Source organism: Legionella maioricensis (assembly GCF_023618015.1).
GTDB lineage: Bacteria > Pseudomonadota > Gammaproteobacteria > Legionellales > Legionellaceae > Legionella > Legionella maioricensis.
On record NZ_JAJKBJ010000017.1, the window covers coordinates 1 to 57671 of the forward strand.

Consider the following 57671-nt stretch of genomic DNA (forward strand, 5'->3'; position numbering starts at 1 on the left):
GCCGCGGGACGTAGGTTTTGGATTCAACTACTAACAAACCTTAGTGAGGATTCAATACATCAAATTAAAACTGAAAAAGATCCTGTAACGCCATTTTTAGCCAATTTCATTTTTAAATTATCAGCCATGTGTTTGTCACCAAATGGTCCCACTCTAACAACATAGTGTTGCTTGTAATGTTCGATAAATACTGGTGATGGACTGATATGGACTAACTTTTCTTTTAAGCGCCTTGCTAAAACCTCTGAGGAAAAAGCTCCTGCTTGCAGATAATAATGGGCTTGACCTGCTGGCCCCATTAACGTTTCTATTTCCACCGGAGCAGTTCCCTTTGGAAATACGCCCAGTTTTAAAGCAGCAGCATACGATAAATCAATTACTCTATCCGCGTGAAATGGCCCCCTATCATTCACCTTAACCACCGCAACGCGCCCATTATTTAAGTTTTTGACTTTTACATAGGTTGGTAAGGGTAAAGTCTTATGCGCCGCGGTCATGACATACATATCATAGGGTTCGCCACTAGATGTTCGCTGCTTGTGAAATTTTGTTCCATACCAGGATGCGATACCTCTTGTCTTATAACCAGTAGAACTTTTCAGCACTTCGTAAGTGCGTCCATCTACATAATATTCAGTTGGATTCCCATATCTGCTTAATGGCTCCTTTGTCGGGACAGGCTCCTTGAAAGTTATCGCTTTCTTTTTTGTGGGTGCGCCATCTTGTTGAATGGTGTAGCGATGGGTTTTATTTCTGTAGCGATCGTATATTGAATTTTTGGAGTGGGCTGGAGATTTTGCACCAGTTGTTGAAATGGGAGGATTATTATTGGTTGTTTGACAGCCCGAGATAAGTACTGTGATTATTATTAATATTTTTCTCATATTTTCTAATTTATAATTATTATTTTATCTAACTATACCGAAAAAGAGATACTTTTCGAAGTTTTGAGTCCAAATAATTTAAAACCGACAAAAAAAATCAATATTTTCATTCTGCTATTTGGCCGGTTGCGGCAGGCTGTGATAATATAACAACATTTTGTAACTACATCAGGAATTACATGACTAAAGCCACGTCTTTTTTATTGACGACATTATTTTTTATTACCCTATTTGTGCAGTCAACCAATTCAACTGCGGAAGGATCTTTACCTACGGATTTACAGAAGCCGTCGCCTTCAATTACAAACAAACCTTTAGTTACTCCTGCTGCCCCAGCATTGAATGCCAAGGCCTACATACTTATTGATGTAAACAGTGGAAAAATTATTGCAGAAAAAAATAGTGAAGAGCGTTTGCCACCGGCGAGCTTGACTAAAATGATGACTTTATATGTTGTCTCAAATGCATTACATCATGAGCAAATTCATTTAACCGATAGCGTAAGAGTGAGCCGCGATGCCTGGAAAATTGGTGGTTCACGCATGTTTATCAAGGAAGGACAGCAAGTTTCAGTGGAAGACTTGTTAAAAGGTATTATCGTTGACTCCGGCAATGATGCCTGTGTGGCTATGGCTGAGCATGTTGGTGGAACTGAAAATGCCTTTACTGATATCATGAACCAACAAGCCCAAAATCTTGGAATGACCAATAGTCATTTTACCGACAGTACTGGTTTACCGGATCCCAACTTATATACTACAGCTAAAGATTTGGCTATTTTAGGCAGAGCGTTAGTTACTGATTTCCCTCAATATTATAGTTGGTATAAACAAAAATGGTTTACCTATAACGGCATACGTCAACCTAATAGAAATCGATTATTATGGCGCGATAACCAAGTTGACGGCCTTAAAACAGGGCATACTGCCGAAGCAGGTTTTTGTCTGGTTTCTTCTGCAAAACGTGACAACATGCGTTTATTAGCAGTTGTACTTGGTGAGCCCAATGACTCCTCACGAGCAGATGATAGTGAAAAACTACTCAATTATGGTTTTAGGTTCTTTGAAACGCATCAATTATATAAGTCAGGTCAGTCTATTACCGAGATGCCTCTCTATAAAGGTGCGGTAGATAAAGTAACTGTCGGATTAACTGATGACCAATTTATTACTATACCAGCGGGTCAATATCAAAGACTTAATATTTCAACTAAAATTCCTTCCTATTTGCAGGCTCCAATCAAAAAAGGAGATAAAGTAGGCGATTTAGTAGTCCAATTTGATAATAATATTGTGTCAACTCGTCCCTTATATGCCCTTCAAACAGTTGATTCAGGTGGCTTTTACACCAGGACAAAAGACTCCATTCGCTTGGCATTCAAACGTTGGTTTGGATCTTAAGGTTAATTCACGGATGAAGACAACATTTGTTAATGGCGAGTATCTCGACCCTAGCGACGCTAAAATTTCAATATTTGACCGTGGTTTTTTATTTGGGGATGCTGTTTATGAAGTTCTGCCCGTATACAACGGGCAGCCTTTTTTTGTTGAAAGGCATATAGAGCGCCTTAACTCTAATTTGAAAAAAATTAAAATCGAAGCGCCTCCATATGATTGGTATGAAATAATTCACCGCCTGGTTACTGAAAATAATGGTGGTAGTTTACAAATTTATATTCAGGTCACACGGGGCAATCAAGGGGTAAGAAAACACGATATTCCCTCATCTATTAGCCCTTCTGTTATTGCATTTACAATGCATAATCCTTTCCCATCTGACCTTGATAAGGAAAAGGGACTTGTTGCAAAATTGATTGAAGACATTCGCTGGTCAAGATGTGATATTAAAACAACTTCCTTAATTGCTAATATATTACTAAACGATGAGGCAGTATCATCCGGATACCAAACCTCAATCTTGGTTCGGGATGGGATAATCAATGAGGGTAGCACCTCTAACGTATTTTTAGTTTCTCAAGAGGATGTGATTAAAACCTCGCCCTTAACCAATTTGTGTTTACCTGGTATTACACGCCAGGTAGCTATTGAATTAATATCGCAGCTAAATTGGGATTTCAGAGAGGAAGATATAAATGTCAGTGATCTTTTTAGTGCAAAAGAGGTTTGGATAACCAGTACCACCAAAGAAATTATGCCAGTTACCCAGATTAATGATTTTCTTATTAACAAAGGTAATGTTGGAAAATACTGGCGGATTATTAACAAATCGTATCAACAATTATTAAGTTAAATTATGACTAAACCTACATTAATGGAGTTTCCCTGCCATTTCCCTATAAAAGTTATTGGTATTAACTCTCAAGTTTTATTAGATGAAATTAAGGAAATTACCATAAAACATTTTGTTGATTTCGAGGAGGAGCATCTGACCCACAAAGTGAGTCAGAAAAGTAATTATCTGGCAATTACAATAACGGTATTTGCAAAAAATCAAGAGATGCTGGATGCATTATATCAAGAACTAACCAAGCATCCCGATGTAAAAATGGTTTTATAATGAAAATTCATCATTTAGGTATTCAAGATTACGATAACGTATGGGTACAAATGAAAGCGTTTACCATCAATCGTGACAGCCACACTCCAGACGAGCTTTGGCTTTTAGAACATTACCCAGTGTATACACAGGGCCAGGCAGGTAAACCAGAACACATTCTGAATAATAACTCCATCAAAATTGTTCAATCCGATCGAGGTGGTCAAGTTACCTATCATGGCCCAGGCCAGTTAGTCGCTTATGTGTTAATGGATATACGCAGACGTAACCTTGGAATACGCACATTAGTTTCTCAATTAGAACAGGTATTACTTTCTGTACTTGCACAATATAAAATAGTAGCGAATACTCGTTGTGGTGCTCCTGGAGTATACGTAGGTGAAAAAAAAATAGCTTCGATTGGTCTTCGCGTTAAAAATGGTTGTACTTATCACGGAATAGCTCTGAATGTTGACATGGATTTAAACCCATTTTTGGGAATTAACCCTTGTGGCTTCGCTAAAATGGAAATGACTCAAATAAGTCATTTTCAATCTATTATTAATGTAGAAGAAGTAAGTCAGCATTTTGTGCGAGATTTTTTAAATCAATTTAAATAACGAGAAACTATGAATTTGTTCGCAGATTATGTTCAACCGCTTACTGATTGGCTGCAAACAAACCCTCGATGGTCTTTATTTATTACTTTTTTTATCGCTTTAACTGAATCATTAGCTATTATTGGCAGTATTATCCCTGGCTCGGTAACTATGACAGCAATAGGAATACTTGCTGGGTCAGGGATTATGCGTCTGGATTTGACTTTATTAGCCGCTACATTAGGAGCAATCTGCGGTGATAGCCTTAGTTATGCCTTAGGTTATTTTTATAGCGAACGATTAATTGAGGTCTGGCCATTTAAAAAATACCCTCACTGGTTAAAGTATGGTGAAGAATTTTTTGCACGACATGGTGGAAAAAGCGTTTTGCTTGGTCGTTTTATAGGTCCATTAAGATCATTAATTCCAGTTATTGCCGGAATATTACGCATGAAACAATGGCGATTTTTATTGGCGAACGTTTTATCTGCAATAGGTTGGTCTTTATTATATGTCATGCCTGGCGCTCTAATAGGCGCGGCCAGCCATGGGCTTTCAGCCGAAAGTGCCACACGCCTGTTTCTGCTAATACTCATTATACTTGCAGTGATTTGGTTAATTTCTTTGTTTTTGAAATGGCTATTTCTTAAATTAAGCTCCTTCTTTAAAAATAATTTACATCACTTTTGGTTGAGTTTGAAACATCATCCCTTGTTAGGTAAGCTCTATAATGCAATTACACCAGAAGAGGAACCAAATCATTTCCCAACCGCCGCATTGTTATTGTTATGCCTGCTTAGCTCGCTTTTTTTTATAATATTAGCTGTATTAAGTAGTAAAACCCAATGGCTTAACTGTTTTAACATACCGGTTCACCTGATAGTACAGAGCTTCCATACCCCATTATTAGAAGCATTTTTTATTATTTGTACTCAATTAACAAGTACCTTCACTATCACCAGTCTTTATATCATCTGTTGTCTTTGGTTCCTCTATCATAAACATCTAAAAGTTATCCCTTATTTGACCAGTTTAATTATTTCCAGTTATTTTATTGCCTTTTTATTAGCTTTCTTTATCAATAGCCCAAGACCCCAAGGCCTACAAGTCACTATGTCTGGCTCCTCCTTCGCAAGCAATCTCGAAATTGGCACCGCTTTTTATATATTTATCTTATTTTATATTAATAATAAATATACATTACTAACTAACTCGCTTAGAACCTTTATTCTGGTTGTGCTGGGTCTAAGCGGGGTTGGAACAGTATATCTTGGAGATGTTTGGCCCACAGATATTTTAATCGCTTATTTTGCGGGAGTAACTGTATGCCTGATTCATTATTTGATATACAGAAAATCTAATCTTAACTACTTAAAAACGACTCAATCAGCAACGATACTTCTTTCGCTACTTGCCGGCATATTATTTTCTACGGCTCTATCGACTTATCTGAATTTTAAAGCGTTGTCTTATAATCATACCCCCTACCGCAAAGAATATACCCTTAGTGAGTCAGTATGGTGGAACCAACAAAAACCGCTTTTGCCTATATATCGGTTGAACCGTATTGGTAACAGAATGAGTCTGTTAAATATACAGTACGTTGGAGAACTTGATGTATTGCAAAGCAGCCTGGAACAGAATGGCTGGGAAACACACGCAGAGTCATTTGTTACAAAATTACTGATGAAGATGAATACTAGCTCTAATAAAATTACGTTTCCCTTATTGGCTCAGTTGTATGAAAACAAACCTCCTGAATTAATTATGACTTATAAAGACAGTCATTCCCCATTAATTTTAGAACTGTATATTTGGGAATCGAATTATAATATTGTCGAATTAAATAAACCCCTCTTAATTGGCGCTCTTCATTCAAACAGGCACGAGAATGGCAAAAAAGACCATCAGCCTTCTTCTCAGTTAATTAATCCTTTGACTTATATTATGCCGGCTTTAAGTCAGTTTACTTTAAGACGAGTAGAACTGCCTAAAAGCATGATAAATTCAACCTTATTCCCCACTACCCCAATGATCTTGTTAATAAAAGATCCGGAAACGAAAAATTAGGCAGGCCAGCAGGGACAAGTGCCGGGCGAACTTTAATAATTCATTTCGTCTTAGCGTGCGTTAACGAAGCAATCCGGACCAATGTTCAATAGTAATCCTGATCTGGATTGCTCATTGTGTTCGCAAAGACTAGATACGATTGTTTTTGCATGCACACGTTCTTGTCCGGACAGGCTAGCCATGTCGTTGAATTGCTGATATATATATAGCACTATTGAAGAATGGAACTTCTCATTTCAAGGGTTGGACCAATGCATACCTTAGCTAAAGTTATCCACTGCCTCTTTCCATTAATTGCTTTAATACTTTTAATTATTGGAGTAAAAAGAAATACTATTTATTATGTAATTTCTTCCTTATGGTTAAGTCTCATCGCTCTGCTAATCCATTATCAATCATCAGGTGGCCAAATTTTTGGCAGTTATTTTAATTTTCTTAATGCAGCTATCTATACGGTTAATTTAGTCATATTGTTCATTTCGTTAATCCGAATCATTTCTCATTTAAGTGGCAACAGTACTGTTTTCAAATATACAAGCAGTTTAATTAAATCTTTTATCGTCATAGGTAGTTTATTAGTTATTACCAATCTTTGGATTAATGCATATTTCATTGAGAATCGAATGGTTGGAACGCCAATCATGCAGGTAGCTTTAGCCAAGAAGGCAACTTATTGTAATTATAGATATGTATTTTATAAGGTGGCCGCTGATGGTTCCGTTTTATACTTATGCCCCAATCATTTCGGCCTAATACCAGCCATTGGCCGTTTGTCCATTAACCCTGACTTCATTGCGACACAGCTGCCTATGCCAAGTAAAAAGCAGATGTTGTTGCAACAACATAAGGGCTAAGAGAGGCTAGTGACAAAATTGTTCTTAAGATTATAATTTGATATTATGCTTATAAATCACCAAATTAATGTTTATATGAAACGTTTCATTCCTTTATTTTTAGTGTTTTTCTGTCTTAATGGTTATGCCATGGCACCGAAACTCAACTGGGATAATGCGATTGATCGTGCAGTTAAACGGTATGGATTACGTGTAGAACCCCAACTGATTTCTTTTTTTTCCAAAGCTGGAGTAAGTTATCCTCCTCGTGAAATAGCACTGCTTGCTTTCAAGTCTGAACGAAAAGTTGAGCTATGGGCAAAAAACCCAAATCAACCATGGAGACATATTCATAATTATCCTTTAACCGGATTTAGTGGACGATTAGGACCTAAGCTAAGAGTCAACGATAAGCAAATACCTGAAGGTGTATACAAGCTCGTTAATTTTAATCCATTCAGTAGTATGCACTTATCAATGATGATTAATTACCCTAATAGTTTTGACAGAGAAAAAGGTTATTTGGATGGGCGAAGAGACTTGGGAAATAATATTTTTATTCATGGTAAGAGCTTATCTGTAGGATGTCTTGCTGTTGGAGATCTTGCTATAGATCAGCTGTTTATTTTAGCCAGACGTGTTGGTCTTCAGAATATTCAGGTCATTATTGCTCCCAATGACATGCGCCATAAAAAGCCATCCACCTCTACATTTGCGCAACCCCGGTGGCTTCCAGAACTTTATAAACAGATCGCGGAGTCACTTAAACCGTTTAGTAAATCTAAATATACTGTTTAACCTTAAAAAATAGTAATTTAAATTAATTTTAAGTATATACTTAGATAAAACTATAAATTATGGATGATATGGTTACCTTAAGAAAGCAATCGTGGTCTCACGTAGATTTAGGTGAAACTGCCGAAAATGATTCTCTTTTGGCCTGTCTTGTTTTATTGACAAGATATTATCAGAATCCTTTTTCTCCCCTTTCTCTTATCGCTCGCCTGCCCTTAGTCAATAATAAACTAACCGTGGAACTGTTCGTCAGATCTGCTGCGAGGGCTTCTCTGGATGCAGAAGTACAAACATTAAAATTAGATCAAATTGAAGATGCGAATATTCCCGCAGTTTTAATGAAGAAAGATGGAAATGCTGTTTTGTTGATTTTAGATGACGACGGGAAAAGAGTTGTCCTTGACCCTAAACAGCCCGATATGACATTAGATATCAAGGAAATTGCCCCCGAGTTAACTCAACAAGTTATTTTTGTTGATTTACAATTTAAACATACGGAAAGATCGCAGGAAACATTAGCCCAGCAACCTAAAAATTGGTTTTGGAAAGTGATGCTTAAATCCTGGCCTCTTTACTCTGAGGTTCTCATCGCCTCACTTCTGGTCAATATTTTTGCGTTAGTCATACCTCTATTTACCATGAATGTTTATGATAGAGTCGTTCCCAATCATGCAACGGACACCATGTGGGTATTAGCCAGTGGCGTAGCTCTTGTCTTTATTTTTGATACCCTACTCAAAACCTTAAGATCTTATTTTATTGATGTTGCTAACAAGCATACAGACCTTGAGTTATCGGCAACTATATTTCAACAAGTCCTGGGCTTAAAGATGGAAACCCGACCTAAATCCGTAGGTTCGCTGGCGAATACCGTCCAATCATTTGAATTATTTCGTGATTTTATTACCTCCAGTACAATGACTGTTCTTGTCGATCTGCCTTTTGCATTTATATTTCTATTTGTTATTTATTTAATTGGCGGTAATTTATTTTGGATCCCATTCATTGTTGTTCCTATAATATTTCTAATCGGCCTTATACTTCAGTGGCCTTTGATAAGGCTTACCAGGAAGGCATATCAATACTCAGCAGAAAAACAGGCCACTTTATTTGAGTCTTTAGCTGCTATCGAAACAGTGAAGACAACTGGAGCTGAATCTATACTGCAGTCTCGTTGGGAAAAAATAATTGATGAATCCTCAAAAAACTCAATGCACTTACGATTTGTTTCAAATAGCAGTATGAATCTCACTAATCTTGCTCAACAAATTGCAACCATAGCAATTGTTATTGCAGGAGTATACATGATTTCTAATAATGAATTGACAACAGGTGCATTGATCGCCTGCACTATTTTGACTGGCAGAGCTATGGCTCCTATGGCAGTAGTTTCCTCCCTATTCACTCGTTACTTTCAATCAGTCAATGCCCTGCAATCATTAAATAAAATTATGCAACTTGATACCGATATTAATGAAAATACCAAATTTCTCCATCGACCTGCACTTAAAGGGGATATTGAGTTTAGACAGGTTTTTTTTCATTATCCTGGCGACGAAATTAATGCATTAAGTAATCTTAATTTTAAAATTAAAGTTGGAGACCGCATAGCTATTATTGGCCGTGTTGGCTCTGGAAAATCTACACTAGGGAAGTTGCTATTAAAATTATTTCTCCCTAGTGAGGGAACAATATTGATGGATGGAACTGATTACAAGCAAATTAATCCCGATGATTTACGTCAACAAATTGGTTATGTGCCACAGGATGTGGTTCTATTGTATGGTAGCGTAAGGGATAATATCTGTGTTGGTGCCCCCTTTATTCGTGATAGTGAGCTTATCAAAGCTGCAGAAATTGCTGGGGTTACCTCTTTCACAAACAATCATCCCAAGGGATTTGATAGACAAGTTGGTGAAAAAGGTGCCGAATTATCAGGCGGTCAAAGACAAGCAGTTGCAATGGCACGCGCCTTAATTATGAATCCTAATGTATTACTTTTGGATGAACCTACGTCATCAATGGATGATAATAGTGAGAGACAAATAAAAGCTCGTCTCAATCAGTATTTGACGAATGAGCATACTTTAATTTTAATCACCCACAAAATATCAATGCTTGAATTAGTTAATAGAATCATCGTCTTAGAAGATGGTAAAATTATTGCAGACGGCTCCAAAGAGGCCGTTATTAATGCACTTAAATCAGGTAGCGTGAGGAAATAACAAAATGAGCAAAACGCACAAGTCCAGAGCCTTTACCCATATTATTTTATGGACTTCTGCTCTTTTTATAATCGCCGCAATAACGTGGGCTCACTATGCAATACTTGACGAAGTAACTACGGGTCAAGGAAAAGTAATTCCTTCAAGTGAAGTACAAATCATTCAAAATCTTGAAGGAGGGATTATTAAGAATATCTTTGTGAAAGAAGGGGAAATAGTAAAAAAAGATCAGATATTGATGCAGATTGACAATACCCGATTTATGTCAAGTTATGACGAATCTGAAAGAAAAAAAGATGCATTACAATTAGAAATTATACGTATTAATGCTGAAATAAATAAAACCCCACCTGTATTTCCTGACGAGCTTAAAAAATCTCAGCCTGACTTAGTAAAAGATCAACAATCTTTATATGAGTCGCGATTAAGAGAATTAAACCAATTACAAGTATCTTTGGAGCTAGCTCAAAAAGAATTAGATATGACGCGACCTCTATTAAAAACGGGATCAGTTTCTCCAGTGGAAGTGATCCGCTTAGAAAGATCAGTAAACGAAATAAAAGGAAGTATCGATAAGTTCAAGTCAGATGAATTGGATAAATTAAATAAAGCAAGAGGTGATTTATCCGCACTTATTGAAGCGAACAAAGCAGACAAAGATCGCTTGACTCGTACCACGGTAAGATCGCCTGTATATGGGATTATTAAACAGATCAAAACAACGACTATCGGTGGAGTAGTTCAGCCCGGAAGTGATATTATTGAAATTGTTCCACTTGATGATACCTTATTAATTGAAGCAAAAATTCGCCCTGCCGATATTGGTTTTATTCATCCAGGACAAAAGGCAATGGTTAAAATCACAGCCTATGACTTTTCAATTTATGGTGGCCTTGAAGGATCAGTAGAGCAAATTAGTGCGGATACTATAATTGACGAAACTGATAAAAAAAATGAAAGTTATTATATGATTAGAGTTCGCACCGCACAAAATCATCTGGGAACAGATAAAAAACCATTACCTATTATTCCTGGAATGTTGGCAACAGTTGATATTTTAACAGGTGAAAAATCAGTTCTCTCTTACATCCTGAAACCCATATTAAAAGCGAAACAATCTGCGCTGAGAGAACGTTAATGAATTTAGGAGTAAGTAGCAATTATTTCCCCAATAATTGCTACTTACTCCTATTTCGTGCTGATACATCAGTTCCAGACGACGTTATGTGCTAAGTAATATTCATTCGTGATCGGGATGAACGACAAAAATTCCTGGGGCATTACGAAGATATTCGTGATAATCCATTCCGTAGCCAAAAATATAATGATCTTCGACCTCTAAGCCCACAAAGTCGGCCTTTTGGAGGCCATTAGGTACTCTTTTACGATATTTATCTACCAGAACAGCACTATAAACTTCTGCGGCTCCTAGGGCTTGTATTTCAGCAATAATTGCTGCCAACGTGACACCTCCATCAAGAATATCATCAACTACTAAAACAGTTCTTCCCTCTAAATTGGCTGAAGGTCTTACCTTCCAATGTATCTCGCCTCCCGTAATATCCCCTCTATATCGGGTCGCATGAACGTAATCGACCTCCAAGGGAAAATCCAGACGATGTAATAGATTACCTAAAGGGACTAACCCACCAATCATGACACAAATAATTACAGGGTTTTTGTCTTGCAATTTCTCATGGATTTTAATTGCCATTCTATCCAGAGCTGCTTCTACTTCGTTAGTAGTAAAAAGACAGCTTGATTTTTCATAGACTGACTTGATTTTATGAGGGATAGTCATTTATTTTTCCTTGAATAGTGATGATAATCTTTTACCCTACCAACCCCAAAAGAGCTAATTTAAAAATGGCAGGTAACAAGATTAGGAGTATTGTCATTTATAAGAAACTAATCTTTTATCTTTCCTGTTCCTGGAAAAGGGCTGACTTTATTACCGTAGCCAATGTTATCCTTTACTTTTGCTGTACCTTGCTTTGCTACTTCATCTATACGAAAAACAGAATGCATAGGAATAAAAGTACGCTTAACGTCGCTGAATTCCATTTTAAGTTTTTCTTCAGAAGGATCCACTACTAGAGCGGTTTGTTCACCAAATACCAGTTCTTCAATTTCCAAAAAACCAAACATCTCACTTTCTTTGATAGAACGTGCGTATATCTCATAAATTGCCTCTTGATTGGCAAAAGTGATTCGGAATAATGTTTTTTTAGTCATTAAATAAACCTGTTTATAAATCAAAGTGAAGTATACAAAAATAAAGGGGTAGTGTTCAAATATTTATAGTTAATTTGTTGCAGGTTGCAAAGGAGACTTATATTTTTTACTTGCAGGCTGCTCTATAGGTGCGGTAATTAACGAAGGAGATATTGCTTCGAATTTTTGAGCAATATAACAATAAAAGCCCGAAGGAAATGGCCACAACATTTTACCTACCTCATCAAAAAAAGTTAATTTTTTAATTAATGACTTGCTGTTAACCGGTGGGATATAGCAAAAATTACTTAAAGCACATTGTCTATACCCTCTTTGTAAAAATACCCTGTTCACGTGGAATGGTGTGCGCATTTTAATCGCCCGGTCATTGTAACAATGCAATAATCCACATTTCATTGCCCCTCCCCATAAACTCCATGGATTAATACTTAATAAAATAATAAAACCCATCGGTTTTAGAATTCGGTCGATCTCATCTATTAAACTTAAACTGTTTCCGTAAGGTTCTAAGGTTAATGGCGCCAATACGCAATCTAAACTGTTTCTATTTAAAGGGATTTGATTAAAAGAACATTCCAGATGAATTTTATTATTTAAAGCAAAAGGGGAGGCTATCCATTTTCGATTAAAATTGAGCATATTCAGCCAGGGATTATCGCCACAATTGCCTAATTGCAGCAGTGTTTCCCCTCTTAAATAATCATTTACAGATTTTAACTGTTCACTAAATTCATTAGCTACAGATAAACCCAAAGACAAATTAAACCATTCATTGAGAGCGCGATATTGTTTTATTTGCTGTTCAATCAACAAAATAATGCCTTTTAAAATAGTTAATCCTGAATTAAACTACAATACAACGAGTTTCACATCCAAACAAATTTATTTTTCTTTCCTAAGGATAAGCTTAATCATCCCCTGTCACTATATCTTAATTAAAAATTACTAAACTCGTATAATTAAAACAACTTTAATAAAACCAAGTATATACTTAACCAAAAGAATAAATATTAAAATTTAGTTAAAGAGAGTTAATATTATTGAATATATTAACTATAGTTATAAATAATAAACAAATTGACCGATAAAGACATGGCCTTAGCAACGGATGAACATAGATTACAGGGAATTGGGCAGTTACTAGTCCTCGAAAACCTTTTGGATAAAGCAAAGGCTGCTGCGTTTTATAAACTCGCAGCAGAAGAAAAAATTTCTTTGCTTCAATATCTGGTTCAAAATAATATTTTATCTGCTGAACAAATAGCTCTTACTGCAGCTCAAAGTTTTGGCGTACCTTTGATGGATATCAATTGCATCGATATTGAAAGTATTCCTGTTAATCTGGTTAATGAAAAACTTATTCGTCGCCATACTATGCTCCCATTATTTAGCCGTGGCAATAATCTATATCTGGCTACCGATGATCCCAGTAAACAAGCTTCTTTAAAGGAAATTCAATTTCATACCGGCCTCAATACTAATGCAATAGTAGTTGAAACGGATAAACTAAATGCACTAATTGATCATTTATTATCAGCTAAAGAAAATCAGGGACTCGCAGATTACGGTGATGATAATGATTTAGAAGGCTTGGAAATTAGTTCAGATGATGAAGAGCCTGACATGGAGAGCGTTGCATCGGTTACCGAAGACGCGCCTATTGTTAAATTTGTTAATAAGATTTTACTCGAAGCAATTAAAGAAGGGGCTTCGGATATTCATTTTGAGCCCTATGAAAGAGAGTATCGTATTCGCTACCGACTAGATGGTATTTTGCATGAAGTGGCAACTCCCCCTTCAAGCTTATCATCAAGAATTACTGCTCGTATTAAAGTAATGTCCAATTTAGACATTTCTGAAAGACGAACCCCTCAAGATGGGGGGTTTAAGATGAAAATATCCAAAAATCGTTCAATAGATTTCAGAGTGAGCACCTGCCCCACTACCGGTGGTGAGAAAGTGGTCATGCGGATTCTTGATCCCAGTTCAGCCAAGCTGGGAATAGAAGCTTTAGGTTTTAGCCCAGCCCAAAAAGCGCTCTTTGTTAAAGCAATTGAACGCCCTCAAGGCATGATTCTGGTCACTGGCCCCACCGGTAGCGGGAAAACAGTGACTTTATATACTGCATTAAACATCCTTAATACCAAGGAAGTTAATATTTCTACAGCTGAAGATCCTGTTGAAATTAAAGTACCCGGAATTAATCAGGTTAATATTAACATTAAGGCTGGGTTAACTTTCTCAGGGGCATTACGCTCATTTTTACGCCAAGATCCTGATATTATTATGGTTGGGGAGATTCGAGATTTAGAAACAGCTGAAATTGCTGTTAAAGCAGCTCAAACAGGACACTTAGTTCTTTCTACACTGCATACTAACAGTGCGGCAGAAACATTAAACAGACTGGTCAATATGGGAATACCGACATTTAATATAGTCAGTTCAGTTACACTCATAATAGCGCAACGATTAGCAAGAAAATTGTGTGACTCTTGTAAAGCGATAAGAGATGACTTCACTAACTCAGGTTTGATAGAGATTGGTTTCAATGAAACAGATCTGGTAGATATTAAATTATATAAAGCTGTAGGTTGTAATCAATGTACTAATGGTTACAGAGGACGAGTAGGATTATTTGAAGTGTTACCTATGACAAAAGCTCTTGGTCTGTTGATCATGTCTGGTGGAAACTCCCTTGATATTTTAAAACTTGCGCAATCAGAGGGAATGTTAACAATATTCCAATCTGGGCTAGAAAAAGTAAAAGAGGGCGTTACTACCATAGAGGAGGTCAATCGGGTAACCGTTGAATAAGCTCATGGCAAAAAATAAGGACATGGTTTTAACTTTTCATTATGAAGGAATTAATAAATCCGGCCAAAAAATGATTGGTGATATTCAAGCTAAAAGTCTGGCTATAGCTAAAGCAGATCTACGTAAACAAGGAATCATTCCTAATAAGGTAGTTAAAAAACGAAAACCCTTTTTTGATAGAAAAAATAAAAAAATCACTGCTGGCGATATTACGGTGTTCAGTCGTCAACTCGCTACTATGATTGAATCAGGAATCCCTCTTGTACAGGCTTTTGACATTGTAGCCAAAGGGCAGACTAACAAAAGATTAAAAGACTTAATAGAAACGATTAAAAATGATGTTGAAACCGGATTAACCCTTGCTGAATCGTTAATTAAACATCCAGCTTATTTTAATGAGTTATTTTGTAATTTGGTTGATGCCGGTGAAAAATCAGGTTCTCTCGATATAATGTTAGCTAAAGTAGCAACTTATAAAGAGAAAATTGAAACGATAAAAAAGAAAATTAAAAAAGCATTAACCTACCCAATCGCTGTAATGGTAGTCGCTCTTATTGTCACTGCCGGGCTGTTAATTTTTGTTGTCCCCCAGTTTGAGTCTTTATTTAAAGGATTTGGAGCCGACTTACCTGCTTTGACTCAGGGAGTCGTTACTATGTCTAAATTTTTTCAATCCTACTGGTATTTTATTTTTGGTTCTCTTGGCGGTGCGGTTTATGCCTTTGTCTATGCCAAAAATCATTCGTTAAATTTTGCAGAAAATCTGGATAGAGTCTTGTTAAAATTTCCCGTTATTGGACCTATTTTACAAAAAGCATCGATTGCTCGCTTTACGAGAACTTTATCGATTACATTTGCCGCAGGATTACCGCTGGTTGAGGCGTTAAAATCTGTAGCTGGGGCTACAGGTAATATTATTTATTCCAATGCAACAGATATTATTAGAGAAGAAGTGGCTACCGGGCAACAAATGAATATAGCTATGGAACATACCCATTTATTTCCTAATATGGTGATCCAGATGGTAGCAATAGGAGAAGAATCAGGCGCCTTAGAGAAGATGTTGAGTAAAGTCGCTGATTTTTACGAAGAGGACGTTGATAATGCCGTGGATGCTCTTAGCAGTTTATTAGAACCAATAATTATGTCAATATTAGGTATCTTGGTAGGTGGATTAGTTATTGCGATGTATTTACCTATCTTTAAACTTGGATCCGCAGTTTAAACGGATTTAGCGTAACCTAATAAAGGCATGTCCATTAAATGATACAAGAGCTTATCGCAAATACTCCCTGGTTTATTTATCTGACTATCGCTTTTCTGTCACTATGTGTTGGTAGTTTATTAAACGTAGTTATTTATCGCTTGCCCATCATGTTACATGATGAATGGAAACAGCAATGTTGTGAGTTATTATCAATAAAAGATGAAGAGAAAAAAAAAACTATCAACCTTTTTTTCCCAAGATCGTTTTGCCCTCACTGCAAAAGCTTAGTTAAAGCATGGCAAAACATTCCTTTGATAAGTTATATCTTTTTAAGAGGACGTTGTTATCAGTGCAAAGCGCCTATTTCAATAAGATATCCTCTTATCGAACTTTTAACCTTGCTGTTGTCATTATATGCCACGTGGCACTTTGGATTTACGTTACAATTACCTTTTATTTTAATAGCGATCTGGCTTTTAATTTGTTTAATTTTTATCGATTTAGATCATCAACTACTACCAGACACGATTACTTTAAGTTTGCTCTGGATAGGTCTTATTGCCAATACTCAAAATTTATTCACCAATCTTCCTGTTGCGGTATTAAGTGCAGCCGGTGCCTATATCTGTCTGTGGATTGTTATTAAATTATTTTACTTAATGACGGGTAAAATTGGTATGGGTCATGGTGATTTTAAATTATTCGCGGCATTTGGTGCCTGGTTTGGTTGGGTATTTTTACCGTTAATTCTTTTACTTTCATCAATTGTTGGCGCGGTGATTGGATTGATTTACTTGCGAATGAGTAAAAAATCGCGCGATACAGCAATTCCTTTTGGTCCCTTTCTGTGTATGGCTGGCTTAATTTCTATGTTTTGGGGACATGCGATAATTCACTGGTATATGAACTTCTGGTTCTAAATATAAAATATATGTTAAAAATTAGTATGAAATTATTTTATTTAAATATCATTAAGTTGTATGAGAAAAAATGGAATACTCCCCTTTTGATTTGATTTTTTAAATCCAGAGACTATATTTAAAATGTTGTTTTAATTAACTATAAATAAGGGAATATATAATGAATAAGGATAATTTAAAAGCTCAAGAGCGTAATAATAAAAATAGCCAAGGCCATGTTCAACAAGAACGTCCTCATCATTCAGATCCTAAACGCGATCAGCAACGCCCTCACGATGCGAATCAAAGAAATGCACCACAAGGACGTAATTCCAGAGCGCGATAAGAAAATAGAGTAAACCAGTCAAACCGATAACTCGTTCGATTGACTGGTTTCAAATGGTTAAATAGCTTATATTTGATTTTGTTATAAGTTAATTTTTAAAAGGAGCTTTAAAATGGATAACTTAAATAAAAGACCTAACGCCAGTCAAAAATCCCATGTTGCTGATGCAGCTTCCGAACTTTTAAATGAAGGAAAGAAATTTGCTAATGAGTTATATGAAGAAGGCTTACATAAAGTTAATGAAGCAGAAGATAGCGTTAAAAAATATTCAGATGAATTATTGAAAAAAGTACAGGAGAATCCATTGACTTCAATACTGATAGCAGGAGGAGTAGGATTCTTACTATCTAAGTTATTGAGAAAATGATAAAAATCCTGGAGCAAATAGAAGGCCTTGTTTCTAGTAAATTCGAAACGTTTAGAACAATACTTTCTATTTTTAAGCTGGAAGCAAAATTGGCTGGGCTTAGTGTTTATCCCCTATTACTGAATACGTGCATGATATTTGTTGTATTAATTACAGTGTGGTTATCAGCTATGTTTTTGATCGGCTATTTTGCCGTACTCTATTGGGGAACTCTTCTTTTAGCCATTTCTGCGATCTTATTTTTTAATCTAATTTTGCTTTTGGGCCTACTCAAATATCTTATATATAATTTAAGAAGTATGAGTTTTGAAAAAACCAGGGCATATCTATCCCCCCAAGAGAGCAGTGAAGATGGCAAACTCCAGAAAACAATTAATCGTAGAAATTACAAGGCTGGAAAAAACATTACAGTACCAGCAAAGCCAAACGGCGAAGCATAAAAAATACCTTATGGGTGTGATCGATGACTATAAGGTTATATTTTTTGCCATACTTTTGCCTTCATTTTTCATAGGATGGAAAGTTGGCAGAGGAAAGTGGTTGGGTCAAATAGTCAAGCAACTCATTGAAGTGGGAATGCTTGCGGTGGTGTCCCATTCTAAAAAACAATTACTCAGTGCTTTTAGATAGTAAGTCTAGCACGAATTATTTTACAAGCCCCAGGTTCCTAATTCTTTCAAGAAGCTCATCATCAACTTCTTCTGTTTCTTCTTCAACAACCACTATTTGTTCAGTAAAATCAAGAACTCCGCCCATGTCTTCTCTAATATGTGTAATATATTCAAAGTATAATCAGCCGAGCATTTGGTGTGAATTTGCAACACAATGAGCAACTACGCACCTTCGTTTGTTATGATTTGGAGTTTCACATTTTCAAATAAGCTATATAATAGCCGAACTTTGTTATTAAAACTCAAATAGCACCACAAACAATTAGCTCTATAACTTATGCATTTTACTCAAAGTAAATTACGGATGAAATATCGTCCAGATATTGATGGCTTACGGGCCATTGCCATTCTATTTGTGTTATTTTTTCACGGCGGACTAAAATTATTCCCTTCTGGTTTTATCGGCGTGGATATTTTTTTCGTTATTTCCGGGTTTTTGATTACTGGTATTATTCATGAATCCTTGGAAAATAATCATTTCTCTTTTAGTGAATTTTATAGCCGAAGATTATGGCGGCTCCAACCAGTATTTATTTGCCTGATGCTGATTACCTCCCTTTTGACTTTGTCGTTCTATTTGCCTGATGATTTGATCCAATATTTCAAGAGTGCACGTAAGACCTCTCTTTTTATTTCAAATACCTTCTTTGAACGAGTAACTACGGGTTATTTTTCGCCCAACAATAATCAATTGCCTTTATTGCATACTTGGTCACTATCCATTGAGTGGCAATGCTATTTGATCTTGCCTATAGTGATTTACGGTCTCTATCGTGCTTTAGGTAAACACCATATTACAAAGATAATTTATTTACTCACTTTACTTTTTTTTGCTTTGTCTTTGTATTTTTCGTTAAATTATCCCACAAAAACCTATTATCAATTGTTGAGTCGCATTTTTGAATTTTTAATCGGCTCTTGTGTGGCATTAAGCCATAATCGTTTTTCATTTAATAAATATGTATTGGATCTGATAAGTGCAGTAGCCCTTCTCGCTTTATTTTATATAGCCACTCGTCACAACATCAATACAGGATTTCCTAATTGGTACGCCTTTGTTTTATGTGTTGCAACTGGAGTACTTCTTGCTATAGGTAAAGATCACCCTAAACTCATTCTGACTCAATTTCTTTCTGTGAGACCTATAGTATTCATAGGCTTAATCTCATATTCATTATATATCTGGCACTGGCCTGTATTTGCGCTCATTCGATATTTAGGCCTTGAAGAAACCCCGGCCATTTTATTATTAGCTTTTGGTTTCGTCTTTATGACGGCTTACATTTCCTGGCGATTCATTGAAAAACCGGCACGTAAATTTAAGAACATTAAATTGAGTTATAGCCTCATCTATTTGTTGATCCTACCTATCCTAATAATGCATCTTGGTGACTATGTAATTAAAAATCATGAAGGATACCCTCAACGCTTTGAAGAAGCTGCAAGAGTTTATGCTCAGTTACAACAATACGCCAATCCGCAAAGACCATTATGTCTTCAGGAAAAAAATGTTGAAATAGATAGTAATTGTCTGCTTGGCGCAAAAAATTCAAATAGCAAAACAGGCTTTATGATAGGCGACTCCTATTCAAATCATTATTGGGGATTTATGGATATTCTTGGTCAGAAAGCCAATATATCTATACTGGCCCATGCGACTGCTGCTTGCCTTTCTTTACCTGGAATATCCCAGTATGATTGGAATACTAAAGTCTATAAAGCCTGTCAGGAACAGACAACACGTTACTATAATATGATTAAGACAAATCATTATGATTACGTCATCATAGGTCAAAACTGGAACGGCTATTTAAATAATAAACTAATTCCCCAAAGTGACAGTTCAGAGCAGGTCAAAGAGCATATTGAAAAAGCCTTGGATGAAGCCCTACAAATTATTATTGCATCCGGTTCTAAGCCCGTATTAATAAAATCAATTGAACTGGGGGATAATACTCGTGATTGTTTTTTTGATCACATAAAGAGACGAAGTGAATATAATCCTGAACGCTGCAATTTTAATATCGCGCTTAACGAGCAACAGTGGCAAAATGCTCTTTTTTCACGCATGAAAAATAAATATGCTCAATTAATAATTATTGATCCTAAAACCGTGCAATGCCCTGAAGGTCGATGCAAAGCGGATATTAATGGAGTTCCGGTATTTCGTGATGCGGGGCATATCACTGATTATGCATCTTACCACTTGGGAAACATTTATTTACAACACTATAAAAATCCTTTGGTAGTTTAAAAACAGGGACTAAAGGAACTAAACTGCTGCTGGCGCATTCAGTAAATATTTAAACTCGGTTAGATACTCATCTATCTGATGAGTATCATTGCTATATATGCTATCTAGCAGAGAAGGCTTCTAATATTATCTTAATAAATTTCTGATAAATTGTGGCAACTTAATTATTGCCTTGGTATAGAGATGACATTGTTATGAGAAAATCAAAAATTAATCTCATAAAACAGGGTTTTTTTAATAGATCAATCAAGGAAAAGAATGACTTTTCCTTTGTTGAAGAGGATTTTGATTTAAATCTCATTCAATTTGAGTTTTCTTCTCTCTGGCAATTATTTATTGCTAATAAGCAACTTTGGCTAAAGAACAGAGCTGTAGTTTCTTATATGTACTACCTGTGTAATTTAATGATTCTCTATTATCAATATGATTATGTCAGAGCCGATTTAGAGAAATTAAAGCAAAAAAGACAGGCAATAGAACTATTTATTAGTGAAAACTTCCCCATGGAGGAGCAGGAATTAATTAATAAATTCTCTAATGAGTTAAAAACCAGTATTCGTAATGACACGCCTGCTGTTCTTAGCATTTCTAAAATACGTGGGCATATTTCTATTTTAAATGCCAATCGCTCGCATTGGGGATATAGTCGCGCCCTGGCAAATCATGCAATTATTTATCTTCAAAAAAACTGTAGGTCCAGCTTGACTAACGAGGCTTATGAAGTCATAGGTTCTCAATGTGTTTCTACTGAAATTATAGAGTTGTTAAATAAATCTCGAGAACCATTGGTGGTAATGGGCATTATCCTTTACGAACTTCGTTTTTTCATTAATTTAGTGCTCATAATGAAGCATCTTGTTCAAGCGGCAATAAATAAAGAATTATCAGCAAAGAAAGTATTAAAGCAAGAAATAGAAAAGCGTGGTTTTACTATGATTAGCGATATGACCTGGGGGATAGTTAATTTATTGACTACGTATAATAATTTTTTTCACATCTCAGCATTGGCTGTCCCCCCAATCATTGTCAGTTTTTTAGCTTTTGATGCTGTAATATTTATAGCTCAATGGGCTACAGATACAGCTAAATATAATAAACAGTTGCAGGAGTTAGTGGCGCAAAAAAATGAGGCTACAGCCTTTGAACAAGTCATTATCAATCGACAAATTGATTTATTAAATGATGAATGGGAGGCACAAAACGCTTATTATCTCATCAATTTTTTTGCTGCCAGTATATTGGTGATTAGCTTTGGATTCAGCATGGTTTGTTCAGGACCTCTGGTTTTAGCTGGTCTGGCATTTTTCAGCATGATGGGTAATGCGCTATATAATGCTTCAGAAGAATATAAAAAATACCAACAATCCAGAATTGCGATAAGACGTGAGCTATCTAACGGCATCATCCTGAATGATGATCATCACCACAAACTAATGGCAAAACTAAATGAAGAAAGCGGTCAAACCTCCACTGATTTTTGGAAAGCCTTAATCTACAATATAGGAGGAACTGCTTTTATAATTACTGCAGCTGTAATTTCTTGGCCTATAGCCTTGAGTATTACTCTTACCTATATGGCTTATCGACTCAATAATGCTTATCAAAAAAAGTCAAATGCCCCAGGTACAGAGCAAGAAGTATCTCCTAATATTTATCGTCTATTTTATTTTGTGCAGTCTGAAAGCCCGATTTTAAGCGCCGCTGATAAGCATCAAACGCTCTCAAGTAGAAATGATTTAAATGAATGGTAGTAATGGTTTTTAAGCTATAAAATAGCACACTTTAGCATACACTATGCTCTTTTTTTAAAGAGTTTCTCGGAAACTAAGGGCGATACTTGTTTTTTTTACACCAACCACACAGAGAAGAATGAAACGATGGGCTTTTGCAGACATGCTGGCTGTAGACCGCACGCTCCTTGCAAAAATTCACAAACAAAAGCGCTTTGCCAGTCCCAATAACAATGTCCATTTTATGGCGTTTGAGATGGATGATTGGCTAGTTAAGGGCATTCTCCGCCGGATCAGCAATTACTTGCAATATATGCCTGATGCACAATCCTTACCCGCCATGCAAAGGCTGCATCCAAATTTATTGGGAGTTGACGTTCTGCAATCCGTTGCCACTGATAAGGAGTATTATTCTTATGACAAATATTATCCGAAAAACGCCATCAAGAGCGCAGCCAAAAGTGTCCTTATGATGGAGACCTGTGCTTGATTCGTGAGATCCTTCGCTGCGCTCTGGATGACGGTGATCGGCTCTTGGGGGCTGTGGTTTATACAAAATCATTACGCGACAGCGACCAAGTATTCATTACTAACAAGTCGGTGTTGTTGTTTATATCAATTTGATTCATGATAAGGTCCTTAATCTAACTCATTGACTTAAGAGACTAATTTCGATGCGATTATTCAGAGCTGCTTTTAACGGTATTGGTTCTGCTGCTGGTGTTGCATGGCCGTCATTTGGTATTATTTTTAGTGTTTTGGGTGGTTCCATAGGCAGTATGCTGCCGTTAACGCTTGGTGCTTTTTCAATAGGTTTATTTGTTTCCATCGGCATATCTATTTTTTATTTGTCCTATGCGGAAATGAAGAATAACGCCCGCCAATTTGAAGAACAATTGAAAAAAAATCAGAATAAATTGTGGGCCGATATCAATAATTACGTAAACAGCATTTATGAGCATTTTTTAAATCAGCAGGATAAGCATGATTTTATTAACTATTTTAAAAAAATGATTGATCACGATCTGCAAGAAATAGGCAGGACTGATATAAATTCACCTTTATACCAAATATTGCTTATTATTAAGAAGCGAAATGACGAACAACAATTTATTATTACTACTGATAAAAGAATAATCTTTGCAGAAATAGCCCAACAGACGTCACAAAAATCCATCCCCTACTCTAAATTGATAGCGCCTTCTTTATTTGGTTTTGTAGGTACTTTTGGTTCCATCGCTGGATGTAGTGCTGGTATTTCAGGACTATTAACAGGCATGGGGTTATTTACCAGTTTTACTGCATTTCCTTTATTAGGGTGGGGCATTATAGGAGTAGCCCTAATTTGTGGGGCAATTATGGCCTATAATGCAACCATTGAAGTCCAGGACGAGTTGCAGAACAATGAACTGAATCAACTGACCAAAAAGATGCATCAACAATTGAGTAAAGCAGTTCTTGAGCGTAATGTAGATACAGCACTTCATCATACCACATCTGCTCTGGCCGTTAATCCGGAAAAAAAGAAGGAGTTATTCGACCAGATTAACAAACCGATTTTATCTGTATTACATCATAAAAAAATAAATAGCAATGAATCCGGATTACACTTTATTTCCTTTTTTAATTCTAATAAAACGAGTGAATACGGTAAGAATTCTGAATTAGAAACATCTGTCTTGACCCTATAATAGTATTTAATTCATATATTAACAGACATGCTCTCTCATACCACATAATGCTCCCTTAATGTTCTATGTGTATCATAGATACTATAATATATGTAACCCTATCACTGTTTCGACATGAGCTTCCTTCATAAGTCAGTTCATGATTGATATCAGTGTAAAAGCTCGGAAAAAACCGAATACAGTGAGAGCATTTATGCCAAAATATCAATTACCACCACTTGTCTTTTATGAGACTCATGCAGATAACTCAGTATCTACTTTTATAATTGACAATCTGGATTATTTTCAAAAGGTCGGATACAAAACAATTTGTGTTGAATTAGAAGTGGGACAAACTCTCGATGATACAATACAACAGATTAGTGGGATGCTTCCAAAGTTTGTTCAACAATTTAATCATATGAATTCTAAAGATCCGAAATATCAAACAATGCTAGCTCAAATGAGAACAGTTAGTGGAAAACAATTGTTCTTCCTCTCCCTTAGGGATAGTCATTTCATTTTTAGAGGAATTGACATGCCTGTGCCCGACCAGATAAAACATGGACTCAACTCGCCTCAAAGAAATTCGCTGCTTACAGCCAATATTATCAAAAATGCAAAAGAGTTTGATGGGGCTATCATAGTAATTACTGGTTTGGGGCATTACAGCCTTCAACAACTTATAAAGAAAGATGATCCTGAGAATGCAGAACAATACCTTTGGGTTCATCTGCACAACCCAACCTATGCAACTGACGCTCGCCAAGCGTTAGTAAGTACCTATGAAAGAGAGGGATATGATAAATATTTTCCCTTAGGACTTTCTATTTTTCAAAGCTCAAACGAGCAATTGTCTAGTGAAATAAAGAAGGCCATTAGTAAAAAATGTTATACTTATGAAGATGAAGACTTAGATACATCTACAGCTAGAATACTTAAATCAGTAATTGGGAGCGACGTGTCTGCTCATTTTCGAGCTGATGGAGAAAAGTATGTCGACGCCCTCATACCTCTTAAAAAAGCTGCTGAAAATCATCATCAAGAGCCGGAGCAATTTTTAACCAATTTAACCACGACATTAAAAAACGTTCGCTATGAAGTTCAGGGATTAAGTAGCGCCTCACATTCGAAAAAAGAAAGCTATGTTATTATCAGAGAAATTAATACAAGAGAAGTCGCTGAAAGTATTACTGAACTTAAAACTTCATTAAAGCCTCCCGCAATGAACTGATGTGTGTCGGTTACCCCCCATAATCAATCAGGGGCCTTATTGTTCAGGTTGGAATAAGAAATCTTATGCCCGGTCTATACTATCGCTAACCGGGCATTATTCCCCTCTTATCTATAATTCACGTTAATCTATTGAAAATTAAATGATTGCTCCATAGTTTTTGTATCAGGCGAGGACTTATCTTTGTCGCTCAAAACAAAAAATCTGCCATTAAAACTATATTTGCATTGAGATTTGCTCTGAGGCATAGCCGATTCCGATTCACAAGACGTTTCCTCTGTATTTTTCCGTTTATTTTCATTTGTCGAAACAATCTGCCCCTGTCTATTGTAAGCCCTAAGAAATAAAAATTGATCTCCAAATAACTGTACGGCATCTTTAAATGACTGTTCAGCCTCTTTGCCAATATCATTCATTTGCTCAATAATCTCATCCAGATACTTAAGACTCAATGGATTAGGGTCCAGGCGACGAAAATAGCGAAAACCATTTTGTCTGCGCCGCACTCTTGTTACTGTTTCGGAGCTTTCAATAGATGGAGTTATTTGTTTCAATAATCGGTTAAGGTCACCTGGCACTCCATTGGGAAAAGACATACAACGTAGCGAACCATGCCCATTTAAAATTGATGCAGCAGCTGTAGGAGTACCGACAGTATAGAGAGTTACTCCATTATTTTTTAGTATGGTTTCAGTAGCAGCTATCAAGGGTTTAAGATTCTCATTTGCGGAGGATAAAACAATTAAAAAATTGCCTGATTTAGATTGTCCGGCGATCCCATTTACCAAATTTAAAACAATGCGTGGATTATCATCAAGTTCACTCTCTTCAAAAAGATCTTCATTTGTTACATATTGATAGGCTAATGCCGGAATTGATACCACCTTAAAACCATTTGACTCAAGGGTTTTCATAAGTAATGAGATAAAATCACCTAGAGTATGTTGAAGTTTATGGTTTTGATATAACACACTATCCAAATACGCTTCTTTTTTTCTTAACTCTAAATTACTGGGATCAGACTTCAGTTGAACTCGCAACTTTTTCAGAATTGGTTCCAGAGTGTCCTCTACTAATTGAAAATCATGTAACAAAATGGTGCCATCAGGTCCTTGAGTCATGATCATATCAATATGGAACAAGGGATTAGGTAAAATAAGCAATTGTGAGGGATGAATGTTAGACTCTTCCACAATGGCAAACTTTGCTTCTTCCAGGTCATACCATTGAATTGGATTATTATTTTTTTGAAGATTTAAATAGAACTCATTTTTAGGCATTGGACACTTCTTCAATTGCTCTATTAGTCCTGGATCTTGGTATTGATGCTGCATGCGATAGGCAGCAGTTAGAACAAGACTATTTTCACCTAACACAACAAATAACTCTCCATTTGTATTGGTCAGACAATAAGTATTTCCTCCTTCAAGAAGAACTTTACTGCTTTTAATATCGATCTTTGCCTGTTCAAATAGTTTTTTTGCTTGAAGTTTATGCGGTTCCATTCCCACTGATAATTGCGATCCATAACTGCCTTCGGTTTCAAAACCGAAAACCATCGCCTCGTCATCTTCATTATTGCCGACGGATTTAGTAAATGCATTTTTTCCACTTCGAGGGTTCAAGGCAATGGCGCTATCTGCTATGGCAAAATATTTTTCGGATAAGCCCTTCTCATTAAACAATAAAGCGCCATTACCCAGTCGTCTGAACACATCACGAAGCCATTGCCATTCTTCAACCTCAACGGCAGCAGTAGCATTGTTCTTCACCTTGGTTTCTAAAGGAAGAAACGAAACAGGAACGTCAAGCCATTTACACACCCCAGATAATTCATCTTTTATTTCTTCAGTTCCAAAAGTGGAAATAGTAAATGAATCACCAGGTCGTACGTCATCTATTTTGGGGCCACAAAAATAATTATAAACCCTAAAATTCCGCTCTTTTTGAGAGACGTGATGTAAGTTAGCATGTTCCAAATGGCTGAATGCATCTCTGAAAGGCAAGTCTTGCGGGAAACTCATATCTGAAAAATCAGACTCTTGTACAGTAGCACGTCGCATATATAATTTTTTCAATGGAAGTATTATGTTTTTTCCCTCACTTTTTACTTCAGGATAACAATCCACAAATTCCAACTGGAATAAAAGTTTGTTTTTATACTCGTAATTAATTACATAACCCTGATAGGGTTTATTAATTTGATTTGCTGTGACCATAAAATGATTTGTTTTAAATGGAGTATGGAGTAACTGATTGATACTAGTACGTAATGACATAAATTCCCGAGGTTGATAATTTAATAGCCTATTGTGCTGATTTTTAAATAAACGCGATTATCCAAGCCTGCTCAATAAATGTCAATTTTAAAATCAAATCGACCTATAATACATCTTTTCTTTAAATACATAAGTTTGTTTTTCCAGTTTGTATTTGCCCCTATTCAGTAATTTAAACCTATACTCAACCCTAATTCTTTGCAATTAATGATTTGGAATACTATAATTCCTACCATTAGGAAGGAACTTCCTGCCATTGGTCAGTTTGAAGGAAAGTGAGTGACAAGATTAGGCGGCACTAAAATACGAGCATTGGATGAAGCGAGAAAACTTCTACAGGAAGTAGGCTATAATGGTTTTAGCTTCCAGCACTTGGCAGATGCATTGCAAATTAAAAAACAAAGCCTTTATGTTCATTTCAAATCTAAAGAAGACCTGGGTATATCCCTTATTGATGAGCATCGCTTATCCTTTGCTGAATGGACAAAAGCAATTAGCGTCTTTACTCCAGACGAACAGATTCGCGCTGTATTTGAGATTTGTTATGAGTTTTCTGTTGATGCCAGAAAGATATGTCCCTTATCAGCCGTTGCAGCTGATTTAAATTCATTACCCAAAGGCATGCAATCCGCCTTAGCCAACTTATATGACGCGCGTTATGCATGGCTTAAAAGTATTATTGAAAAAGGTCAGAATAATCATACGTTTAGAAAAGATAAATCAAGCGATGAAATTACTAAATTTGTATTCGCTACGCTATTGGGGGCACAACTTTTTGCACGAATTTCTGGAAATCCGGCTCAAATTAGAGATATTAAACAACAAACTTTAGATTTTTTGATTGAGTCTCGATAAATCTGAGGCTTCACGAGGTAATCACAAATGAATTCATTTAAAAAACGCGTCGTTATTACTGGTATTGGTGCCATCACCCCTATTGGAATCACTCTTGAGGAGATTGAGAAATCACTCAGAGAATCTTTGAGTGGTATTAAATTAATTACTCACTTCGATACTGAAAAAATTCCAGTAAAGTTTGCCGGTGAAGCATCTCAATTTAAACCGGAAATGTTTCTGGAAGCTAAAGAAATTCGCAGAAATGATCGTTTTATTCACATGTGTTTAGCTGCATCTGATATGGCTGTCTATGACTCAGGTATTTCATCTGAACGTTTGCATGATGCCGGCGTTGCTATTGGGGTGGGCCTCGGTGGCCTCTATACCATTGAAGAGGCAACGTTAGAAATGAATCATTCAGGTGCGAAACGAGTCAGTCCGTTTTTGATCCCTTCCATTTTAGCTAATCTTGCGAGTGGTCAAGTGAGTATTCGCTATCGAACTAAGGGGGCTAATTATGCTATTTCATCCGCATGTGCCAGCGGCTCACAAGCGATTGGACAAGCATATAGGGAAATACAATCAGGACGGCGTGATATATGGATTGCTGGCGGCTCAGAGGCCCCTATTACACCGCTTAGTATTGCAGGCTTTTCTGCGGCAAGGGCCCTATCTCGGCGCAATGAAGAACCTGTTTTAGCTTCAAGACCTTTTGATGAGGACCGTGAGGGATTCGTGCTTGGTGAAGGCGCGGCTGTCTTTATTCTTGAATCACTAGATTCTGCGCAACAGCGTAATGCTAAAATTTATGCTGAAATAGTTGGATTTGGTATTGCCTCAGATGGTTATCATGTCACAGAACCTGAGCCTAATGGTGAAGGTGCGTACCTTGCTATGAAAGAGGCTCTTGTGGATTCCTCGCTCGATGTAGCACAAATTGATTACGTTAATGCGCATGCGACAAGTACCATGCTTGGAGATAAAATTGAAGCAATTGCGATGGAGCGTATTTTTGGAGAGCAGATGGCTTCAACTTTTGTATCAAGTACTAAGAGCCTCACAGGACATGCTTGCGGCGCTGCTGGTGCACTTGAAACTGCATTTTGCTCTCTAATGTTGGTCAAAGACTTTTTACCACCCGCATTTAATCTTGATAAAATATCTCCAGAGTTTCGATTTAAATCCCCTGGTCAAACAGAATTAAACTTTCACCCCAATATTATTATGAATAACAGTTTTGGTTTCGGTGGGGTCAATACATCAATGCTATTAAAACGAATGGAGTCATAAGAGCGGTACACGTAAACTTAAAAATTAGGATGAATTATCGTAAAAGTAAGGAGGGCTGACATGAGGTTCAATGAGAATACAGTATTAATTACAGGCGGGAGCAGTGGAATAGGTTTTGCTACTGCAAAACGCATTATTGATGAAGGCGGAAATGTCATTATTACCGGACGCAATCAAAAAAATCTGGATACCGCAGTCAAAAATCTTGGGAAAAAAGCCCGATCTTTTGCTTCAGATGCGAGCCGAGTAAGTGAAATTGAAGCGCTTTACTCATTCATTGGAAAAGAAGTCGGCAAGATTAATGGCCTTTTTGCTAATGCAGGAGCGGCTGTATTTAAACCAGTTGAGGCAGTAACTGAAGAAGACTTCGATATGCTAATGAATGTCAACGTTAAAAGTGTCTTTTTTACGCTTCAAAAAGCAATTCCCTATTTAACTGATGGAGCATCAATAGTACTCAACGCCTCTGTTGCTGGGAGTAGAGGCTCCCCTGTCGGTTCAGTTTATGGGGCGTCAAAAGCAGCAGTAAGATCGATGGCTCGCACTTTTGCCTCAAGTCTAATTGAGCGTAGAATACGTGTTAACGCTGTGAGTCCAGGCCCAATTGAAACACCTCTATGGTATAAAGATGAAATGGTTTCCAGCGTTATGGAGGACATCAAGATGTCGAATCCTATGAAACGTTTTGGAACGGCTGAAGAAGCTGCAGCCGCGGTTTTATTCCTTCTTGCCTCTGAATCATCTTATATCACTGGCAGTGAACTTTTTGTTGATGGTGGATTAACGCAGCTTTAATGCGTTAACTTCACTCCCGATGAGACACTGCATTAAGTTAATGCCTTTTTAGCCTGCGTAACCCAGGATTTCGGTGTCATTTTCCAGATTACGCTGCACTAATCCAGACTACATTTGACACGTTATATGACCCTAAATCCCTTAACTTAAGAGCAGTGCCCCAATGAAGGAGACAAACTTAAGCTTCGGATTCATCGCGCATAGCTTGCAATCGATTAATCATTTCATCCAGTGCTTCAGATTTTTTTCTATAAATGTCTTCATAAGAAACATGAAAAGTATTGAAATCATCTTCACACTCCACTTTATCTTCTAATAACTCAGTTATTGTTTGTTTGGATAATAAATAGAAATCATCTTCGACTTCAAAACTTATAATCCATATCTGGTCGCCTATTTTAAAATCAGTCATCATTACCTGCTCTGTTTAAAGTAATTTTTTTAGCGCAGATGACTATATACCTGGAAAAATTAAGAGTCCAGTATTGATTATTTAGCCCGACCAAAATCTTATCATTAACTACCAAGAAATTGTGAAGGCTGTTCATCTGAGCAGTATCCTGTGCTTGCACACCCACTATTTGGAAAAAACATTTCTGACGAAGGTGTGTTTTTTTTGTTCTCAAATAAACTATAGGTATATTTTGTAGATTCAACATCAATAATTTTATTATCTATATAACAAGTCCAATCTGAACGTATGCCAAAATACTCATCTAATTTTAAGCCCGCATATTGGCTTGTAGCTAAATCACCTACAAAATTGTTCCAGGGATCGCACACTATATTATTAATAAGAAGAAACGCATGGTTTGAATAGGTACATATTGAAATGGGGATACACATGTCATATGTTGATAAATTGGTGGCAATAAACTCTTTGAGAAGAGCATCAAATGCAACAAATGATTGCTGCATGCAATTACCCGCCTTTAAACTTTCCACCTCTTTGGCACAGAGCTGGATTCGCTTCAAAAGACTGTAGTCAGTTCTGCAAAGAATCTCATCACACTTCTGTTGACAGTAGTAGACAAGTGGGGCAAAAAAATTATTATCCTTTTTTTTACCATGGATATTACATGCTTTGATACTAGTATGTATTAGCTGAGTGATGTGTCGTATCAGAGCAGTAACTGCGCTCATAAAGTTACCCTCTTGAGAAATTAAAGCCACAAGTCCTATTTTAACACTTTCTAATCTTTAGATCTGTGAAAATGATGAACTTAATCTCTTTTTGGCCTATAAATGAACTTTATTTAATATTTGGTTAATAGTAAGCCCGTATAATCGCTGCTATTACCTTTGTAAATTTGAGAAACATAATGATTAAAAAAAACTGCAAGTTACAGTATACGCCAGTAAGTGAGGATAAGAAGAAGGCGTTTTTGGAAGATTTTTTATCTAGCTTTCAGGCTTTAAAGTCCAGTGTGGAGCAACAAGAGTCTGAAAATAAGAAACGCTTTTTTGAAGATGTTAAAAAAAACAAGGCCAATGCTAATAAAGAGTCTTTAATCACTCATGAGACAGTAAAAAAAGTAAAAAAACTTGCAACAGAGATAACCGCTCAAAGTAGCTTCGATCAGTCGGCATGGGAACTAATTTTTGCCATCAATCAATTAGCTAAGAGCATCCGCTCCTGTGACTTGCCTTCAGACTGTGAAGACGATTCGCTATTAGTAAAATTGACTCAGAATTTTGCTGACAAAACCTTAAATGATAATGACAAGTCTTGGCTACAGAAAATTCTTGAGATTGCTTTATATACAAAAAAAACAGGTTTTGGTAATTGTCAGGAAAAAGCATTTTTTGCCTTTTCTGTATTATTACTTGAATCAAAAAAAATTTTTAGTCCAATATCTTCCCTTAGATTAGCAACCTTTAATAACCATTTCATAGTCATTGTAAATGAACAATTCGTAATGGACCCTTGGTTAAATATTGCCTTTCCCTTAGACTCTAAAGCTCCTAATAAAAATATAGATATTGTATTCGACGAATTTGGAAAGTTAGTTGATTATTTTTCTATTAATGAACAAGGTTACTGTTACACACATAAAGTTACCGTAGGTAGAACGTCTCAATCAGACCAATGTTCAGAGTCTGATAAATACTCAGACAAAGAAATGATAAACTGTATTCAAATGCTACAAAAAAATCGTGAATATTTTGATTTATCCGGAAAGGAAAAAAACAAAAGAAAGATAAAAACGCTGGAAAATACTACGAAAGAAGAAGTAATTAAGTACTCAGAAAAAATGGAGTGGACTGTAGGTAATTCAACCCCAAACGATATAACAGATTCTGAGGATGAACATCATGAACCTGTTGCACCTACCCCCGCTAAAAGGAAAAAGGTAGAGGAAGAGATAGAGGAAGATCTCGAGGGAGGAGTTGAAGAAGAAACTACAGTCTCTGCCTCTTCAATCGAACAAAAGCCACTAGTAACTTCTTACAATTTCTTTTCTGTTCCGTTTGTCTTCTCCCAGACTGGCAGTCATGGTATTGAGTCAAAAGAGCATCAGTTTATTTAAGAAGATGAGAGCGGATTATTGCCCAACAGAATAACCATTAAGGTGATTTATACTATTGGCAGCAATTATTTGCTCTTTTTGGTTTATTTTTGGTAAAATCCTTCCTCATCTATTTTAGATAAGGTTCAACATGTGCATTAATAACCCTAACTGTTCGTGCCACCATTTGGAAATGGCTATTAAGCGAGATAAGACAAAAGAGTTAAAAGCAGTTTTTAATAGTTATTATATTGGAGACCAGTATAATTTCTTATTGGATGCCTATCAATTGCTCGAAATACAGGATGGTCATAAATTTGCAACTGGAATGAATAAATTAGTAGAAAACTATCTTTTAGAAAACTCTGCAGAGGCAATTAATGTCAAGAATGAGCATATAAAAATGGACTTTATGAGTCTATACGATGAACATATTGACGATCTTGGCTCCGCAAGATCCTCGCTTAATGAAAGGCTGCTTCTGTTAACACAAGACGTTCAGTTTCTAGTCTATCAAAATCTCTCTGGTATGGCCCCCTTTGATAATTGCCTCGCAAAAGCCAATGAAGAAAGTATGGGTGATATGAAAAATGTAAAATCTCACAAACGGAGTGGATGTAATATTTTCTAAGAAGGGTTGTAAGCCCCCTTCTGCTCCTCATTTAAATTCCTGATGATAAATATAATAAAAATTCTTTTCCTTTTTCATGGAGAAGATTTTTAAGCGGTAAAAATAAATTATCAGGAATAAAATCGATGTCGAACCACTCCCACGAGATAATCTTGTCTTGCTCCGGACTATTTATTATTTGTCCTTTTGGATATTTGGCACGTAAAAAAATAGACACATAATGTTTATTATCTTCGTTGAAGATATCATTTGTGATTGCAACAACAACCGGCTTGTAAATGAGGTTCGACCGGGATCCTGACGAAAAGGACCGTTACCTGTTTATGTTTAACTCAATTTAAATTCAACCCTCAGTTTTTCTCTATCTCCTGTTAGAGGGAATTCAGTATAATGCACTAAATGCCTGCATCTTGAATTTTAATTTAACTTGAACTGGTTGATCCAAATCCCAAGAAGCTTCATCCATAATGAATTAAACCCTAAAAAGCAATGCTTTGGGTGATAATGACAACTACATCAAGCAAATGGGGAACTAATGTTGACTGAAAACACGGTCTACGTACACACTAGGCCTTATCCAATGAAAAAATCAATTTATTGGCTACAGCCTAGACTGGTAAAGGATTATAAGGGTGTTCTGGGAAACTTCGTACCTTCCTGGGGTTCTGTGGAAGAACCCCTAGTATGACGTTCATTACTCAGCAATGACAACAATGTACCTGTTTGGTTTATTATTTTGTATCTGTTGCCTTGCCACGATATTGAACGCCTAGAGCGATGATATAATTTCTATTTCCTAAACCGGCGGACCCTCTTGGCAAGTATTCTCGAGCTCCAGTACTATTATCAATAATTTCAGTCTTAGCCATAGTATTGGGGAAATAGCCTAGCGAACCTTCTGCGAACAATTTTATTTGTGGCTTTATAAAATAGCCTGCATTGAGCACTACATTATAGTATTTGGATTGACTACTCTGCTCATGAAAGGTCAGATTACGTAAATAATGCTGATCAACGTCTTTTGCATTTACTCTGTTACTAAACTTGAACATCCCATTAAACTCAAAGGATTTAACCAGATATTTTCCAGCAAGACCAATATAAGGAGATTCATAGACCTGCTTATATCCAATTACGCTTTCGCCAGGAATAAAACAGCCAATATTTTCTCCATTATTATAGGTAAAGCAACCGCCTTTGCCTAGAAAACTAAAAAGGGTGCGTTGATAGCCGGCTATTCCAGCCACTTGATAAGATGTTTGTTGAATAAACCATGATCTTAAATTCAAATCAAACTCGTTCGCTTGACGTAACTTCGTATCCTCATGATGTGACCAATGAGTCCAAGAAATTTGATTAGGGTTTAACCAGTCATAATCATCCATTACCGCTCGGCCCTGCTGTAAATTTATCCATCCTTGTGCATTAAAATCAAGCCATTGGAACAGATGAAAATTAGCTTCTCCACGGATTATGGACTCCCCACTAATTTTCCAGTCTAACTCACTAATTTTTCGTCCTGTTGGCGCATCATAAACCAATTCTTTTGATTTTCCCGATAAATAGCCGACTGATACGTCTAAAGAAAATCCGTCAATGTCATGGTAGCCAGGTCGATCTGGATTGGCTTGGAAGACAGAGGGAATACAAAGCAAGGTGAATAGAGTTAATCCAGCGAATCCAGATGTATTCATTTTGATTTAAATCCTTTTGTAGGTGAGCAATATGATGTAGAAAAAGTTGATATTATGTCAATGATTCGAATAAACAATTATATTCGGTCGATAATTAAGTCCCGCTGTCTACTTGATTCTGCTTGTTCTTAAACAAATAGACTGGGCATTTTGACCAAGGGGAATGTATCTATAAAAAGCAGAAAACGTGCAGTAGGTTTTGTAGAGCGCATCTCGACAGTCCATTATTTGATCGGAGTTAGACTAAATTATAAACTATGATTCGTTTTTGCAACGGAGCTAAAATTATCCCTTTCTCCGTTGCATGATCGCAGCAAAAAACTCAGGTTTGTTTAATCCAATAGCTGCAAAAATTTGAGGAACTTTATCCCAACTTCCTTCTTGTTCTATGCTCGCAACAACAAGCTCAAATCCAGCATTTTTATCCTCAACAACACCCCAGCCATTGATAAAACAAAGCCCTCTTAATCTTTTAGCGGCAATATGGCCGAGTTTTTCAGCGGCTAATAAATGGACAAGAGCTTCCTCAAACAATTGTTGAGTCCGCTTAAGATTAGCATCACTGCTAAAAACATCTTCATTTTGTAAATTTTGTCGGTACTTAGCCTCTTCAAGAAAAGTTTGTCCTAATTGGTAGTGGGCTGAGGAATCATCGAGGTTAGCAGCGGCCCTGTAACACTCTACAATCATCACATCAGCATAGGGATATTTCTTGTTATTTTTTAGTTTTTTATAAAGTGTAGCCAATTCAAAATAATATAAAATTTCCCTTTTAAGCAGTTCATCACCAGGCTGGTTGTTTACGCGATTAAACTGCATCGATTTTATTTTTTTAACAATTCTATTTATTTTCCATTTAGTTAAATTGAACATAAAAACTCCCATTTTGACTAGGCTGTTAATCGAATAAATGCCTGTAAAAATATAACAATAACGACTATAACAACCATTAATAAAATAATTTTCAATCCTAAACCGGCAGACTCTCTTATCTGCTTGGAAATTTCCCCGGAAACCGGCATTTTTGTTTCATATTTTTTTGGAAGCTCAGATTTATAAATCTCGCTATCAATGCGATTCGAAACATAATAAGCAAAAAATCCCGTAATTAAACTGGGAACAAAAAAAATCAGCCAAACTATTAACTTACTCGATACAATACCATACTCATATTTATACTCAAACAGCGTAATTAAAGTGGTAATCAAATCCGGAACATCATAGTCTAATTGCCAAAGCAGAAATGGAACTATATACAAACTAAAGGAAAATAATGATAAAGCAATGACCAGGCAAATAATACCTGATATATACAATTTGTGGTTGGTTTTATATCGATCCGGCTCCATAGCACCCATTCCGCCAATATGTTCGGCTTTTAAAATCAAAGACATAAATAATAAGTAAAAGATAGCAGATAGGTACAAATAAGTACATCACTGGTTATATTTCAAAATTCGTTTAAAATGATTGATTAATAACTTATTTTTGAAGGTAAGTCATGAAACGACATGTTTTTATGCTTTCTGACGGTACAGGTATTACTGCTGAAACTTTAGGCCACAGTCTAATTACTCAATTTGAAAATATAGAATTTGAAAAACTGACTATCCCCTACATTGATTCTATTGAAAAGGCTGAGAGCGTGGTGTCGCGTATCAATCAATCTTTTGAAGAACTAGGAAACAAACCACTGGTTTTTATGACGCTAGTCGATCCGGAAATCAGACAATATTTCAAAAAAGCAAACGCTTGCGTGTTTGACTTGTTCAGTACGTTCATAGGACCGCTGGAAAATGAGCTTCTTGAAAAATCCTCCTATACCGTTGGCCGAACTCACGGTGTTGCAAATGACAAATCTTATTCACATCGAATAGAAGCCGTGGATTTTGCCTTATCACATGACGATGGGATTAAAACACGAGGTTATGAGAAAGCTGATATTATATTAATAGGTGTTTCCCGATGCGGTAAAACACCTAGTTGTTTATATATGGCATTACAATATGGGATTTTAGCGGCAAACTATCCATTTACTGAAGACGACCTCGTTGGCTTTCATTTACCCGATGTGCTGCGCCCTTATAAACAAAAGCTGTTTGGATTGACAATTGATACCCAGCGCTTACAGCACATCAGATCAGAACGCAGGCCTAACAGCAAGTATGCTTCAGCAGAACAATGCCGCTTAGAAGTAACTGAAGTAGAAGCAATGTATCAAAAGGAAAAAATCCCCTACATTAATTCAACCAAATATTCTATCGAAGAAATAGCTACTAAAATCCTGGCTGCAGCTGGTTTGCAACGAAAAATATAACTTACTTAAAAGAAGAACACCGCTGAGGCCATTAGCTAATAGCCTCAGCACCATCAAACTCAGAATCACTAGATGGTGTTGTTAATCGTTTAAAATGCCATGAAAAATAGAGGGCACCAACACCTGTAGCGATTAAACCTATCGGTAGCGCATTAAGATTGATCATTAACAAATACCCAACTAACATGGATAAGAGAGAGGAGCCAAACATGCGTAGAGTGTTGATAAGAGCCAATGCAGCACCAGTATTCTCTTTAAAATCAGTCAACACTAATGACATGGTAGGCGGCGCACTGATACTTATTCCCAAGTTGGCAATTAATGCAAAGGATAAAGCCGATAAGCTAAAACCATACAGAGTTGAGGTTATTAACATTGCTAGCCCCCCAACAATGATAAACCAGTTCCCCAAATAAATGGTTAATGTCATGCTGAGGCGATCTCGGAGCCAAATACCTAAATAGTTTCCTAAAATAATGTTCAAGCCATTAAACACAAAGATAATACCGAAACCCAGTGGGGAGAATCCCAGTTGATCGATGACTAGATAAGAGGAGTTAATGACGGTGAGCATGACCGCGGCAAAACTAAACATCATAATCATAGAACCACACCACAAAGTAGATGAAGATAAAATGTCTTTATAAGCATTTAATGCATCTTGCATCTTAAAAGAATGTGTTGGTGGGGTCCAATATGGAGACTCAAACAAAGCCCTACGAGATTGCATAAATAAAACAATAGCGATCCCGGCCATCAGAATAAAATTGGATTGCCAGCCCATATAAACAAAAATAAGAGAACCCAGTACTGGCGCCAATATTGGCGAGACGGCAATTATCATGGAGATGTAGGAAAGTACTTTTGCTCGTTCCACAGGATCTTCATTATCACGCGATGTCGAGTAAGCAATTAAATTGGAACAACATAATGCAAAGCCTTGCAGTGCCCGCCCTATTATTAATAGAGTAATATTCGGCGCAAAGACACAAATAAGACTGGCAACTACAGCTAATATGAGACTTCCTGGTAATAGACGACGTCGACCAAAATGGTCAATCAATGGTCCCCATATTAATTGAGTAATCCCAAAAACAAATAAATAAATACTTAGTGTTAATTGGCTTAAACTGTGTGTTGTCCCAAAATAATTGGTGATATAAGGTAAAGACGGCTGATAAAGATCGAAGGTTAATAAAGAAAAGGCTGACAACAACCCGATCAAAATGATGGAGGTTTGTGATTTTTTCATAATAATCATCTAATTAAATGCAATGTGGAATAGTATCAAATTCTGTTTAAAATTTGAATAAATTATTGCATTTCCTGATTTTCCTTCATCTACATCTGCCTTCGGAATTAAATTTTGCGACAACAATACTAATTGGCTGTTTTCATAAGAGGAATCATAAAGATAATTGTATTGCATCGTGAGATGTAGCCTGGGTGAAGGCGCAGCCGTAACCCGGGATCAAACCTGATTCATGCTTTGAGCCCGGATTACGCTTCGCGCCATCCCCTAGTACTATTTTCAGGTCGTAATAATTTAAACTATCCACATAGCCATAAAGTCATCTACTTTCATTGCGGCAAGACTGTTTGTATCACTCATGCTCTGAATAATCTTCTCAGCGCGCTCGGCGGTAAATCGGGTATGAAGATTACTCTTAAATTTAGACATCAAAACTGGAATACCTTCTTCACGTCTTCGCTTATGACCAATGGGATATTCAATGGTAATTAACTCACTTTCAGTACCGTCTTTAAAGATTAATTTAATGCTGTTGGCTATAGAGCGTTTTTCTGGATCATGGTATTCGCGAGAAAAGCGTTCATTTTCTGTAACATGCATTTTTTCTCGTAATGCATCTATTCTGGGATCAGCAGCAACATCATTTTCATAATGCTCAGCCTTTAAATCACCAAATAATAATCCAATTGCTACCATATATTGCAAGCAATGATCTCTATCGGCTGGATTATGTAACGCCCCTTGTTTACTAATGATTCGTATCGCGGATTCATGGGTCACAAGCTCTATTCTGGCAATTTCATCAAAACGTTTTTTAACTACAGGATGCAATTTCACTGCACACTCAACCGCTGTTTGCGCATGAAACTCGGCTGGATAAGAAAGTTTAAATAGAACGTTTTCCATTACATAACTGCCATATGGGCGTTGGAATTTGAACGGTTTCTTTCCAAACAATACATCATAAAAGCCCCAGGTAGGCGCACTTAATGCACTGGGATAACCCATCTCACCTGTTTTGGCAATTAAAGCTAATCGAACCGCCCTGGACGTAGCATCTCCTGCTGCCCAAGATTTTCTGGAACCGGCGTTGGGAGCATGTCTATAAGTTCTAAGGCTTTGTCCATCAACAAAAACTTGAGATAAAGTTCGCAACATCATGTCTCTATCAGCGCCAAATAAAGAAGCAGCAACGGCCGCACTGGCTACCTTTACTAAAAATACATGATCCAGTCCCACGCGATTAAAACTGTTTTCAAGCGCCAAACACCCCTGAATTTCATGTGCCTTAATCATTGCTGTAAGAACATCCTGCATTAAAACAGGCGAACGTCCTTTAGAACAATTCTCTCGACACAAATAATCAGCAACAGCCAATATTGCGCCCAAGTTATCAGAAGGATGTCCCCATTCTGCAGCAAGCCAAGTATCATTAAAATCCAGCCAGCGAATCATAGTACCAATATTGAAAGCAGCTTGTACTGGATCTAATTCATAACTGGTTCCTGGAACACGAGCTCCGCCTTGAAGCGTAGCGCCTGGAACAATAGGTCCCATTAGCTTGGTGCACTCAGAAAAATTGAGTGCCAGCATGCCACATCCTAAGGTATCCATTAAACATAGCCTAGCTGTTTCATAGGCTAAAACACTATCAATTTTCTTATTCAGGACATAATCAGCAATGTCTACTATAACTTGATCGTAGTCTGGTTTGACATTATCTTCTACATAACTGTGCATATTAACCTCTTGTCTCAATTGCAGGGAACGCTCTGGGATCTGGTCCTATATATTCTGAGGTTGGTCTGATTAACTTATTATTCTCTCTTTGTTCAAATACGTGAGCCGACCATCCAGTAATACGCGACATGACAAAAATTGGCGTGAATAAAGGAGTAGGTATACCGCAATAATGGTAAGCTGATGCACTATAGAAATCGAGATTAGGAAATAGTTTCTTTTCACTCCACATGACTTCTTCAATGCGCTCGGAAATATGATATAAAAGTAGATCGCCTTTTGCTTCGCCTAATCTAAACGACCATTTCTTGATGATATCTGAACGTGGATCACAAGTAGTATAAACTCTATGGCCAAAGCCCATTATCTTGTCTTTATTGGCAAGCATTCTTTTCAGTTCTGTTTCTGCTTCATCGGGGCTTTTGAAGCGCTCAATTAACTCCATTGCCGCTTCATTTGCGCCACCATGCAACGGTCCACGTAGTGTGCCAATAGCACTTGTTATTGCAGAGTAAAAATCAGAAAGAGTTGCCGCGGTCACTCGGGCCGCAAAAGTTGACGCATTGAACTCATGCTCCGCATAGAGAATCAATGATACATTCATCATATCTGCTTCAAGTTTACTGGGTTTTTTATCGTGCAATAATGCAAGAAAATGTCCACCAACAGTTTGTTCATCAGTAAGACCAGATATTTCTTTATTTTTAAAATGATAGGCATACCAGTAGCACATCATTCCAGGAAATAAAGCCAACAAACGATCCGCAATTTCATATTGTTGTGAAAAATTGACTTCAGGCTCAATATTCCCTAAAAAAGAGCATCCTGTTCTTAATACATCCATTGGGTGTGTATTTTTGGGAATTAACTTTAAAACAGTTTTTAAAGATTCAGGTAACTTCCTGAGACTGATCAACTTTTTAGTATATTCGTTAAGCTCCTTCTGTGTCGGAAGCTTGCCAAAATGTAATAAGTAAGCTACTTCTTCAAAACTTGCATATGCGGCTAAATCATCAATTGAGTATCCTCTATAATTTAAGCCCTTACCTGCTAGCCCAACAGTAGCAATTGCTGATTGCCCCGCAACTACACCAGCTAAACCTCCACTCTTACTACTCATTTTCATCCTCCATCAGTTGGTCTAGTTTTTGTTCATATCTGTTATAATCAAGAATCTCATATAACTCATTACGAGTTTGCATTTTATCCAATACTGATTGCTGCGTACCTTTTTGAATAATGGTTTGATAAGTATTTAAAGCAGCTTGAGACATCGCTCTAAAAGCGCTCAATGGATATAAAATTAAAGAAACCCCTGCTTTATCAAGTTCTTCTCGAGTAAATAATGGAGTTTTGCCAAACTCTGTAATATTAGCGAGTACTGGTGCATTAATATTTCTGGTAAAAAGTTGATACTCGTCTAAAGTGGTCATCGCTTCAGGAAAAATCATGTCTGCGCCAAGCTCAATGCACAAAGCTGCTCTTTCTATGGCAGCATTCATTCCTTCAACTGCATAGGCATCAGTCCTGGCCATGATTACAAAATCCGAATCGTGACGGGCATCTACTGCCGCTTTAATTCTGTCGCCCATTTCCTTAATTGAAACAATAGCTTTATTAGGTCTGTGACCGCATCGTTTAGCCATTATTTGATCTTCAATATGAATAGCAGCAACCCCTGTTTTTTCCATGAGTTTAACTGTTCTTGCAATATTAAAAGCATGTCCCCATCCTGTATCGACATCAACTAAAAGGGGCAAAGAACTTGCCTCGGTAATGCGACGTGCATCTTCCAGTACTTCGGATAGATTGGTCATGCCAAGGTCGGGTAGGCCATAAGAAGCATTAGCAACTCCTGCTCCGGATAAATAAATTGCTTTACAACCAGCAGATTCAGCGAGCATTGCAGTATAGGCATTGATAGTACCCAGAACTTGCAGAGGTTTATTTTCCTTTATTAAATTTTTGAAAATCTTGCCCATAGAACTGGCCATTCATCTACTCCGTGATCCCTAGAGGGTTATTATTATGCTCCAATGAGAAACGCATCTCAATTTATTTTTTATAATAAAAAGGGAACAGCATCCAAGTCCCTGCTATGATGATTACAGTTCTTTAAATCCGCGCGTTATATTACGACGTAAGAATCGAGAAGGGGATAGTGCGTGTATCAGATTTCTTGGTAAGCTACTGATTTCATTGTTTATTAATCCGGCAAGCCATTCCGCACAAAGAGGAACCGTAGTTAATCCACGAGACCCAAATCCTGCACAGATGTAAAGGCCTGGATAATAAGAGCCTGCTTTAGCTATCCATCGTTTTGAATTACTTTCCAAACCAGCAAATAAGGAGATAAACTCCTCCATTTTAGGAGCCATCCCTACTAAAGGTAAATAATCAGGAGTTGCAGCCCTTAGCCCCGCCCAATGCGCCACAACTTTTTTAGACCACAGCTCTTCATCCGTAATTTGATTTAGACGCATCATATTTTTTTCATCATCAGTAGCGTATATCGGCGCAGTTGTCATTCCAGGCTCATAAGTTGCTCCAAAGTGATGAGCTCCATTTAGTTCAGGAAGAACATGGCCCTCGGCACAAAGAGGGATTATTAATTGATTACTACTGGCTGTGGATTGAATTGCCGTCATTTGCCCGCGAATGGTTTTTACGGGTAAATGTGATGTCTCTTTGAACGAATTAACTCGAGGACCATTAGCTAAAATTAACACAGGCGCCTCAATATCATGAATCACCCATTGATGATTATCAAAAACCAATGAACTCACACTATAGTTGGTTAATAAATTGATTCTATCGCTCTTGACTAACTCCTGGCATAAAGCAGGAGAATTAATCCATCCAGACAAAGGAATAAATAACCCTGTTTTATCTAAAGATATTCCAGCTAACTCGGAAGCACGTTGTTCATTGACTAACTCTCCCAATTCGGGATAGTGAAGAAGCCAATCCTCTAAACTACGCTGTGCTTTTTTTTCCTTGTCATTATGAGCAAGTAATAAAGAGCCCTTTAATTCGCCTAATTTTAGCTGATTTAATATTTGCGTATAAACTTGATTGGCATATAAAAAGGCAGATAACATAAATTGAGTTAAAGGGGATTTATATGCAGACACTTTAGGAAATAATATAGCCTGTTGGTTTGCTGAACCACCCTGTCCTGCTGCGTCTAACTCATCAATAATGGTCACCTGCCAACCCCGCTTAGCAAGTGAATAAGCGGTATAAGATCCAGCCAGACCTGCTCCTATTATAAGTGCTGTTTTTTTTTGTTGTCTCGCAGAAGCACCTACATGCCAAGGAGTATGCCGCGTCTTTAATCTAAGTGGAGCATTTTTTTTAAAATAACCGCTAATCATATGGCGCTTTTGGCCAAACCCTTTCTTTTTTTCTACTCTAAATCCCACTTCATTCACTATAGATTTAACCGAGGCCGCCGCCGTATAGGTGGCTAAGGTAGTCCCTTCTCTTGAAAGCATAGCAATAACTTTTAGTAATGAATCGGACCAAATACTTTCATTTTTCTTCGGGGAAAAACCGTCTAAATACCAAGCATCAATAAAGGTAGTTCGTAAATCAGACTCTAATATTGATTCACCGCAAATTAGTAATTGTTCATAACTCTCGAATGCCTCCCCAAGCATCAACGTTAAGATCACGCGGCTATTGCTAAACGATAAATGGTGATATCCGGGTGTCAAGACAGGATAATTGTCTATCAATTGATTGGCTTGCTCAGCAAGTTCTGGCCATAGATTTAAGCACCTTTTCAAGTCGGCAATCGTTAATGGGTTTTTTTCACAGGAAATAAAATGTAACCGAGCTGATGGTGGTGCGTATCGCTCCCACAGCTGCCAGGTGAGAAGGAAATTTAAGCCAATACCGAAACCTGTTTCTGCAATATTGAAAACAATGGGGACATCATTAGGCAGGTTTAACCAACGATTAATTAAATCGTTGCCGTCAATAAATACATGACGACTTTGCTTAACTCCACTTTCAGCAGAGAAATAAATATCATCATATAAAATGGAAAACGGCAAACCATCTCGCCACTCAAGATCAGCCGTTTTAATAGGTATAAAAGGACTACTCACATAAAACTACTCGTTTCGTAGCGGTTAAATCGGATTCTCTAGTAGTGTCCAGTTTTTTTTCCCGCATCAATGTTCTCAATTTAGAAACCAAAATAAAAAGAATAAATGAGGAGCCAATCGCAAATAAGCCCAACATTAGAAATACCTGGCTATAACCCGCATTAGTTAGTATGGCAGAGCTATTTTCAGAGCCTGTTATCATTAAATTAGAACTATAACTTGATAATGTAGCGCCAACACCCGTATTGAGCATCCACATCCCCATCATAATGCCCTGCATTGATGCCGGTGCCAAAAAACCAATCATAGCATAACCGATTGGAGATATTAAAAGCTCTCCGATACTCTGTAAAATATAACTAATGACTATCCAGCCTGGATTAACCAAGCCCTCTGAATTAGCATAGGCTATACCTATAGGTAGTATAACAAAAGCAAGACCAATAAAAAGCAAGGCCATAGCAAACTGGGAAGGAATATTAATTTGAATCCCTTTTCGCCTCATTTTATTAAACAAGAATCCTAGCAATGGTCCTCCAACCACTATAGATAGGGTATTGATATTCTGGAACCATTGCGGGGGAATAATCCAATCGGCATATTCTCGTCTCACATTATGATCAATAAAAACAGTGAGTCCCATGGGACCAATTTGATATAACATCCAGAAAACTGTTCCAAAAATCATGAGAACAGCAAAAGCATTGATTTTATCCTTTGCTTCTTTAGTAGGTTGCTGACGCGCAATAAACAAAATAAGTAATAGCATCACCAGGGCAGTTACAATGATTAATTTATTGGCCCAGTCCGCGTATTGCAAGAGTTGGCTTAGTAAAAAAGGGAGTATCAAAATTGCTCCTACTCCCCAAAAAGTGGCTTTTTTTTGTAGCGATTTTTCTTTTCTGGAATATGCGGTATCTCGATCAGACAATTGATGCCAACAATAAAGACAAATAATCAACGCAATTAAATTACCTAAACTACTGAGAAGAAAAAGTCGCTGATAGTTTTGGGTTAATTGAAACATCCCGCTCAGCGTAAACCCTATGAAGAAACCAATATTCATTCCTGCATAGTTCCATAAAAATGCCATCTCGCGACGGGTATCGTCGGGAGCAAATCGTTGAGTGAGCATGCAGTTCAAGCAGGTTACATTTAAACCGGATCCTGTTAAAAATGCAGCTAAACCATAATACAAAAAAGTGAGATCGCCAGCCGACAGTAGAACACAACCTGTAACCTGGGCAATCATTCCCGTACAAAATAAGGAGCGATTGGATAATAACCGTCCGCCCCAAAAGCCACCCAGTAAATGCAGGGCAAAATTAAAGGCAATGAATACTCCCATAATGCTGTTCGCGGTACTAACAGGCAAACCCAATTTACCTTTCATGTACAAAACCAATGTCGAATAGAGAACGCTAAAACTTAAGGTAGAAAAGACTTGTATGAAAAAAAGGGCCGCAGTTCCTTCCGGCATTGAATACCAAAACTCTTTTTTGCTACTCAATCTCGACATATTATGCCTTCCTTTGCTAGCGTCGTTCTTTTTGAATATGACATGGGGAAAAATTGCTGTCTAGTATTTTATTTTTAAATTTTTAAGGTCTATCAATAGCTTTGATAAAGCCTGCCCACCACAATTAAATTAAGTTTAGGGTAACATAAAGTGTCAAACATAGCCTGGATGAGCGTGGCGTAATCCGGTAAATGCATTGTTCCGATGCACTGAAATCCCAGATTACGACTACGTCTTCATCCAGGAAACAAATGCTTAACTCATGTGAGCTACGGTGGACCATATAGCTCACTCAGCTTTATATCAAGGTCTGTCTTGCTTTAATTGAGTCAGTACTTTCTCTGCAGCTTCTTCAGTTTTCTTGATTTCAACCTCACCATGAGCACTGGATACAAATCCTGCTTCATACATAGATGGAGCAAAATAAACGCCCTGCTCTAACATTCCGTGATAGAATTTTTTAAACAAAATTTCATCTGAAGAGGCGATTTCCGCATAGTTGCTAACCGATTGCTTATCAGTAAAGCAAAAGCCAAACATACCCCCCATGGATGCCGTAAAAAGTGGAATATTCAAGGTTTCGGCAACAGCAGCTAAAGCCTGAGTTAAAGAGTGAGTAGTTTTACTTAAGTCAGCAAAAAACTCGTCTTTCTCAATTTCCTGTAAAGTTGCTAAACCTGCTGCCATAGCTAATGGATTTCCCGATAGAGTTCCGGCTTGATATACAGGACCTTCGGGAGCTAAGAACGACATTATCTCAGCTTTTCCTCCCAAAGCCCCCACTGGCATTCCGCCGCCAATTACTTTACCTAGAGTAGTCAGATCGGGAGTAATCTCAAAAATACCTTGTGCCCCACTAAGCCCCACTCTAAATCCTGTCATCACTTCATCAAAAATTAATAAAGCACCGTATTGATCACATAATTGCCGTAAACCTTTTAAAAACCCAGGCTTAGGTAGTATAAACCCCATATTTCCTGCTACTGGCTCTACAATAATTGTAGCTATATCATCAGGATATTTTTCAAAAAGTTGAGCCACTTGATCCAGGTCATTAAAATCCGCGGTTAAAGTATGTTCAGTAATGCTGTTTGGTATGCCTGGAGTAGATGGAATCCCTAAGGTTAGAAGACCGGAACCGGCTTTTACCAATAAGCTATCGCTATGGCCGTGATAGCATCCGTTAAATTTAATAAATTTATTTCTCTTGGTAAAGCCACGTGCCAATCTAATTGCTGTCATGGTTGCTTCTGTACCCGAATTTACCATGCGCACTTTTTCAATAGATGGAACCAAGGAAATAATTTTTTGAGCAAGCTGAACTTCAAGTTCCGTTGGGGCCCCAAAACTCATACCGCTATGAAGAACTTTATCCACAGCATCTATAACAGCAGGATAACAATGTCCAAGAATTAAGGGTCCCCAGGAACCAACATAATCAATGTATACATTATTATCCACATCAGTAAGATAGGCACCCTTACCTTGTTTAAAAAAAATAGGAGATCCACCTACACCTTTAAAAGCACGTACAGGTGAATTAACGCCTCCGGGTATTACTGTTAGGGCATGATGAAATAAATCTGCAGATCGAGTCATAAAAAATCCATTCCTAGTTAATACGCAATAATTCAGTAATAATCAGCTAACATTTTCAAGATTCCTGGGATCTCCGGATATTTCCCATAATCGTCAGAATGAGAAAGAAATACCTTCTTATCAGCTTATTTAAGACTATTTTTAACCGACAATGGTAACCGCCTTTGTTTTATTTAGCAAAAATAAATGACTATAATTGAGTTTTAACTTTACATAATGTCTTCCAGTAGATAAATTACCCCTTTTTGGGAAACGAGTTCTAGTTATGCAAGAATATAAAAAGTTCATTTGTGTTATTTGCGGCTTTATTTATGATGAAGCAGAAGGATGGCCGGAAGATGGAATTGAACCAGGTACACTCTGGGCTGATGTACCTGAAAACTGGTTTTGTCCTGATTGTGGTGCTGGTAAGGAAGATTTTGATATGGTTGAAATGGATTAGAATCAAAACGGCTTAACAACAACTAATAATACGATGCCCACAAGCAATAAAGTGGGCATTTCATTAAAGAAACGAAAGAACCGAGTGGATTTGACGTTTTTATCTGAAGAAAATAATTTAAGGTAATGACCGCAAGATAAATGGTAAACCCATACTAAAAGCACCAGGCTCAATTTGGCATGCATCCAGGGCGCTTTTAAATAATAAGCAGGATTATAGCAGATTAACCATATCCCGAATAAAGTGGTGGCTACAGCTGCAGGCCAGGTAATTCCATAATAGAGTCGTCTTTCCATCACCTTAAATCGTTCAACACTAATGGTATCCTTGGTGTCCGCATGATATACAAATAATCGAGGCAAATAAAACAAACCAGCAAACCATGCTACAAGTGCAATAATATGAAATGATTTAACAAACAACATAGCTACTTCCTCAAGTTATTTTGACGTTCTTTTCGTGCCTTCTTGATTAAATTTAAAGACTCAACCCCTAAAGAAAATCCCATGGCAAAATATAAATATCCTCTGGGGACATGAAACGAGAAACCGTCTGCAACTAACACCGTACCGATTAAAATTAAATAACTAAGCGCCAGCATTTTTATAGTTGGATGTTTGCTTATAAACGCACTTACCGGCTCACTGGCATAAATCATAATAAGGATCGCACAAGTAATCGCTAAGGCCATTACCCAAAATTGGGTGGTTAAACCCACTGCAGTCAACACGCTATCTAAAGAAAATATAACATCCAGTAAGGCTACTTGAAGGACAACACTTCTAAAAGTAGCAGCAGAACGCAGTTTCGTGGATACGGGGGTTGCAGGGGGTTCATCCATCACATCCTGATGGATTTCATCTGTTGCCTTCCAAATTAAGAAGGCACCACCAAGAAGTAAAAATATATCCCGAGCCGAGAAGGAAAAACTGCCAATAGTCATAAGGGGCTTCACTAATTTGACCATATACACGGCTGAGCCCAATAATATTAGTCGAGTTACCCAGGCAAAAGTAAGCCCCCATCTGCGCGCTTTTTTTCTTTTTTCTTTGGGAAGTTTTTCAGTCAAAATGGATAAGATAACCAAATTATCTATCCCTAAAACAATTTCAAGAATAATTAAAGCAACTAAACTCAAACCAATATCAATAAAATCCATGTATCATCCTAAGATAAGGCGTAAATATTCATTCTCTCTAAAATATTTGTAAAGGTAAATGATTCACTTTATTCGTTTGCTTCGTTATAATTATTTCTGTCTAATTTATCAAGTGAGAAACGACAATCATCAAATTTATCAAAAAGCTGTTAAAAAAAAATAGAGGACCTAAACTTCCTGTTGATTCAGCTTATATAATCCCTAGAAATAAACATTCCATATCTAAAGCGGACATTAGCAACAATGCCATTAAAGTGCTTAATCGCTTAATAAGTGGTGGCTTTCAAGCCTATCTTGTCGGAGGGAGTGTTCGTGACTTATTGCTTCATAAAGCACCTAAAGATTTTGATGTTGCAACTAATGCTACGCCAAATGAAATTAAAAATTTATTTCGCAATGGCAGAATCATTGGTCGTCGATTCAAACTGGTTCACATTTTATTTCACAGAGAAATTATCGAAGTAGCCACTTTTCGTGGACATGATGCCGTGGATTCGAGCCAACAAACCAATGAACGCGGCATGCTAGTCCGGGATAACGTTTATGGTTCTCTTGATGAAGATGCATGGCGCCGGGATTTTACTGTTAATTCTCTTTACTACAATATTGGTGACTCCTCCATAATTGACTTTACTGGCGGCGTTAAAGACGTCCAGAAAAAGCTAATTCGAATGATAGGAGATCCGGTTACCCGTTATAAAGAAGATCCAGTACGTATGTTACGGGCGGTAAGATTTAGCGCTAAATTACATTTTAAACTTGCTCCTGAGACTGAGGCGCCCTTCCCTCAAATCAGTTCCCTGATCACCCACGTCTCTAACTCACGCTTATTTGATGAAATAACAAAATTATATCAATGTGGTGAGGCAGAAACAGTTCAAAGACTTTTGATCCAATATGGATTGTTTCATCACTTGTGTCCCCAGACCACCTCTTTATTGGAGAGCGAATATCCTGTTAATGCCTTAATTGGTATTGCGCTAGAAAATACAGATACGCGAATTCGTGATGGTAAACCAGTTACCCCTGCGTTTTTATTTGCAGTACTGCTATGGTTTCCTATGATAGAACTATCTAAAAAATTACAAAGCTCTGGATTAGATCCATTGCCCGCTATAGAAAAGGCCATGTCTTTAGTTATTGCAGAGCAAAATAAGATTATTTCCATTCCCAAGCGTTATACTCAAGTTGTAAGAGAGATCTGGTTATTGCAATACCGTTTTAGCAAAAGACTTGGAGGCAGAGCATACAACTTGCTTCAACATCCTCGTTTTAGAGCTGCTTTTGATTTTATGGCCTTGAGAGCTCTGTCTGGAGACGAATCCATGGAGCTTGCCCAGTGGTGGACAACATTTCAAGAGGTCGATGAAACGGAACAAGCTAATATGATTGCTCTAATTACCCCGGCTGCTCCTGCAAAACCCAGACGTAGACGAAAACCCAAAGTTGTAAAATGAATGTATGCTATCTAGGCTTGGGATCTAATCAAAAATTTCCTGAACGTCAAATCAGGCAAGCCATAGAGTCCATTAGCAATATTCCGTCTACTTCTGTGATTAAAACCTCAAGTTTATATTGGAATCAGGCTTGGGGACTCCAGGTGCAGCAAGATTTTTGTAATGCAATAGTAGAGATTACAACTCTTTTGCCCCCTTTATTGCTATTAAAGCATTGTAAAAAAATAGAACACAAACAGGGGCGAATAAGAAAGAAACGGTGGGGACCAAGAACTCTTGATATTGATATTATCTTATATGGTAATCGAAGGGTAAACACTAAGAAACTTACGATTCCGCATCCTTATATGCAGTCAAGAGACTTTGTTCTTCTTCCTCTTTTAGAAATAAATCCAAATATTCAGTTACTCTAATCAAAGGATCTACTACACTATAACTTAATGATTCTATTTAAGAAGAGGTCTTTATGTATTCTAATATTTTATTTGCTACAGACTTACTCAGTGAACACAGTCATCTCACTAAAAAAGCAGCCGCAATTGCAAAGCAATTTCATGCAACCCTCTTTCTTTTACATGTTATTGAGTTACCTGCAAGCATTCAGCTGGCTCAAGGACTTGGCTTCACAGAGTTAGCAAATCCGGCTAAAGATGATGCACAAACCGTTTTATCGCTTATTGGCGAAACACTTAATATACCAGTTAAACAACAATTTGTAGAAATTGGCTCCGTTAAAGAGCACATCTTTAATAAAGTTAAAGAGTTACGTTGTGAGCTTATAATTATTGGTAGCCATGCATCCACAGGGCTACACTCTTTTCTAGGAAGTACAGCAAATGCTGCAGTAAATCATGCGCCTTGTGACGTATTAACATTAAGAGTGTAACTTATTAACGACTTTAATAAGATAGGTATCCAACCTAAGTACATGTAGCCTGGTTGCTTGCAACCGGGATCAAAATGTGAGTCAATTTCTTGAGAGCCAGATAAGAAACAGTCGCCATTACGAACAAAGTGAAGGAATCTAGAGCGGATTTTCAACAAAGCATCGCTCTTGATTGCTTCGCCAAGCTCGCAACAACGCGATAGGCTCACTATTTTTTACTTTTAACTCGCTTCATTAATCTTCTTTTTTTATTTACTTGTCTTTGAGATAGTTTATTTTTTTTCTCTGCAAAAGGATTGTCCCCCCCCTTAAATTCGATTTTTAAAGGAGTACCTACTAATTCTAAATGCTTAATAAACTCATTATTTAAGTAACGCTTATAACTTTCCGGTAGTTCGTTTAATTGGTTGCCATGAATTACAATTACTGGTGGATTATGCCCACCAATATGAGCGTACCTTAACTTAATTCGACGACCATTAACACAAGGAGGAGTATGTTTTGTGCTAATATCTTGCAATAACCTGGTTAATCTTGGCGTAGAAAAAGACTGGGTGGCTGAAGCATAGGCCTCGTTTATATCTTTAAATAATCCGCCCACACCACTGCCGTGCAAGGCCGATATAAATCTTATTTTGGCAAAATTAGCAAAATGTAATCGCCTAGAGAGTTCATCCTTTACCCTTTCTTTATGTTCTTCATCCAAACCATCCCACTTATTAATTGCAATAACCAAAGCTTTACCAGATTCGATAATGAAACCAAGTAAATTCATATCTTGATCAGTGATCCCTTCATTAGCATCAAGAAGTTGCAGACAAACATTAGATTCTTTTATAGCTTGTAATGTTTTTATTACAGAGAATTTTTCAATTTTCTCGTCGACCCTGGATCTTCTCCGCACTCCGGCTGTATCTATAAGGATATAATGTTGGTTATCTCTTTCAAAGGGAATCGAAATACTGTCACGGGTTGTCCCTGGCATATCATAAACAACAACTCGTTCTTCACCCAAAATACGATTAATCAGTGTTGACTTGCCAACGTTGGGACGACCTGCAAAAGCTATTTTAATTGCATGATCATTCGTTAGCTCTTCAACTTCAGAATTAAAAGGAGTTAAAACCTCTTCAAGTAAACCACTAATACCGCTACCATGTGATGCTGAAATGGAGTGTACATCCACTATGCCTAAAGATTGAAAGTCAGAGCAGGCTATATCATCATCCAATCCCTCAGTTTTATTTACAACCAAGTGAATTTTTTTATTAAGCTTTCTTAAATTAGCAGCAATATTTTCATCTATACCCGTTAATCCGGATCGTCCATCAACGATAAAGAGAACAACATCGGCCTCATTTAGAGCAATTGCTGACTGTTTTGACATTAAATTATCAACAGCAATATCCTCAACTCCAATACCACCAGTATCAACTACAATAAAAGGCCTGTCGTTGTATAGAGCTTGTCCATACTGCCTGTCACGGGTCAATCCAGGAAAATCAGCAACAAGAGCATCCTGTGTTTTAGTTAGTCTATTGAATAGTGTCGATTTTCCGACATTTGGGCGCCCAACAAGGGCAATAACAGGGATCATTAATTAACTCACAGATAATTGATTGAGCATTCCATTGTCGGTTAATACATACAGTTTTTTTCCAACTACATTTGGAGATATAGTTACTCCACCAGATAATTGCGAACGTGCCAATAACTCTCCCGTTTGCGATCCGATAAAATGTAAGTACCCTGTTTTATCCCCAACAACCAGATCATGGCCGATGAGAACAGGTTCTGTAAGACCTCTTGCTTTTAATGCGGTTTGTTTCCAGTTAACATGGCCTGTACGTCTATCTAAAGACCAAATAACATCATTGCTATCCGTCAAATATAGAGTATTAGCGCTTAACACCATATTCTTATACACAGAGCCCGGCTTGCGCCAGATAAATTGACCATCAGTAAGCGATAAAGCACCGATGTATCCCTGATAACTGGCTAAGTAGGCCACTTTATCTTTTACTATAGGATCAGAATCGATATCTACCAAACGTTCCACATCACTTGCTCCTGTAGCATAAGCAATACTACGCTGCCAGACTACACGGCCAGTTTGCAGCTCCAGAGCATCTAATTGGCCGTCAGAAAAGCCAATAAGAACTAAATTATCCACAATAATTGGAGAAGAGCTCGCTTTTAGCACCAGACTCGGGGAGCCATGCTCGGCTGTCCATAATTGTTTCCCATTTACTGCATCAAAGGCAAATACTTTACCATCGATAGTTTTTGCAATTACTTTTTGATGAGCTAATGCCGGCGGCGATAAGACCTCACCTGAAACTTTATTCTGCCACAACTCTCTACCATCTGCCTGGTTTAACAAGGCCACAGTAGATGCATTAGTTCCAACTGCGATAAATCCTTCTGATATACTTGGCCCACTGACAATGCCATGCTTCAACTGGGTAGACCATTTGATTTTACCATCACTTTTATTAACTGCCTGGATTAAGCCGCTAACATCAGCTGTATAAATGATATCGCCACGAATTACTGGCTTAAGTTTTAAGTATTCCTTGGTTTTATGTGCTTTTCCAACAGGTGAACTCCAATTCTGTGATACTTTAATTTGGGGCTCAATTTGTTTTAAATCTTTTGGCTTAGGAGTGTTATCCTTGCCCAGCATGTAATCATCAACTTGGGAACATCCCTGAGCCAGAGAACATATCAATAAAACTAATAATCGAATTTTCATAAAACTAAAACCTTATTATTATCAATAAAAATTAAGTAGATTGCACTTTTTTATCATCAGAAATCATGGATTGAGTTTTCACGGCTAATTCATTGGTTTTCATTTCTAAAAATAAATTACCCATCCCATTCGTTTTTACCTCATCTATGGCTAAGCGATAAGCTGCGATTGCTTCCTGGTATTGCCCCGTTGCTCCATAAATATCACCTTTTAATTCATTGATGACGGGCAAGTAGGTTTCATCTTCGATCGTACTCAATTCACTTAATGCATTTGCATAGGATTTCTTTGCCGCCAATATGCGTGCAATACGAATCTTTGCTATTTGTTTTAAGGCGGCCATATTACTCTTATTGGCTACAATCGATAATTCATCTTTAGCCTGATCGAGCTTATTTTTAGAAACATAAATTTTTGCAAGCGTCATGTGAGCTACATCTGCATATACAGAATGATCATAATCTTTAATTAATTCATTAGCATAGGATCTTACGGATTTTATATTCTGATTTGACAAGGCAATCATCATATTTTCATAAGTAACGGATGCCTGCTGCGTTAATTTGTCATGATGCCAGTTCATATACCTATATCCAGCGATACAAAGGAGGATCAGTGACAAAAAAACAGTTACAATGTTCCCGTAACGTTTCCACCATTTTTTCATTACTTCTAATTGTTCATCTTCCGTCATATACACTGACATAATCCGCTCCCGCAATTATCCTAAATAATCGTGTAAAAATTGATTGATATTACTCTGTTCAACAGTTATTTGCTCTGCTTCTTTGCGCAGATCTTTAATACTAACTCGTTGATTCGCAATTTCATCTTCGCCTAAAATCAAAGCCAGTCTGGCTCCACTTTTATCCGCTTTTTTAAACTGGCTTTTAAAACTACCCCCAGCTGTATTGGTTATTATTTCCATGGTTGGGTAGGTATTGCGAATTGTTTCCGCGATAACTAATCCCTTTAACACCGCTTGGGCATTTGTAGCGATAATAAATAAGGACTCTTTACTAGTACTTTTTTCTGATAAATTTAATGTTTCCATCAAGAGAAGAATTCTTTCTATACCCAAAGCAAAACCGGCCGCAGGTGTAGAGGTTCCCCCAAGTTGCTCAACCAATACGTCATACCGGCCCCCCGCACACACAGTGGCCTGACTACCTAATTTATCAGTAACCCATTCAAAAACAGTATGCCCATAATAATCAAGACCTCTAACTAAAAATGGATTAATGGTATAAGGTATTTCTAATGCGTTCAGACCATCACAAAATGATTGGAAGTGCGCGCGACTTTTTTCGTCTAAAACATCAATTAATTTGGGAGCTTTGGCTATCAGTTGCTGTAAATCAGGATTCTTGCTATCAAGAATACGCAAGGGATTTCTCTCCAATCGTTTCTTACTGTCCTCATCCAGCTCATCATAGTGATCACGCAAATACTCTACTAATACCTTTTTATAGCGCTGTCTTTCAGATAATTCGCCTAAAGTATTAATCTGTAACTCAACGTCATTAGCAAAACCCAGCTGTGTCCATAATCTGCGACAGATTGATATCAATTCCAGTTCTATAGTTGAATCAGCCATTCCAAAAGCTTCAACGCCAAACTGAGTAAATTGGCGATATCTCCCTTTTTGGGGTCGCTCATGGCGAAACATTGGTCCCATATACCATAGTTTTTGCTGTTGATTGTGTAACAAGCCATTTTCCAGACAGGCTCGAACACATCCGGCAGTCCCTTCGGGTCTGAGAGTTAAGCTATCCCCATTGAGATCATTGAACGTATACATTTCCTTTTCTACTATATCAGTGACCTCACCGATAGTTCGTTTGAATAATTGCGTACTTTCAATAATGGGAAAACGTATTTCCTGATAACCATATCGTGAAAGACAATCAACAAAATTTTGCTCAATATACCGCCACATAGACGTTCTATCTGGCAATACATCATTCATTCCTCGGATTGCTTGAATTCGTTCAGACACCTTTTTTCTCCAATGGTGACATCTGAGCGCTAGGAGCCAACAAAGATTTCATCTTGGATAAATCGGTTAATTTTAGCTCATTAGTCGTTTGATTCAGAGATAAATCGCTTACAGTCTTTTTAGCTGAATAAACAGGTTGATTGTCTCTATTTTTTTGCCACCAAACACCCACTGCGACCATAACTCCCACAGCAAATACTATAGTAAACCAACGAATGACGTGTTCAGCTTTATGCGACTCTCGCTTGCTTTGCCATAGAGCACGCTCTGGTTTTTTTTCAAATACGTATTGGGTATCAAATACAGCAAGAAAAGGATCAGGAGAAACACCTAATAGTTTAGAATAGGCGCGCAAATACCCTTTCACAAAAACAGGCTCCGGTAATAAATTAAACTCACCAGTTTCAATTAACTCAATAATACGTGTTCTTAAGTGCAGTTTACTCGCTACATATTCGATAGAATAACCTTTTTGTTGACGTATACTTGAAAGCTGTACTCCTGGATTATTAATCTCAGGATTATTTATTTCATCCATTGACGGCGTTGTATTCATTATTTACTCCACTATTATCAGTATGCGGATCCATTTTTTTTAAGTTATTTTCATATTCTGCTGCTATTTCATACTTCCCTGCTTTGTTAGCAATATCCTTAGCTAAAGATAAAAAAATCATGTCATTTAAAACCAAATCAGGATGTTTTTGCATCATTTCCAGAGCTTCGCTGTCATGCCCCTCTTTACTTTCTATCTTAACCAGTTCATAAAGAGATACCCGCCGAGATGGATCTTGATTTAACGCACTCGTAAAGTATAACTTGGCTTTGTCGAGATCTGGAATAGCCTGAGCACAAAGGCCTGCATTTTCATATGCTCCAGCAGTATGGACATACTGCTCGTCTTTAACAGCTTTTAAAAAATATGTTTCAGCTTTTTTGTACTGTCCTTGACGGCACAAAAAAGTTCCATAGTTATTAAGTTGAGCCCCACCATTGGAAGATAAGGAAATAGCTTTTAAATAGTATTTTTTGGCCTGCTCTAACTCATTGGTTTGCTCAAAATAAT

56 protein-coding genes (1 of these 56 running past the window's edge) are annotated in these 57671 nt (G+C 37.2%); 30 read left to right on the forward strand and 26 right to left on the reverse strand.

All coding sequences use genetic code 11. The features are described from left to right. Positions 1 to 59 precede the first annotated feature (59 nt). Complete coding sequence (locus LOX96_RS12745) at positions 60 to 884, reverse strand: septal ring lytic transglycosylase RlpA family protein (RefSeq protein WP_250422481.1); 825 nt, start codon at positions 882 to 884, stop codon at positions 60 to 62. Positions 885 to 1063: 179 nt separating this feature from the next. Between LOX96_RS12745 and LOX96_RS12750 the strand changes: the two genes are divergently transcribed. The 9 genes from LOX96_RS12750 to LOX96_RS12790 all read left to right on the forward strand — a co-directional run bounded on the left by LOX96_RS12750 (position 1064) and on the right by LOX96_RS12790 (position 11040). Continuing rightward, positions 1064 to 2284 carry a D-alanyl-D-alanine carboxypeptidase family protein gene (locus tag LOX96_RS12750; RefSeq protein ID WP_250422479.1) on the forward strand — a complete coding sequence of 407 codons (1221 nt, stop codon included), beginning with the start codon at positions 1064 to 1066 and terminating at the stop codon, positions 2282 to 2284. Between the two features lie 13 nt (positions 2285 to 2297). Further along, positions 2298 to 3134 carry a D-amino acid aminotransferase gene (locus tag LOX96_RS12755; RefSeq protein ID WP_250422477.1) on the forward strand — a complete coding sequence of 279 codons (837 nt, stop codon included), beginning with the start codon at positions 2298 to 2300 and terminating at the stop codon, positions 3132 to 3134. 3 nt (positions 3135 to 3137) lie between these two features. Continuing rightward, positions 3138 to 3401, forward strand: a complete 264-nt coding sequence (locus LOX96_RS12760; RefSeq protein ID WP_250422475.1) for an HP0495 family protein — start codon at positions 3138 to 3140, stop codon at positions 3399 to 3401. After that, positions 3401 to 4000 (forward strand): lipoyl(octanoyl) transferase LipB, encoded by a 600-nt coding sequence (gene lipB / locus LOX96_RS12765; protein WP_250422474.1) that lies wholly within the window; start codon positions 3401 to 3403, stop codon positions 3998 to 4000. The genes LOX96_RS12760 and lipB overlap by 1 nt, the downstream gene beginning before the upstream one ends. A gap of 9 nt (positions 4001 to 4009) precedes the next feature. After that, complete coding sequence (locus LOX96_RS12770) at positions 4010 to 6049, forward strand: VTT domain-containing protein (RefSeq protein WP_250422471.1); 2040 nt, start codon at positions 4010 to 4012, stop codon at positions 6047 to 6049. Between the two features lie 251 nt (positions 6050 to 6300). Next, positions 6301 to 6903 (forward strand): type I secretion system protein LssZ, encoded by a 603-nt coding sequence (locus LOX96_RS12775; protein WP_250422469.1) that lies wholly within the window; start codon positions 6301 to 6303, stop codon positions 6901 to 6903. A gap of 75 nt (positions 6904 to 6978) precedes the next feature. Further along, positions 6979 to 7680, forward strand: coding sequence for a L,D-transpeptidase family protein (locus tag LOX96_RS12780; RefSeq protein WP_250422465.1), 702 nt, complete (start codon positions 6979 to 6981; stop codon positions 7678 to 7680). Positions 7681 to 7748: 68 nt separating this feature from the next. Next, positions 7749 to 9902 carry a type I secretion system permease/ATPase gene (locus LOX96_RS12785; protein ID WP_250422462.1) on the forward strand — a complete coding sequence of 718 codons (2154 nt, stop codon included), beginning with the start codon at positions 7749 to 7751 and terminating at the stop codon, positions 9900 to 9902. A 4-nt stretch (positions 9903 to 9906) separates the two neighbouring features. Beyond that, positions 9907 to 11040, forward strand: coding sequence for an HlyD family type I secretion periplasmic adaptor subunit (locus LOX96_RS12790; RefSeq protein WP_250422460.1), 1134 nt, complete (start codon positions 9907 to 9909; stop codon positions 11038 to 11040). A gap of 102 nt (positions 11041 to 11142) precedes the next feature. Here the strand turns inward: LOX96_RS12790 and LOX96_RS12795 are convergent, their stop codons facing one another. The 3 genes from LOX96_RS12795 to LOX96_RS12805 form a co-directional block, all read right to left on the reverse strand. Then, entirely contained in the window at positions 11143 to 11703 is a 561-nt protein-coding gene (locus tag LOX96_RS12795) for a hypoxanthine-guanine phosphoribosyltransferase (protein ID WP_250422458.1), read from the reverse strand. Between the two features lie 107 nt (positions 11704 to 11810). Then, a complete protein-coding gene (locus tag LOX96_RS12800; RefSeq protein WP_250422455.1) occupies positions 11811 to 12137 on the reverse strand; it encodes a DUF1820 family protein in 327 nt (108 codons plus the stop codon). A gap of 69 nt (positions 12138 to 12206) precedes the next feature. Then, on the reverse strand, positions 12207 to 12950 hold the full coding sequence (locus LOX96_RS12805; protein WP_250422453.1) for a methyltransferase domain-containing protein: 744 nt from the start codon (positions 12948 to 12950) through the stop codon (positions 12207 to 12209). Positions 12951 to 13229: 279 nt separating this feature from the next. Here LOX96_RS12805 and pilB point away from each other — a divergent pair, with 279 nt between their 5' ends. The 11 genes from pilB (at position 13230) to LOX96_RS12860 (ending at position 25329) form a co-directional block, all read left to right on the forward strand. Next, positions 13230 to 14951: a type IV-A pilus assembly ATPase PilB gene (gene pilB, locus LOX96_RS12810; RefSeq protein WP_250422451.1), complete on the forward strand. Its 1722-nt coding sequence runs from the start codon at positions 13230 to 13232 to the stop codon at positions 14949 to 14951. A 4-nt stretch (positions 14952 to 14955) separates the two neighbouring features. After that, positions 14956 to 16176 (forward strand): type II secretion system F family protein, encoded by a 1221-nt coding sequence (locus tag LOX96_RS12815; protein ID WP_250422449.1) that lies wholly within the window; start codon positions 14956 to 14958, stop codon positions 16174 to 16176. A 38-nt stretch (positions 16177 to 16214) separates the two neighbouring features. Next, on the forward strand, positions 16215 to 17078 hold the full coding sequence (locus LOX96_RS12820) for a prepilin peptidase (RefSeq protein WP_250422447.1): 864 nt from the start codon (positions 16215 to 16217) through the stop codon (positions 17076 to 17078). A gap of 160 nt (positions 17079 to 17238) precedes the next feature. Next, positions 17239 to 17403 carry a hypothetical protein gene (locus LOX96_RS12825; protein ID WP_250422445.1) on the forward strand — a complete coding sequence of 55 codons (165 nt, stop codon included), beginning with the start codon at positions 17239 to 17241 and terminating at the stop codon, positions 17401 to 17403. Positions 17404 to 17515: 112 nt separating this feature from the next. Further along, on the forward strand, positions 17516 to 17770 hold the full coding sequence (locus tag LOX96_RS12830) for an ElaB/YgaM/YqjD family protein (protein ID WP_250422443.1): 255 nt from the start codon (positions 17516 to 17518) through the stop codon (positions 17768 to 17770). A 351-nt stretch (positions 17771 to 18121) separates the two neighbouring features. Then, complete coding sequence (locus LOX96_RS12835; protein WP_250422441.1) at positions 18122 to 18400, forward strand: hypothetical protein; 279 nt, start codon at positions 18122 to 18124, stop codon at positions 18398 to 18400. Between the two features lie 345 nt (positions 18401 to 18745). Next, positions 18746 to 20695, forward strand: a complete 1950-nt coding sequence (locus tag LOX96_RS12840) for an acyltransferase family protein (protein ID WP_250422439.1) — start codon at positions 18746 to 18748, stop codon at positions 20693 to 20695. 194 nt (positions 20696 to 20889) lie between these two features. Beyond that, a complete protein-coding gene (locus tag LOX96_RS12845) occupies positions 20890 to 22446 on the forward strand; it encodes a hypothetical protein (RefSeq protein ID WP_250422437.1) in 1557 nt (518 codons plus the stop codon). 118 nt (positions 22447 to 22564) lie between these two features. Then, a complete protein-coding gene (locus LOX96_RS12850; protein WP_250422435.1) occupies positions 22565 to 22915 on the forward strand; it encodes a hypothetical protein in 351 nt (116 codons plus the stop codon). A gap of 184 nt (positions 22916 to 23099) precedes the next feature. Next, positions 23100 to 24116, forward strand: coding sequence for a hypothetical protein (locus tag LOX96_RS12855; protein WP_250422432.1), 1017 nt, complete (start codon positions 23100 to 23102; stop codon positions 24114 to 24116). A 139-nt stretch (positions 24117 to 24255) separates the two neighbouring features. After that, positions 24256 to 25329, forward strand: coding sequence for a TraB/GumN family protein (locus LOX96_RS12860; RefSeq protein ID WP_250422430.1), 1074 nt, complete (start codon positions 24256 to 24258; stop codon positions 25327 to 25329). Between the two features lie 128 nt (positions 25330 to 25457). Here the strand turns inward: LOX96_RS12860 and LOX96_RS12865 are convergent, their stop codons facing one another. After that, entirely contained in the window at positions 25458 to 27608 is a 2151-nt protein-coding gene (locus tag LOX96_RS12865; RefSeq protein ID WP_250422428.1) for a hypothetical protein, read from the reverse strand. A gap of 279 nt (positions 27609 to 27887) precedes the next feature. On the opposite strand from LOX96_RS12865, the gene LOX96_RS12870 reads away from it, so the two are divergent. From LOX96_RS12870 to LOX96_RS12880, 3 genes are read left to right on the forward strand one after another with little or no spacing between them, the layout of a single operon-like run. After that, positions 27888 to 28463: a TetR/AcrR family transcriptional regulator gene (locus LOX96_RS12870; RefSeq protein ID WP_250422426.1), complete on the forward strand. Its 576-nt coding sequence runs from the start codon at positions 27888 to 27890 to the stop codon at positions 28461 to 28463. 27 nt (positions 28464 to 28490) lie between these two features. Beyond that, positions 28491 to 29735: a beta-ketoacyl-ACP synthase II gene (fabF, locus tag LOX96_RS12875; protein ID WP_250422424.1), complete on the forward strand. Its 1245-nt coding sequence runs from the start codon at positions 28491 to 28493 to the stop codon at positions 29733 to 29735. 60 nt (positions 29736 to 29795) lie between these two features. After that, positions 29796 to 30530, forward strand: coding sequence for an SDR family oxidoreductase (locus LOX96_RS12880; protein ID WP_250422422.1), 735 nt, complete (start codon positions 29796 to 29798; stop codon positions 30528 to 30530). A gap of 178 nt (positions 30531 to 30708) precedes the next feature. On the opposite strand, the gene LOX96_RS12885 is transcribed toward LOX96_RS12880, so the two are convergent. Both LOX96_RS12885 and LOX96_RS12890 read right to left on the reverse strand, forming a co-directional pair. Continuing rightward, entirely contained in the window at positions 30709 to 30945 is a 237-nt protein-coding gene (locus tag LOX96_RS12885) for a hypothetical protein (protein WP_250422421.1), read from the reverse strand. Between the two features lie 101 nt (positions 30946 to 31046). Further along, a complete protein-coding gene (locus LOX96_RS12890; RefSeq protein ID WP_250422420.1) occupies positions 31047 to 31673 on the reverse strand; it encodes a hypothetical protein in 627 nt (208 codons plus the stop codon). Between the two features lie 179 nt (positions 31674 to 31852). Here LOX96_RS12890 and ceg10 point away from each other — a divergent pair, with 179 nt between their 5' ends. Both ceg10 and LOX96_RS12900 read left to right on the forward strand, forming a co-directional pair. After that, positions 31853 to 33061 carry a Ceg14 family Dot/Icm T4SS effector gene (gene ceg10, locus LOX96_RS12895; protein WP_250422419.1) on the forward strand — a complete coding sequence of 403 codons (1209 nt, stop codon included), beginning with the start codon at positions 31853 to 31855 and terminating at the stop codon, positions 33059 to 33061. A gap of 172 nt (positions 33062 to 33233) precedes the next feature. Next, complete coding sequence (locus LOX96_RS12900) at positions 33234 to 33671, forward strand: hypothetical protein (protein WP_250422418.1); 438 nt, start codon at positions 33234 to 33236, stop codon at positions 33669 to 33671. A gap of 31 nt (positions 33672 to 33702) precedes the next feature. Here the strand turns inward: LOX96_RS12900 and LOX96_RS12905 are convergent, their stop codons facing one another. The 4 genes from LOX96_RS12905 to LOX96_RS12920 form a co-directional block, all read right to left on the reverse strand. After that, entirely contained in the window at positions 33703 to 33888 is a 186-nt protein-coding gene (locus LOX96_RS12905) for an NUDIX hydrolase (protein WP_250422416.1), read from the reverse strand. A gap of 514 nt (positions 33889 to 34402) precedes the next feature. After that, entirely contained in the window at positions 34403 to 35365 is a 963-nt protein-coding gene (locus LOX96_RS12910; protein WP_250422413.1) for an omptin family outer membrane protease, read from the reverse strand. Positions 35366 to 35650: 285 nt separating this feature from the next. Beyond that, positions 35651 to 36238: an SEL1-like repeat protein gene (locus tag LOX96_RS12915; protein WP_250422411.1), complete on the reverse strand. Its 588-nt coding sequence runs from the start codon at positions 36236 to 36238 to the stop codon at positions 35651 to 35653. Between the two features lie 17 nt (positions 36239 to 36255). Beyond that, positions 36256 to 36759, reverse strand: a complete 504-nt coding sequence (locus tag LOX96_RS12920; RefSeq protein WP_250422409.1) for a hypothetical protein — start codon at positions 36757 to 36759, stop codon at positions 36256 to 36258. Between the two features lie 107 nt (positions 36760 to 36866). Between LOX96_RS12920 and ppsR the strand changes: the two genes are divergently transcribed. Then, entirely contained in the window at positions 36867 to 37682 is an 816-nt protein-coding gene (ppsR, locus tag LOX96_RS12925) for a posphoenolpyruvate synthetase regulatory kinase/phosphorylase PpsR (RefSeq protein ID WP_250422407.1), read from the forward strand. 31 nt (positions 37683 to 37713) lie between these two features. Here the strand turns inward: ppsR and LOX96_RS12930 are convergent, their stop codons facing one another. From LOX96_RS12930 to hemL, 7 genes are all read right to left on the reverse strand, one after another. After that, on the reverse strand, positions 37714 to 38934 hold the full coding sequence (locus LOX96_RS12930; RefSeq protein WP_250422405.1) for a multidrug effflux MFS transporter: 1221 nt from the start codon (positions 38932 to 38934) through the stop codon (positions 37714 to 37716). 294 nt (positions 38935 to 39228) lie between these two features. After that, complete coding sequence (locus LOX96_RS12935) at positions 39229 to 40674, reverse strand: bifunctional 2-methylcitrate dehydratase/aconitate hydratase (protein ID WP_250422403.1); 1446 nt, start codon at positions 40672 to 40674, stop codon at positions 39229 to 39231. Between the two features lies 1 nt (position 40675). Then, positions 40676 to 41794: a bifunctional 2-methylcitrate synthase/citrate synthase gene (prpC, locus tag LOX96_RS12940; protein WP_250422401.1), complete on the reverse strand. Its 1119-nt coding sequence runs from the start codon at positions 41792 to 41794 to the stop codon at positions 40676 to 40678. Beyond that, a complete protein-coding gene (gene prpB / locus LOX96_RS12945) occupies positions 41787 to 42668 on the reverse strand; it encodes a methylisocitrate lyase (RefSeq protein ID WP_250422399.1) in 882 nt (293 codons plus the stop codon). The genes prpC and prpB overlap by 8 nt, the downstream gene beginning before the upstream one ends. A 111-nt stretch (positions 42669 to 42779) precedes the next feature. Beyond that, a complete protein-coding gene (mnmC, locus tag LOX96_RS12950; protein WP_250422396.1) occupies positions 42780 to 44789 on the reverse strand; it encodes a bifunctional tRNA (5-methylaminomethyl-2-thiouridine)(34)-methyltransferase MnmC2/FAD-dependent 5-carboxymethylaminomethyl-2-thiouridine(34) oxidoreductase MnmC1 in 2010 nt (669 codons plus the stop codon). Next, on the reverse strand, positions 44782 to 46269 hold the full coding sequence (locus LOX96_RS12955; RefSeq protein WP_431606641.1) for a peptide MFS transporter: 1488 nt from the start codon (positions 46267 to 46269) through the stop codon (positions 44782 to 44784). The genes mnmC and LOX96_RS12955 overlap by 8 nt, the downstream gene beginning before the upstream one ends. A gap of 342 nt (positions 46270 to 46611) precedes the next feature. Continuing rightward, positions 46612 to 47907, reverse strand: a complete 1296-nt coding sequence (hemL, locus tag LOX96_RS12960; RefSeq protein ID WP_250422391.1) for a glutamate-1-semialdehyde 2,1-aminomutase — start codon at positions 47905 to 47907, stop codon at positions 46612 to 46614. A gap of 265 nt (positions 47908 to 48172) precedes the next feature. On the opposite strand from hemL, the gene LOX96_RS12965 reads away from it, so the two are divergent. Then, positions 48173 to 48349 (forward strand): rubredoxin, encoded by a 177-nt coding sequence (locus tag LOX96_RS12965; protein WP_173237114.1) that lies wholly within the window; start codon positions 48173 to 48175, stop codon positions 48347 to 48349. 2 nt (positions 48350 to 48351) lie between these two features. Here the strand turns inward: LOX96_RS12965 and hemJ are convergent, their stop codons facing one another. Both hemJ and LOX96_RS12975 read right to left on the reverse strand, forming a co-directional pair. Beyond that, positions 48352 to 48774 (reverse strand): protoporphyrinogen oxidase HemJ, encoded by a 423-nt coding sequence (gene hemJ, locus LOX96_RS12970; RefSeq protein WP_250422389.1) that lies wholly within the window; start codon positions 48772 to 48774, stop codon positions 48352 to 48354. 2 nt (positions 48775 to 48776) lie between these two features. Beyond that, positions 48777 to 49508, reverse strand: coding sequence for a TerC family protein (locus tag LOX96_RS12975; RefSeq protein WP_250422387.1), 732 nt, complete (start codon positions 49506 to 49508; stop codon positions 48777 to 48779). Between the two features lie 146 nt (positions 49509 to 49654). Between LOX96_RS12975 and pcnB the strand changes: the two genes are divergently transcribed. Genes pcnB through LOX96_RS12990 form a run of 3 tightly spaced genes read left to right on the forward strand, consistent with a single transcriptional unit; the run spans position 49655 to position 51851 of the window. Next, complete coding sequence (pcnB, locus tag LOX96_RS12980) at positions 49655 to 50965, forward strand: polynucleotide adenylyltransferase PcnB (protein ID WP_250422493.1); 1311 nt, start codon at positions 49655 to 49657, stop codon at positions 50963 to 50965. Beyond that, positions 50962 to 51378: a 2-amino-4-hydroxy-6-hydroxymethyldihydropteridine diphosphokinase gene (folK, locus tag LOX96_RS12985; RefSeq protein ID WP_250422386.1), complete on the forward strand. Its 417-nt coding sequence runs from the start codon at positions 50962 to 50964 to the stop codon at positions 51376 to 51378. The genes pcnB and folK overlap by 4 nt, the downstream gene beginning before the upstream one ends. A 53-nt stretch (positions 51379 to 51431) precedes the next feature. Then, a complete protein-coding gene (locus LOX96_RS12990; RefSeq protein WP_250422384.1) occupies positions 51432 to 51851 on the forward strand; it encodes a universal stress protein in 420 nt (139 codons plus the stop codon). A 208-nt stretch (positions 51852 to 52059) separates the two neighbouring features. On the opposite strand, the gene der is transcribed toward LOX96_RS12990, so the two are convergent. The 6 genes in view from der to pilW are tightly spaced (at most 31 nt apart) and all read right to left on the reverse strand, a layout consistent with a single transcriptional unit that may run on beyond the window. Then, the gene (gene der / locus LOX96_RS12995) at positions 52060 to 53448 is read right to left on the reverse strand and encodes a ribosome biogenesis GTPase Der (RefSeq protein ID WP_250422382.1); all 1389 of its coding nucleotides are present in this window, start codon (positions 53446 to 53448) and stop codon (positions 52060 to 52062) included. 3 nt (positions 53449 to 53451) lie between these two features. Further along, positions 53452 to 54606, reverse strand: a complete 1155-nt coding sequence (gene bamB / locus LOX96_RS13000; RefSeq protein WP_250422379.1) for an outer membrane protein assembly factor BamB — start codon at positions 54604 to 54606, stop codon at positions 53452 to 53454. 31 nt (positions 54607 to 54637) lie between these two features. After that, positions 54638 to 55312: a YfgM family protein gene (locus tag LOX96_RS13005; RefSeq protein WP_250422377.1), complete on the reverse strand. Its 675-nt coding sequence runs from the start codon at positions 55310 to 55312 to the stop codon at positions 54638 to 54640. Between the two features lie 15 nt (positions 55313 to 55327). Further along, positions 55328 to 56605 (reverse strand): histidine--tRNA ligase, encoded by a 1278-nt coding sequence (gene hisS / locus LOX96_RS13010; protein ID WP_348645848.1) that lies wholly within the window; start codon positions 56603 to 56605, stop codon positions 55328 to 55330. Beyond that, a complete protein-coding gene (locus LOX96_RS13015; protein WP_250422376.1) occupies positions 56598 to 57161 on the reverse strand; it encodes a helix-turn-helix domain-containing protein in 564 nt (187 codons plus the stop codon). Before LOX96_RS13015 ends, hisS begins: the two co-directional genes overlap by 8 nt. Beyond that, a protein-coding gene (pilW, locus tag LOX96_RS13020) for a type IV pilus biogenesis/stability protein PilW (RefSeq protein ID WP_348645847.1) crosses the window boundary here: on the reverse strand, positions 57136 to 57671 show its 3' portion. Its footprint extends 241 nt past the window's final position; 536 of the gene's 777 nt are visible here — the last part of the coding sequence; the start codon falls outside the window, past its right edge; it ends in the stop codon at positions 57136 to 57138. Before pilW ends, LOX96_RS13015 begins: the two co-directional genes overlap by 26 nt.

Bases quoted from the DNA above. Each gene is read 5' to 3' on its own strand.
- LOX96_RS12745 (WP_250422481.1), bottom strand. From the start codon at position 884: ATGAGAAAAATATTAATAATAATCACAGTACTTATCTCGGGCTGTCAA.
- LOX96_RS12750 (WP_250422479.1), top strand. From the start codon at position 1,064: ATGACTAAAGCCACGTCTTTTTTATTGACGACATTATTTTTTATTACC.
- LOX96_RS12755 (WP_250422477.1), top strand. From the start codon at position 2,298: ATGAAGACAACATTTGTTAATGGCGAGTATCTCGACCCTAGCGACGCT.
- LOX96_RS12760 (WP_250422475.1), top strand. From the start codon at position 3,138: ATGACTAAACCTACATTAATGGAGTTTCCCTGCCATTTCCCTATAAAA.
- lipB (WP_250422474.1), top strand. From the start codon at position 3,401: ATGAAAATTCATCATTTAGGTATTCAAGATTACGATAACGTATGGGTA.
- LOX96_RS12770 (WP_250422471.1), top strand. From the start codon at position 4,010: ATGAATTTGTTCGCAGATTATGTTCAACCGCTTACTGATTGGCTGCAA.
- LOX96_RS12775 (WP_250422469.1), top strand. From the start codon at position 6,301: ATGCATACCTTAGCTAAAGTTATCCACTGCCTCTTTCCATTAATTGCT.
- LOX96_RS12780 (WP_250422465.1), top strand. From the start codon at position 6,979: ATGAAACGTTTCATTCCTTTATTTTTAGTGTTTTTCTGTCTTAATGGT.
- LOX96_RS12785 (WP_250422462.1), top strand. From the start codon at position 7,749: ATGGTTACCTTAAGAAAGCAATCGTGGTCTCACGTAGATTTAGGTGAA.
- LOX96_RS12790 (WP_250422460.1), top strand. From the start codon at position 9,907: ATGAGCAAAACGCACAAGTCCAGAGCCTTTACCCATATTATTTTATGG.
- LOX96_RS12795 (WP_250422458.1), bottom strand. From the start codon at position 11,703: ATGACTATCCCTCATAAAATCAAGTCAGTCTATGAAAAATCAAGCTGT.
- LOX96_RS12800 (WP_250422455.1), bottom strand. From the start codon at position 12,137: ATGACTAAAAAAACATTATTCCGAATCACTTTTGCCAATCAAGAGGCA.
- pilB (WP_250422451.1), top strand. From the start codon at position 13,230: ATGGCCTTAGCAACGGATGAACATAGATTACAGGGAATTGGGCAGTTA.
- LOX96_RS12815 (WP_250422449.1), top strand. From the start codon at position 14,956: ATGGCAAAAAATAAGGACATGGTTTTAACTTTTCATTATGAAGGAATT.
- LOX96_RS12820 (WP_250422447.1), top strand. From the start codon at position 16,215: ATGATACAAGAGCTTATCGCAAATACTCCCTGGTTTATTTATCTGACT.
- LOX96_RS12825 (WP_250422445.1), top strand. From the start codon at position 17,239: ATGAATAAGGATAATTTAAAAGCTCAAGAGCGTAATAATAAAAATAGC.
- LOX96_RS12830 (WP_250422443.1), top strand. From the start codon at position 17,516: ATGGATAACTTAAATAAAAGACCTAACGCCAGTCAAAAATCCCATGTT.
- LOX96_RS12835 (WP_250422441.1), top strand. From the start codon at position 18,122: ATGGCAAACTCCAGAAAACAATTAATCGTAGAAATTACAAGGCTGGAA.
- LOX96_RS12840 (WP_250422439.1), top strand. From the start codon at position 18,746: ATGAAATATCGTCCAGATATTGATGGCTTACGGGCCATTGCCATTCTA.
- LOX96_RS12845 (WP_250422437.1), top strand. From the start codon at position 20,890: ATGAGAAAATCAAAAATTAATCTCATAAAACAGGGTTTTTTTAATAGA.
- LOX96_RS12850 (WP_250422435.1), top strand. From the start codon at position 22,565: ATGAAACGATGGGCTTTTGCAGACATGCTGGCTGTAGACCGCACGCTC.
- LOX96_RS12855 (WP_250422432.1), top strand. From the start codon at position 23,100: ATGCGATTATTCAGAGCTGCTTTTAACGGTATTGGTTCTGCTGCTGGT.
- LOX96_RS12860 (WP_250422430.1), top strand. From the start codon at position 24,256: ATGATTGATATCAGTGTAAAAGCTCGGAAAAAACCGAATACAGTGAGA.
- LOX96_RS12865 (WP_250422428.1), bottom strand. From the start codon at position 27,608: ATGTCATTACGTACTAGTATCAATCAGTTACTCCATACTCCATTTAAA.
- fabF (WP_250422424.1), top strand. From the start codon at position 28,491: ATGAATTCATTTAAAAAACGCGTCGTTATTACTGGTATTGGTGCCATC.
- LOX96_RS12880 (WP_250422422.1), top strand. From the start codon at position 29,796: ATGAGGTTCAATGAGAATACAGTATTAATTACAGGCGGGAGCAGTGGA.
- LOX96_RS12885 (WP_250422421.1), bottom strand. From the start codon at position 30,945: ATGATGACTGATTTTAAAATAGGCGACCAGATATGGATTATAAGTTTT.
- LOX96_RS12890 (WP_250422420.1), bottom strand. From the start codon at position 31,673: ATGAGCGCAGTTACTGCTCTGATACGACACATCACTCAGCTAATACAT.
- ceg10 (WP_250422419.1), top strand. From the start codon at position 31,853: ATGATTAAAAAAAACTGCAAGTTACAGTATACGCCAGTAAGTGAGGAT.
- LOX96_RS12900 (WP_250422418.1), top strand. From the start codon at position 33,234: ATGGCTATTAAGCGAGATAAGACAAAAGAGTTAAAAGCAGTTTTTAAT.
- LOX96_RS12910 (WP_250422413.1), bottom strand. From the start codon at position 35,365: ATGAATACATCTGGATTCGCTGGATTAACTCTATTCACCTTGCTTTGT.
- LOX96_RS12915 (WP_250422411.1), bottom strand. From the start codon at position 36,238: ATGTTCAATTTAACTAAATGGAAAATAAATAGAATTGTTAAAAAAATA.
- LOX96_RS12920 (WP_250422409.1), bottom strand. From the start codon at position 36,759: ATGTCTTTGATTTTAAAAGCCGAACATATTGGCGGAATGGGTGCTATG.
- ppsR (WP_250422407.1), top strand. From the start codon at position 36,867: ATGAAACGACATGTTTTTATGCTTTCTGACGGTACAGGTATTACTGCT.
- LOX96_RS12930 (WP_250422405.1), bottom strand. From the start codon at position 38,934: ATGAAAAAATCACAAACCTCCATCATTTTGATCGGGTTGTTGTCAGCC.
- LOX96_RS12935 (WP_250422403.1), bottom strand. From the start codon at position 40,674: ATGCACAGTTATGTAGAAGATAATGTCAAACCAGACTACGATCAAGTT.
- prpC (WP_250422401.1), bottom strand. From the start codon at position 41,794: ATGAGTAGTAAGAGTGGAGGTTTAGCTGGTGTAGTTGCGGGGCAATCA.
- prpB (WP_250422399.1), bottom strand. From the start codon at position 42,668: ATGGCCAGTTCTATGGGCAAGATTTTCAAAAATTTAATAAAGGAAAAT.
- LOX96_RS12955 (WP_431606641.1), bottom strand. From the start codon at position 46,269: ATGCCGGAAGGAACTGCGGCCCTTTTTTTCATACAAGTCTTTTCTACC.
- hemL (WP_250422391.1), bottom strand. From the start codon at position 47,907: ATGACTCGATCTGCAGATTTATTTCATCATGCCCTAACAGTAATACCC.
- LOX96_RS12965 (WP_173237114.1), top strand. From the start codon at position 48,173: ATGCAAGAATATAAAAAGTTCATTTGTGTTATTTGCGGCTTTATTTAT.
- hemJ (WP_250422389.1), bottom strand. From the start codon at position 48,774: ATGTTGTTTGTTAAATCATTTCATATTATTGCACTTGTAGCATGGTTT.
- LOX96_RS12975 (WP_250422387.1), bottom strand. From the start codon at position 49,508: ATGGATTTTATTGATATTGGTTTGAGTTTAGTTGCTTTAATTATTCTT.
- folK (WP_250422386.1), top strand. From the start codon at position 50,962: ATGAATGTATGCTATCTAGGCTTGGGATCTAATCAAAAATTTCCTGAA.
- LOX96_RS12990 (WP_250422384.1), top strand. From the start codon at position 51,432: ATGTATTCTAATATTTTATTTGCTACAGACTTACTCAGTGAACACAGT.
- der (WP_250422382.1), bottom strand. From the start codon at position 53,448: ATGATCCCTGTTATTGCCCTTGTTGGGCGCCCAAATGTCGGAAAATCG.
- bamB (WP_250422379.1), bottom strand. From the start codon at position 54,606: ATGAAAATTCGATTATTAGTTTTATTGATATGTTCTCTGGCTCAGGGA.
- LOX96_RS13005 (WP_250422377.1), bottom strand. From the start codon at position 55,312: ATGTCAGTGTATATGACGGAAGATGAACAATTAGAAGTAATGAAAAAA.
- LOX96_RS13015 (WP_250422376.1), bottom strand. From the start codon at position 57,161: ATGAATACAACGCCGTCAATGGATGAAATAAATAATCCTGAGATTAAT.